The sequence below is a fragment of the Streptomyces sp. 71268 genome (assembly GCF_029392895.1).
In the GTDB taxonomy this organism is placed as follows: Bacteria; Actinomycetota; Actinomycetes; order Streptomycetales; family Streptomycetaceae; genus Streptomyces.
Genome location: NZ_CP114200.1, coordinates 989,196 through 1,046,616, shown reverse-complemented (window position 1 = coordinate 1,046,616; position 57,421 = coordinate 989,196). Strand labels below are relative to the sequence as shown.

General features: G+C 73.7%; 50 protein-coding genes and 2 pseudogenes (2 of these 52 only partly in view). 42 read left to right on the top strand and 10 right to left on the bottom strand.

Annotated elements, in window-relative coordinates:
* From mltG to nusB, 10 genes and pseudogenes are all read left to right on the top strand, one after another.
* Nucleotides 1–1,294, top strand: partial view of an endolytic transglycosylase MltG gene (gene mltG, locus OYE22_RS03850; RefSeq protein ID WP_348652179.1) — the 3' portion only. It extends 689 nt beyond the left edge of the window; 1,294 of the gene's 1,983 nt are visible here — the last part of the coding sequence; the start codon falls outside the window, past its left edge; it ends in the stop codon at nt 1,292–1,294.
* A gap of 22 nt (nt 1,295–1,316) precedes the next feature.
* Nucleotides 1,317–2,156, top strand: coding sequence for a shikimate dehydrogenase (locus OYE22_RS03845; RefSeq protein WP_277319087.1), 840 nt, complete (start codon nt 1,317–1,319; stop codon nt 2,154–2,156).
* 224 nt (nt 2,157–2,380) lie between these two features.
* Entirely contained in the window at nt 2,381–3,565 is a 1,185-nt protein-coding gene (gene aroC / locus OYE22_RS03840) for a chorismate synthase (RefSeq protein WP_277319086.1), read from the top strand.
* Complete coding sequence (locus OYE22_RS03835; protein WP_277319085.1) at nt 3,562–4,116, top strand: shikimate kinase; 555 nt, start codon at nt 3,562–3,564, stop codon at nt 4,114–4,116. Before aroC ends, OYE22_RS03835 begins: the two co-directional genes overlap by 4 nt.
* Nucleotides 4,117–4,164: 48 nt before the next feature.
* Entirely contained in the window at nt 4,165–5,298 is a 1,134-nt protein-coding gene (gene aroB, locus OYE22_RS03830; RefSeq protein WP_277319084.1) for a 3-dehydroquinate synthase, read from the top strand.
* On the top strand, nt 5,295–5,741 hold the full coding sequence (gene aroQ / locus OYE22_RS03825) for a type II 3-dehydroquinate dehydratase (RefSeq protein WP_277319083.1): 447 nt from the start codon (nt 5,295–5,297) through the stop codon (nt 5,739–5,741). Before aroB ends, aroQ begins: the two co-directional genes overlap by 4 nt.
* Before the next feature lie 357 nt (nt 5,742–6,098).
* A pseudogene (locus tag OYE22_RS03820) lies at nt 6,099–6,994 on the top strand (AAA family ATPase).
* 198 nt (nt 6,995–7,192) lie between these two features.
* Nucleotides 7,193–8,299, top strand: a complete 1,107-nt coding sequence (locus OYE22_RS03815; protein WP_277319082.1) for an aminopeptidase P family protein — start codon at nt 7,193–7,195, stop codon at nt 8,297–8,299.
* A gap of 47 nt (nt 8,300–8,346) precedes the next feature.
* Nucleotides 8,347–8,913, top strand: a complete 567-nt coding sequence (efp, locus tag OYE22_RS03810) for an elongation factor P (RefSeq protein WP_176165011.1) — start codon at nt 8,347–8,349, stop codon at nt 8,911–8,913.
* A gap of 2 nt (nt 8,914–8,915) precedes the next feature.
* Nucleotides 8,916–9,350 (top strand): transcription antitermination factor NusB, encoded by a 435-nt coding sequence (gene nusB / locus OYE22_RS03805; RefSeq protein ID WP_277319081.1) that lies wholly within the window; start codon nt 8,916–8,918, stop codon nt 9,348–9,350.
* 317 nt (nt 9,351–9,667) lie between these two features.
* Here nusB and bldD read toward each other — a convergent pair whose 3' ends face one another.
* Nucleotides 9,668–10,168, bottom strand: a complete 501-nt coding sequence (gene bldD / locus OYE22_RS03800; RefSeq protein WP_176165013.1) for a transcriptional regulator BldD — start codon at nt 10,166–10,168, stop codon at nt 9,668–9,670.
* Between the two features lie 198 nt (nt 10,169–10,366).
* On the opposite strand from bldD, the gene pyrR reads away from it, so the two are divergent.
* The 14 genes and pseudogenes from pyrR (at nt 10,367) to OYE22_RS03730 (ending at nt 27,980) form a co-directional block, all read left to right on the top strand.
* The gene (gene pyrR, locus OYE22_RS03795; RefSeq protein WP_277319080.1) at nt 10,367–11,020 is read left to right on the top strand and encodes a bifunctional pyr operon transcriptional regulator/uracil phosphoribosyltransferase PyrR; all 654 of its coding nucleotides are present in this window, start codon (nt 10,367–10,369) and stop codon (nt 11,018–11,020) included.
* Nucleotides 11,021–11,109: 89 nt separating this feature from the next.
* A complete protein-coding gene (locus OYE22_RS03790) occupies nt 11,110–12,150 on the top strand; it encodes an aspartate carbamoyltransferase catalytic subunit (RefSeq protein WP_176165015.1) in 1,041 nt (346 codons plus the stop codon).
* Entirely contained in the window at nt 12,147–13,442 is a 1,296-nt protein-coding gene (locus tag OYE22_RS03785) for a dihydroorotase (protein ID WP_277319079.1), read from the top strand. Before OYE22_RS03790 ends, OYE22_RS03785 begins: the two co-directional genes overlap by 4 nt.
* Nucleotides 13,439–13,969, top strand: a pseudogene (locus tag OYE22_RS03780) (hypothetical protein); the annotation flags it as partial. The gene OYE22_RS03785 and the pseudogene OYE22_RS03780, both read left to right, overlap by 4 nt.
* A gap of 191 nt (nt 13,970–14,160) precedes the next feature.
* Complete coding sequence (gene carA, locus OYE22_RS03775; protein ID WP_277323969.1) at nt 14,161–15,300, top strand: glutamine-hydrolyzing carbamoyl-phosphate synthase small subunit; 1,140 nt, start codon at nt 14,161–14,163, stop codon at nt 15,298–15,300.
* Nucleotides 15,293–18,607: a carbamoyl-phosphate synthase large subunit gene (carB, locus tag OYE22_RS03770; RefSeq protein ID WP_277319078.1), complete on the top strand. Its 3,315-nt coding sequence runs from the start codon at nt 15,293–15,295 to the stop codon at nt 18,605–18,607. The genes carA and carB overlap by 8 nt, the downstream gene beginning before the upstream one ends.
* Nucleotides 18,608–18,754: 147 nt before the next feature.
* The gene (locus OYE22_RS03765) at nt 18,755–19,870 is read left to right on the top strand and encodes a quinone-dependent dihydroorotate dehydrogenase (protein ID WP_277319077.1); all 1,116 of its coding nucleotides are present in this window, start codon (nt 18,755–18,757) and stop codon (nt 19,868–19,870) included.
* Nucleotides 19,867–20,784 (top strand): orotidine-5'-phosphate decarboxylase, encoded by a 918-nt coding sequence (gene pyrF, locus OYE22_RS03760; protein ID WP_277319076.1) that lies wholly within the window; start codon nt 19,867–19,869, stop codon nt 20,782–20,784. Before OYE22_RS03765 ends, pyrF begins: the two co-directional genes overlap by 4 nt.
* A 217-nt stretch (nt 20,785–21,001) precedes the next feature.
* Nucleotides 21,002–21,325, top strand: coding sequence for an integration host factor, actinobacterial type (gene mihF, locus OYE22_RS03755; RefSeq protein ID WP_176165020.1), 324 nt, complete (start codon nt 21,002–21,004; stop codon nt 21,323–21,325).
* A gap of 38 nt (nt 21,326–21,363) precedes the next feature.
* A complete protein-coding gene (gene gmk / locus OYE22_RS03750) occupies nt 21,364–21,984 on the top strand; it encodes a guanylate kinase (protein ID WP_277319075.1) in 621 nt (206 codons plus the stop codon).
* A 204-nt stretch (nt 21,985–22,188) separates the two neighbouring features.
* Entirely contained in the window at nt 22,189–22,461 is a 273-nt protein-coding gene (gene rpoZ, locus OYE22_RS03745) for a DNA-directed RNA polymerase subunit omega (RefSeq protein WP_005319902.1), read from the top strand.
* A 128-nt stretch (nt 22,462–22,589) separates the two neighbouring features.
* Complete coding sequence (coaBC, locus tag OYE22_RS03740; protein ID WP_277319074.1) at nt 22,590–23,921, top strand: bifunctional phosphopantothenoylcysteine decarboxylase/phosphopantothenate--cysteine ligase CoaBC; 1,332 nt, start codon at nt 22,590–22,592, stop codon at nt 23,919–23,921.
* A gap of 346 nt (nt 23,922–24,267) precedes the next feature.
* On the top strand, nt 24,268–25,491 hold the full coding sequence (gene metK, locus OYE22_RS03735) for a methionine adenosyltransferase (protein ID WP_277319073.1): 1,224 nt from the start codon (nt 24,268–24,270) through the stop codon (nt 25,489–25,491).
* Nucleotides 25,492–25,703: 212 nt separating this feature from the next.
* Nucleotides 25,704–27,980 (top strand): primosomal protein N', encoded by a 2,277-nt coding sequence (locus OYE22_RS03730; RefSeq protein WP_277319072.1) that lies wholly within the window; start codon nt 25,704–25,706, stop codon nt 27,978–27,980.
* 232 nt (nt 27,981–28,212) lie between these two features.
* Here the strand turns inward: OYE22_RS03730 and OYE22_RS03725 are convergent, their stop codons facing one another.
* Nucleotides 28,213–28,746, bottom strand: a complete 534-nt coding sequence (locus OYE22_RS03725; RefSeq protein WP_277319071.1) for a hypothetical protein — start codon at nt 28,744–28,746, stop codon at nt 28,213–28,215.
* A gap of 252 nt (nt 28,747–28,998) precedes the next feature.
* On the opposite strand from OYE22_RS03725, the gene fmt reads away from it, so the two are divergent.
* The 3 genes from fmt (at nt 28,999) to OYE22_RS03710 (ending at nt 32,708) form a co-directional block, all read left to right on the top strand.
* Nucleotides 28,999–29,931 carry a methionyl-tRNA formyltransferase gene (fmt, locus tag OYE22_RS03720; protein WP_277319070.1) on the top strand — a complete coding sequence of 311 codons (933 nt, stop codon included), beginning with the start codon at nt 28,999–29,001 and terminating at the stop codon, nt 29,929–29,931.
* A 191-nt stretch (nt 29,932–30,122) separates the two neighbouring features.
* Entirely contained in the window at nt 30,123–31,172 is a 1,050-nt protein-coding gene (locus tag OYE22_RS03715) for an LLM class flavin-dependent oxidoreductase (protein WP_277319069.1), read from the top strand.
* A 120-nt stretch (nt 31,173–31,292) separates the two neighbouring features.
* Nucleotides 31,293–32,708, top strand: coding sequence for a transcription antitermination factor NusB (locus OYE22_RS03710; RefSeq protein ID WP_277319068.1), 1,416 nt, complete (start codon nt 31,293–31,295; stop codon nt 32,706–32,708).
* Nucleotides 32,709–32,725: 17 nt separating this feature from the next.
* Here the strand turns inward: OYE22_RS03710 and OYE22_RS03705 are convergent, their stop codons facing one another.
* Nucleotides 32,726–33,994 (bottom strand): MFS transporter, encoded by a 1,269-nt coding sequence (locus tag OYE22_RS03705; RefSeq protein ID WP_277319067.1) that lies wholly within the window; start codon nt 33,992–33,994, stop codon nt 32,726–32,728.
* Nucleotides 33,995–34,097: 103 nt separating this feature from the next.
* On the opposite strand from OYE22_RS03705, the gene OYE22_RS03700 reads away from it, so the two are divergent.
* The 3 genes from OYE22_RS03700 to OYE22_RS03690 all read left to right on the top strand — a co-directional run bounded on the left by OYE22_RS03700 (nt 34,098) and on the right by OYE22_RS03690 (nt 36,664).
* Nucleotides 34,098–34,550: a helix-turn-helix domain-containing protein gene (locus OYE22_RS03700; protein ID WP_277319066.1), complete on the top strand. Its 453-nt coding sequence runs from the start codon at nt 34,098–34,100 to the stop codon at nt 34,548–34,550.
* A 265-nt stretch (nt 34,551–34,815) separates the two neighbouring features.
* On the top strand, nt 34,816–35,511 hold the full coding sequence (gene rpe / locus OYE22_RS03695) for a ribulose-phosphate 3-epimerase (RefSeq protein ID WP_277319065.1): 696 nt from the start codon (nt 34,816–34,818) through the stop codon (nt 35,509–35,511).
* A gap of 127 nt (nt 35,512–35,638) precedes the next feature.
* Nucleotides 35,639–36,664: a sugar-binding domain-containing protein gene (locus tag OYE22_RS03690; protein WP_277323968.1), complete on the top strand. Its 1,026-nt coding sequence runs from the start codon at nt 35,639–35,641 to the stop codon at nt 36,662–36,664.
* Between the two features lie 76 nt (nt 36,665–36,740).
* Here the strand turns inward: OYE22_RS03690 and OYE22_RS03685 are convergent, their stop codons facing one another.
* Entirely contained in the window at nt 36,741–37,439 is a 699-nt protein-coding gene (locus OYE22_RS03685) for an MSMEG_1061 family FMN-dependent PPOX-type flavoprotein (RefSeq protein WP_277319064.1), read from the bottom strand.
* A 51-nt stretch (nt 37,440–37,490) separates the two neighbouring features.
* Nucleotides 37,491–38,465, bottom strand: coding sequence for a PDR/VanB family oxidoreductase (locus OYE22_RS03680; RefSeq protein WP_277319063.1), 975 nt, complete (start codon nt 38,463–38,465; stop codon nt 37,491–37,493).
* 70 nt (nt 38,466–38,535) lie between these two features.
* On the opposite strand from OYE22_RS03680, the gene OYE22_RS03675 reads away from it, so the two are divergent.
* Complete coding sequence (locus OYE22_RS03675) at nt 38,536–39,189, top strand: TetR/AcrR family transcriptional regulator C-terminal domain-containing protein (protein ID WP_277319062.1); 654 nt, start codon at nt 38,536–38,538, stop codon at nt 39,187–39,189.
* Nucleotides 39,190–39,498: 309 nt separating this feature from the next.
* Nucleotides 39,499–39,816, top strand: a complete 318-nt coding sequence (locus OYE22_RS03670) for a hypothetical protein (RefSeq protein ID WP_277319061.1) — start codon at nt 39,499–39,501, stop codon at nt 39,814–39,816.
* Between the two features lie 26 nt (nt 39,817–39,842).
* On the opposite strand, the gene OYE22_RS03665 is transcribed toward OYE22_RS03670, so the two are convergent.
* Together OYE22_RS03665 and OYE22_RS03660 are read right to left on the bottom strand one after the other, a co-directional pair.
* Nucleotides 39,843–40,991 (bottom strand): Vms1/Ankzf1 family peptidyl-tRNA hydrolase, encoded by a 1,149-nt coding sequence (locus OYE22_RS03665; protein WP_277319060.1) that lies wholly within the window; start codon nt 40,989–40,991, stop codon nt 39,843–39,845.
* Nucleotides 40,992–41,182: 191 nt separating this feature from the next.
* Nucleotides 41,183–42,139, bottom strand: coding sequence for a TIGR03557 family F420-dependent LLM class oxidoreductase (locus tag OYE22_RS03660; RefSeq protein WP_277319059.1), 957 nt, complete (start codon nt 42,137–42,139; stop codon nt 41,183–41,185).
* A gap of 502 nt (nt 42,140–42,641) precedes the next feature.
* Here OYE22_RS03660 and OYE22_RS03655 point away from each other — a divergent pair.
* The 3 genes from OYE22_RS03655 to OYE22_RS03645 all read left to right on the top strand — a co-directional run bounded on the left by OYE22_RS03655 (nt 42,642) and on the right by OYE22_RS03645 (nt 45,454).
* A complete protein-coding gene (locus OYE22_RS03655) occupies nt 42,642–42,965 on the top strand; it encodes a plasmid stabilization protein (protein WP_277319058.1) in 324 nt (107 codons plus the stop codon).
* Nucleotides 42,966–43,051: 86 nt separating this feature from the next.
* Nucleotides 43,052–43,723, top strand: a complete 672-nt coding sequence (locus tag OYE22_RS03650; protein ID WP_277319057.1) for an endonuclease — start codon at nt 43,052–43,054, stop codon at nt 43,721–43,723.
* Between the two features lie 294 nt (nt 43,724–44,017).
* Nucleotides 44,018–45,454, top strand: coding sequence for a GuaB1 family IMP dehydrogenase-related protein (locus tag OYE22_RS03645; protein WP_277319056.1), 1,437 nt, complete (start codon nt 44,018–44,020; stop codon nt 45,452–45,454).
* A gap of 169 nt (nt 45,455–45,623) precedes the next feature.
* Here the strand turns inward: OYE22_RS03645 and OYE22_RS03640 are convergent, their stop codons facing one another.
* Nucleotides 45,624–45,920, bottom strand: a complete 297-nt coding sequence (locus OYE22_RS03640) for a DUF1330 domain-containing protein (protein ID WP_277319055.1) — start codon at nt 45,918–45,920, stop codon at nt 45,624–45,626.
* Between the two features lie 199 nt (nt 45,921–46,119).
* Here OYE22_RS03640 and OYE22_RS03635 point away from each other — a divergent pair, with 199 nt between their 5' ends.
* From OYE22_RS03635 to OYE22_RS03610, 6 genes are all read left to right on the top strand, one after another.
* On the top strand, nt 46,120–46,842 hold the full coding sequence (locus OYE22_RS03635; protein WP_277319054.1) for a TetR/AcrR family transcriptional regulator: 723 nt from the start codon (nt 46,120–46,122) through the stop codon (nt 46,840–46,842).
* Nucleotides 46,843–46,958: 116 nt separating this feature from the next.
* The gene (locus tag OYE22_RS03630) at nt 46,959–47,660 is read left to right on the top strand and encodes a class I SAM-dependent methyltransferase (RefSeq protein WP_277319053.1); all 702 of its coding nucleotides are present in this window, start codon (nt 46,959–46,961) and stop codon (nt 47,658–47,660) included.
* A gap of 486 nt (nt 47,661–48,146) precedes the next feature.
* On the top strand, nt 48,147–48,722 hold the full coding sequence (locus OYE22_RS03625; protein ID WP_277319052.1) for a hypothetical protein: 576 nt from the start codon (nt 48,147–48,149) through the stop codon (nt 48,720–48,722).
* A 204-nt stretch (nt 48,723–48,926) separates the two neighbouring features.
* Nucleotides 48,927–49,382 carry an Lrp/AsnC family transcriptional regulator gene (locus tag OYE22_RS03620; protein ID WP_176165041.1) on the top strand — a complete coding sequence of 152 codons (456 nt, stop codon included), beginning with the start codon at nt 48,927–48,929 and terminating at the stop codon, nt 49,380–49,382.
* A 963-nt stretch (nt 49,383–50,345) separates the two neighbouring features.
* Nucleotides 50,346–51,152 carry a carbon-nitrogen hydrolase family protein gene (locus tag OYE22_RS03615; protein ID WP_277319051.1) on the top strand — a complete coding sequence of 269 codons (807 nt, stop codon included), beginning with the start codon at nt 50,346–50,348 and terminating at the stop codon, nt 51,150–51,152.
* A gap of 249 nt (nt 51,153–51,401) precedes the next feature.
* A complete protein-coding gene (locus tag OYE22_RS03610) occupies nt 51,402–53,117 on the top strand; it encodes an NAD(P)/FAD-dependent oxidoreductase (protein WP_277319050.1) in 1,716 nt (571 codons plus the stop codon).
* A 139-nt stretch (nt 53,118–53,256) separates the two neighbouring features.
* Here OYE22_RS03610 and OYE22_RS03605 read toward each other — a convergent pair whose 3' ends face one another.
* On the bottom strand, nt 53,257–53,982 hold the full coding sequence (locus tag OYE22_RS03605) for a DUF5995 family protein (RefSeq protein WP_277319049.1): 726 nt from the start codon (nt 53,980–53,982) through the stop codon (nt 53,257–53,259).
* Nucleotides 53,983–54,632: 650 nt separating this feature from the next.
* On the opposite strand from OYE22_RS03605, the gene OYE22_RS03600 reads away from it, so the two are divergent.
* On the top strand, nt 54,633–56,012 hold the full coding sequence (locus tag OYE22_RS03600; protein WP_277319048.1) for a solute carrier family 23 protein: 1,380 nt from the start codon (nt 54,633–54,635) through the stop codon (nt 56,010–56,012).
* A 137-nt stretch (nt 56,013–56,149) separates the two neighbouring features.
* Here OYE22_RS03600 and OYE22_RS03595 read toward each other — a convergent pair whose 3' ends face one another.
* Nucleotides 56,150–57,421: the 3' portion of an MFS transporter gene (locus OYE22_RS03595; RefSeq protein ID WP_277319047.1), read on the bottom strand. It continues 3 nt past the right edge of the window; only the last 1,272 of its 1,275 coding nucleotides appear in the window; its start codon lies off the right edge, out of view; its stop codon occupies nt 56,150–56,152.

The following is a 57,421-nucleotide window of genomic DNA, read 5'->3' as shown; positions in this document are numbered from 1 at the left end:
CGACCATCCCTTCTTCGCGGAAGAGAAGAACTCCTTCCTCGACGACGCGGACGGCGCCGGCCGCGGCGGGCGTGCCGGCCGGGGGCCGGGGCGCGACGCGGGCCGGGGCGCCGAGCACGGCGACGCGTTCGACGGCGCCTATGACGACGATGTCAGCGACCCGCGCGAGGAGCGCCGGCAGTCCCGGGAGCGGCGCGACCAGAAGACCAAGCGCCGTAGCGGCATGGCGTGTCTGGTGGTCACGGTGGTGCTCGGCGGCGCCGTGGGCGGCGTGGGCTACTTCGGCTACCAGTTCTGGCAGAGCCACTTCGGCGCCGCGCCGGACTTCGCGGGCGAGGGCACCGACGAGCAGGTGCAGATCGAGATTCCCGAGGGCACCGGGGTCGCCGCCATGGGCGACATTCTCAAACGCGAAGGCGTCGTCAAGAGCAGCCAGGCGTTCGTGGACGCCGCCAACGGAAACCCCAAGGGCGACCGCATCCAGGCGGGGACGTACACGCTCAACAAGCAGATGTCGGGTGACGCGGCCGTCACGATGATGACCGACCCCGCGGCGCTGAACTCCCTGATCGTCAGCGAGGGCATGCGTAACCGCGCCGTCTACGCCGCGATCGACAAGAAGATCGGCGCCGCCGAGGGCACCACCCTGGAGGTGGCCCAGAAGGAGTACCGCAACCTCGGGCTCCCCGCGTGGGCGAACAAGAACCCCAACATCAAGGACCCGCTGGAGGGGTTCCTCTACCCCTCCCGCTACAGCGTCGGCAAGGACGCCAAGCCCGCCGCCGTACTGCGCAAGATGGTCGAGCAGGCCAACAAGGAGTACGAGAAGCTCGGCATCGACGAGGCCAAGGCCCAGAGCCTGGGCCTGTCGTCGCCGCTCGACATCGTCACCGTGGCCAGCCTCGTCAACGCCGAGGGCATGACGCACGACGACTTCCGCAAGATGGCCGACGTCGTCTACAACCGCCTCAAGCCCGACAACGTGCAGACCAACGGGCTGCTGGAGTTCGACTCGACGTACAACTACATCAAGAACCAGAGCAAGATCGACTTGACGATCGAGGAACTGCGCAAGTACGACAACCCCTACAACACGTACCACGACAAGGGGCTGCCGCCCGGGCCCATCGGGAACCCGGGGGAGGACGCGCTGAAGGCCACCCTGAAGCCCGAGCGGGGCGGGTGGTACTACTTCATCTCCGTCGACCTCAAGACGACGAAGTTCACCAAGACCTACGCCGAGCACAAGAAGCTGGTCGAAGAGTTCAACAAGACGCGCGGCGGCGGTAACTGACACAGGGGGCGGGGACAGACAGATGCCGGACGACCGCAGGGCGGCGGTCCTAGGATCGCCCATCGCGCACTCGCTCTCGCCGGTGTTGCATCGGGCCGCGTACGCCAAGCTGGGGCTGACCGGCTGGCGCTACGACCGGTACGAGGTGGACGAGGCCGGGCTGCCGGCCTTCCTGCAGGGGCTGGACCGGGACTGGGCCGGGCTCTCGCTGACGATGCCGCTCAAGCGGGCGATCATCCCGCTGCTCGACGAGATCAGCGAGACCGCGGCCTCGGTGGAGGCGGTGAACACCGTGCTGTTCACCGAGGAGGGCCGGCGGGTCGGCGAGAACACCGACATCCCCGGCATGATCGCGGCCATGCGCGAGCGCGGCGTGGAACGGGTGGAGCACGCCGCGGTGTTGGGCGCCGGGGCCACGGCCTCGTCGGCGCTGGCCGCCCTCGCCCGCATCCAGGTCGGCGAGGTCACCGCGTACGTGCGCGGGGCGGCCCGGGCCACCGAGATGCGGCAGTGGGGGGAGCGGCTCGGGGTGCGCGTGCGCACCGCGGACTGGGCGGACGCCGCCGAGGCGATGAGCGCCCCGCTGGTGTTCGCGACCACGCCGGCCGGCAGCACCGACGCGCTGGCCGCCGCCGTGCCCGAGCGCCCCGGCGCGCTCTTCGACGTGCTCTACGACCCGTGGCCCACCCCGCTGGCCGCCGCCTGGTCGGCGCGCGGCGGCGCCGTCGTCGGCGGGCTCGACCTGCTCGTGCACCAGGCGGTGTTGCAGGTGGAGCGGATGACCGGCGGCGCGGCACCGCTGGCCGCCATGCGGGAGGCGGGCGAGGCCGCGCTCGCGGCGCGGCAGCGGCCCCCGGCGTAGCGGCTCCGGCTCGCGACTCGGCGTACCGTGCTCGCCCCCGGCGGCCACCGGGGGCGAGCACGGCCGGACGCGGCGTGCCGTGCGAGCGGCGCCCGAACGCCGCGCCGGCCGGCGACGGGCGCGGGCCGTGGTCCGTAGCGTGGACGGGCGAACGGGCTCCGTCCCAGCTCATGGGAGGATCGGAGCTGAGAAGTCGCACGGGCGCGAGGTTTTAAGGAGCACCGTTGAGCAGGTTGCGTTGGCTGACGGCGGGGGAGTCGCACGGCCCCGCACTGGTGGCGACCCTGGAGGGGCTGCCCGCCGGGGTACCGATCACCACCGACATGGTGGCGGACGCGCTCGCGCGGCGGCGGCTCGGCTACGGCCGCGGTGCCCGGATGAAGTTCGAGCGCGACGAGGTCACGTTCATCGGCGGCGTACGACACGGCCTGACCCTGGGCGGCCCCGTGGCGATCATGGTGGGCAACACCGAGTGGCCCAAGTGGGAACAGGTGATGGCCGCCGACCCGGTCGACCCCGAGGTGCTGGCGGGGCTGGCCAGGAACGAGCCGCTGACCCGCCCCCGGCCCGGCCACGCCGACCTGGCCGGCATGCAGAAGTACGGCTTCGACGAGGCCCGGCCGATCCTGGAGCGCGCCTCCGCGCGGGAGACCGCGGCCCGCGTCGCCCTCGGCGCCGTCGCCCGCTCCTACCTCAAGGAGACGGCCGGCATCGAGATCGTCTCGCACGTGGTGGAGCTGGCCGCGGCCAAGGCCCCGTACGGCGTCTACCCCACCCCCGGCGACGTCGAGCGCCTCGACGCCGACCCGGTGCGCTGCCTGGACGCCCAGGCCAGCGAGGCGATGGTGGCCGAGATCGACCAGGCGCACAAGGACGGCGACACCCTCGGCGGCGTGGTCGAGGTGCTGGCGTACGGCGTGCCGGTCGGGCTCGGCTCGCACGTGCACTGGGACCGGCGGCTCGACGCGCGGCTCGCGGCGGCGCTCATGGGCATCCAGGCCATCAAGGGCGTCGAGCTGGGCGACGGGTTCGACCTGGCCCGGGTGCCCGGCTCGCAGGCACACGACGAGATCCTGCCGACCGAGGACGGGATCAAGCGGGCGACCGGCCGCTCCGGCGGCACCGAGGGCGGGCTGACCACCGGCGAACTGCTGCGCGTGCGCGCCGCGATGAAGCCGATCGCGACCGTGCCCCGGGCGCTGGCCACCGTCGACGTGACCACCGGCGAGCCGACCAAGGCCCACCACCAGCGCTCGGACGTGTGCGCCGTGCCGGCCGCCGGGATCGTCGCCGAGGCGATGGTGGCGCTGGTGCTCGCCGACGCGGTGGCGGAGAAGTTCGGCGGTGACAGCGTCCCCGAGACCCGCCGCAACGTCCGTGGCTTCCTCGACAACCTGCAGATCCGGTGACCGGCGCGGAGCAGCACACCGCGCCCGGCGCCGGCGAGCGCCGCGGGCCTGTCGTGATCCTGGTGGGCCCGCCCGGCGCGGGCAAGACGACCGTGGGCGCGCTGCTCGCCGAGCGCCTCGGCACCACCTACCGCGACACCGACGCCGACATCGAGCAGATGGCCGGCCAGCCCATCCCGGAGATCTTCTTCGAGCACGGCGAGCCGCACTTCCGCGCCCTTGAGCGGGCCGCGGTGCGCGCCGCCGTGACCGAGCACCCGGGCGTGCTCTCGCTCGGCGGCGGCGCGGTGATGGACGAGGGCACCCGGGCGCTGCTGACCGGCCTGCCCGTGGTCTTCCTCGACGTGCGGCTCGCCGCGGCCGTGCGCCGGGTGGGCCTGGACGCGCCGCGCCCGCTGCTGGCCGTCAACCCGCGACAGCGCTGGCGGGAGCTGATGGAGGCGCGCCGTCCGTTGTACACGCAGGTGGCCCGCGCCGTCGTGAGCACCGACGACCGCACTCCCGAGGACGTGGCCGGCGAGGTCGCCAGGGCGCTGGAGCTTCAGGAGTGATCGTGTGACCCGCATCCCGCAGATGCCGCATCCCGCAGTGAGGAACGCATGACTGACCCGTCCAAGACCGCAGCGTCTTCCGCGCCCGCCGACCCCGCGCAGCCGACCCGCATCCAGGTCGCGGGCAGCGCGGGAACCGCGTCCTACGAGGTGCTCATCGGCCGCCAACTCCTCGGCGAGCTGCCCGCGCTCATCGGTTCCGGGGTCAAGCGCGTGGCGGTGCTGCACCCCGAGGCGCTGTCCGCCACCGGCGAGGCGCTGCGCGCCGACCTCGCGGAGCAGGGCTTCGAGGCCATCGCCATCCAGTTGCCGAACGCGGAGGAGTCCAAGACCGCCGAGGTCGCCGCGTACTGCTGGAAGGCGCTGGGCCAGACCGGGTTCACGCGCTCGGACGTGATCGTCGGCGTCGGCGGCGGCGCCACCACGGACCTGGCGGGCTTCGTCGCGGCCACCTGGCTGCGCGGGGTGCGCTGGATCGCAGTGCCGACCACCGTGCTCGGCATGGTGGACGCGGCGGTCGGCGGCAAGACCGGCATCAACACCGCCGAGGGCAAGAACCTGGTCGGGGCCTTCCACCCGCCGTCCGGGGTGCTGTGCGACCTGGCGGCCCTCGACTCGCTGCCGGCCAACGACTACGTCAGCGGCCTCGCCGAGGTGATCAAGGCCGGGTTCATCGCGGACCCGGTGATCCTGGAGCTGATCGAGGCCGATCCGGCCGGCGCCCGGACCCCGCAGGGCCCGCACACCGCGGAACTCCTGGAGCGCTCGATCAGGGTCAAGGCCGACGTCGTCTCCTCGGACCTCAAGGAGTCGGGCCTGCGCGAGATCCTCAACTACGGACACACGCTGGCGCACGCCATCGAGAAGAACGAGCGGTACAACTGGCGGCACGGCGCGGCCGTCTCGGTCGGCATGATCTTCGCGGCCGAACTCGGTCGCCTCGCCGGACGGTTGGACGACGCCACGGCCGACCGGCACCGCGCCATCCTGGACTCCGTCGGGCTGCCGCTCAGCTACCGGGGCGACCAGTGGCCCCGGCTCCTTGAGACGATGCGGGTGGACAAGAAGTCCCGGGGCGACCTGCTGCGCTTCATCGTCCTGGACGGGCTCGGCAAGCCCACCGTCCTGGAGGGCCCGGACCCGGCGGTGCTGCTCGCCGCGTACGGGGAGGTGGCCAAGTGACGGACCAGCGCCGGGTGTTGGTGCTGAACGGGCCCAACCTCGGCCGCCTCGGCAGCCGCGAGCCCGACGTGTACGGGGCGACGTCCTACGCCGGCCTGGTCGAGCAGTGCACGGCGCTCGGCAAGGAGCTGGGGTTCGAGGTCGAGGTGCGGGAGACCAACGACGAGGGCGAGCTGATCCGTTGGCTGCACGAGGCCGCGGACGGCGCCCTTCCGGTGGTCATCAACCCCGGCGCGTTCACGCACTACTCGTACGGGATGCGGGACGCGGCGGCGCAGCGCACCGCGCCGCTGATCGAGGTGCACATCTCCAACCCGCACGCGCGCGAGGAGTTCCGTCACAACTCTGTCATCGCCGCCGTCGCGAGCGGCACGATCGCCGGGTTCGGAATCGGGTCATATCGGCTCGCCCTGCGAGCCCTGGCGGACCAGCTCTCCGCCTGACGCGACCCGCTGGGCGCCCTGGGTCACGCGGGGGCCTGCGCCGCCGGCCCCCGCCGCCTCCACCTCGCGGTGACCGCCTCAACTAGCCCGCTGAGCCGGCGAGTTGAGGCCCGGAGCCAGGCTCGGGTGCCGCTCGTGTGGGCCGCTGGCGCGGCGCTCCCGACCGGTCGCGCCCGGTGTGGTCCGGGGCCGGCGGTCGGCGCCGGCGGGGGGAGCGCGCACCGGCCAACGGCGGGCCGGGTGAGGCGCTGTTCACCCGGAAGTGGGAGAGTACCGTTCGGTAGCGCACTCGGCCGGCGCACGCGCGCGGCCGGGTCGACACACGTCAGCCGCCCGTACGAGACGGAGAGCCACCGGATGCAGCACGCAGTGGGAGTTCCGCTGCCCCCGTCCCATGGCCAGGGGCAGGGTGCGGCGGGCGCCGCCCAGCACTCGGGCCACCCCGCGCCACCCGGGTCGCCGCCCGTGGCCGGCGGCCCCCATCCGACGCCGGGCCCCGCCCCGACGCCCGGCTGGCCCGGGAGCCCCCCGCCCCCGCGCCGGCACCCCCGCCGCACCCGGCGCCGCCGATGGCGGCCCCCTCCGGGCCGCCGCCCCCCGCGACCGACGGCACCACCGGACCGGTGACGCTGCCCCCGGGCGCCCCCGTACCGCTGCCCGACGCGTCACGGGACCAGCCTGTGATCGACGCGTCCCGCACCGCGGTGGCCGTACTGCTCATCGGGCCGGCCGGCGCGGGCAAGACCACCGTGGCCCGGCTGTGGGCGGACAGCCGGCGGGTGCCCACCGCGCACATCAGCCTCGACGACGTGCGCGAGTGGGTCAGGTCGGGCTTCGCCAACCCGCAGTCCGGCTGGAACGAGAACTCCGAGGCGCAGTACCGGCTCGCCCGCCGCACCTGCGGCTTCGCCGCCCGCAACTTCCTGGCCAACGGCATCTCCTGCATCCTGGACGACGCCGTCTTCCCCGACCGCCCGGTCGTGGGCCTCGGCGGCTGGAAGCGGCACGTCGGCCCCGGGCTGCTGCCCGTGGTGCTCCTGCCGGGCCTCGAGGTCGTCCTGGAGCGCAACGCGGCCCGCTCGGGCAACCGCAGGCTCAGCGACGAGGAGGTCGCCCGCATCCACGGCCGGATGGCCGGCTGGTACGGGTCGGGGCTGCCGATCATCGACAACTCGCAGTACGACGTGGCGCAGACCGCCCAGATGCTGGACGAGGCCGTCGCGCGCAGCATCGCGAGCCCGCCCTCCTGGTAGCCGCCGGGCCCGACCGACGGAACCTTTCCGTTGGTCGGGCCCGGGGCCGGCCGGAGCGGGCTTCCCGTCAAGCGGCCCGGCGCCGGCGCCCGCCCGCCTCGCGCGTGGCCCCGCGCCGCACCCGCCGCGGATGCCAGTCGTCCCCACTCGGACGCGCCCGACCGGCCGGGTGCGCGCGGCACCTCTACGCTCGGAAACATGTCCGAGGTCTTCGCGACGCGACGTACCCGACTGCGCGAGCGTTGCGCGGCCGTCGGGAACGCGGCAGCGCTCGTGTCCCGGCCCGCCAACGTCCGCTACCTGTGCGGCGAGACGCGGCCCGGGGCCGTACTGCTGCTCGGGCCGACGGAGGACGTGCTGCTGCGCCCCGCGCCCCGGGCGGCCGAGCCCGTCGCCGCCCGGCCCGAGGACGACCTTCCGGTGCGGGAGCTGACCGAGCCGCACGGCGACCCGGCCGTCGCCGCGGCCGATCTCGCCGCAGCCGCCGGCGCCGCGCGGCTGGCCGTCGAGGAGCACCACCTCACCGTGGACCGGCACCGCGCCCTGCGCTCGGCCGCGCCCCGACTCGACCTCGCCGACCTCGGCTGCGCCGTCGAGCAGCAGCGGATCGTCAAGGACGACGACGAGATCGCCGCCCTGCGCATCGCCGCCGAGATCGCCGACCAGGCGCTGGGCGAACTCCTCGAATCGATCCTGGTGGGCCGCACCGAGCGGCACCTCGCGCTGGAGCTGGAGCGCCGCCTGGTGGACCACGGCGCGGACGGCCCGACGTTCGCCACCTCCGTCGGCACCGGTCCGCACTCGGGCCGTCTCGGGCACCTGCCCACCGACCGCCGCGTCGAGGAGGGCGACTTCCTCACCGTCTGCCTGGGCGCCGGCTACCGCGGCTACCGCTGCGAGGTGGGGCGGACCTTCGTCATCGGGACCTCGCCGGCCGACTGGCAGATCGAACTGTACGATGTGGTCTTCGCCGCCCAGCGGGCCGGTCGGGAGGCGCTGGCGCCGGGTACGGCCTACCGCGAGGTGGATCGTGCGAGTCGGCAGGTGCTGGCCGCCGCGGGGTGCGATGGGACGCTGGGGGACCGGGTCGGGCACGGGGTGGGCCTGGAAACCGACGAGGACCCTCGGCTGGCGCCGGAAGCCATGGGTAAACTGGACGCTCGTGTGCCGGTCACCGTCGAACCGGGGGTCCACCTCCCGGGGCGGGGCGGCGTCCGGATCGATGACACACTCGTCGTTCGCCCCGAGGCGGACGGCGGCCCCGAGCTACTCACCATCACGACCAAGGAGCTGCTCGCGCTCTAGCGCGCACCCCTGGTTCCACCAGCTTCAGTCCAGGAGATTCCGCAACCGTGGCATCCACGAACGACCTCAAGAACGGCCTGGTGCTCAAGCTCGACGGGGGCCAGCTCTGGTCCGTCGTCGAGTTCCAGCACGTCAAGCCCGGTAAGGGCCCCGCCTTCGTCCGCACCAAGCTGAAGCATGTGCTGTCCGGCAAGGTCGTCGACAAGACCTTCAACGCCGGCGTGAAGGTCGAGACGGCGAATGTCGACAAGCGCGGCATGCAGTTCTCGTACAAGGACGGCAACGACTTCGTGTTCATGGACACGGAGACGTTCGACCAGATCAATGTGACGCCCGAGACCGTCGGCGACGCGGCCAACTACCTGCTTGAGGGCAACGAGGTCGTAGTCGCCATGTACGAGGGCGCCGTCCTCTACATCGAGCTGCCGGCCTCCGTCGAGCTGGTCATCGAGTACACCGAGCCCGGCGTCCAGGGCGACCGCTCCACCGGTGGCTCCAAGCCCGCGCGCCTGGAGACCGGCTACGAGATCCAGGTCCCGCTCTTCATCACCACCGGTGAGAAGATCAAGGTCGACACCCGCTCCGGTGAGTACCTCGGTCGGGTGAACAGCTAACCGTGGCTGCCCGCAACAAGGCCCGCAAGCGTGCCTTCCAGATCCTCTTCGAGGCCGATCAGCGCGGTACCGCCGTGCCGACCGTGCTCGCGGACTGGATCAGGCACTCGCGGTCCGACGACCGGCAGCCGCCGGTCAACGAGTACACGATGCAGCTCACCGAGGGGTACGCCGACCACGCGGACCGCATCGACGAGTTGATCGCCACCTATGCGGTCGGTTGGTCCCTGGACCGGATGCCAGTCGTCGACCGGAACATCCTGCGGCTCAGCGCCTACGAGCTGATCTGGGAGGACGAGACGCCGGACGCCGTGGTGATCGACGAGGCGGTGCAGCTCGCCAAGGAGTTCTCCACGGACGACTCCCCGGCGTTCGTCAACGGCCTGCTGGGGCGGCTCAAGGAGCTCAAGCCCAGCCTGCGCCGCGAAGAAGGCTGACCAGTACGCCTCATGCCGCTGCCCCTGGCACGACCCGAGAGGGTCGCCAGGGGCAGCGGCATGTGCGGGGCCGACGCGATCGCGCCGCGTACGCCCGAACGAGTGATGGCCCCCGGCCGGCTCACGGCCCTGGGCCAACGCTGAGTGGCGGTCGGTCCACGCCGCACGCCCCCGTGCCGCCAGGGCGGTCACTCCGCGACAGCGGGTGTCCACCCCGGCGGGCGGGGGTGCGTGACGGCGGTGCGGGTGCGAGCCGGGGCCCGAGGGCGCGCCCGAGGTGTCGCGGGCGCTACCGGCCGCCGGTCATCGGTGGTCGGTCACAGGTCCTCGTGCTGCACGGCGCGGCGGGCGTCCGCGTCCAGCACGCCCCAGCCGATGAGCTGCTCGGTCAGCACGGAGGGCGACTGGTCGTAGATCACCGCGAGGGTGCGCAGGTCGTCCTGGCGGATCGAGAGGACCTTGCCGTTGTAATCGCCGCGCTGGCTCTGGATCGTGGCCGCGTAACGCTGCAGGGGACCCGCCTTCTCGGCCGGGACGTGCGCCAGCCGCTCCAGGTCGAGCACCAGCTTCGGCGGCGGCTCGGCGGCCCCGCCCGGCGTCGTGCCCGGCAGGAGTTCCTGCACGGGAACGCCGTAGAAGTCGGCCAGCTCGGCCAGGCGCTGCACCGTCACGGCGCGGTCGCCGCGCTCGTACGAACCGACCACCACGGCCTTCCAGCGGCCCTGAGACTTCTCCTCGACACCGTGGAGGGAGAGCCCCTGCTGGGTGCGGATGGCGCGGAGCTTGGCTCCGAGCTGTTTAGCGTATTCGCTGGACATAAAGCTCCCCGGACGAAGACTGGTAACTCACTGTGAGGTTACGCAGCGTAATCTGGCTTCGTCAAGCCGAAAGTTGCGTACGCGTGCTCGGGTGGGGGTCCCGACTGCGCACCTTTTCGGTCCTGGTACCGTCAATAACGTAAATCCGACGTCCTTTAAGGTCCGTCCCGTGAGGCGGAGAAGGAGGTCCGTTCCGTTATGGACGCACCCAGCCAGTCCTCTGGCCCCGCATCGAGCGCAAGTTCTGGCCATAGCTCTGGCCCGGAGATCGATGCCCGGCCCGTGCTCGAAGCCCCGGACATCGCCCGGGTCGTGACCCGCATCGCCCACGAGATCGTGGAACGCGCCAAGGGCGCCCACGACGTCGTACTCCTGGGCATCCCGACGCGTGGCGTCTTCCTCGCCCGGCGGCTCGCCGCCAAGCTTGAGGAGATCACCTCCCGCGCCATCCCGGTCGGCTCGCTCGACATCACCATGTACCGCGACGACCTGCGGCTTGGCCCCGCCCGTACGCTCGCCCGTACCGAGATCCCCACGGCGGGCATCGAGGGCCGGCTGGTCGTCCTCGTCGACGACGTGCTCTTCTCGGGCCGCACCATCCGCGCCGCCCTGGACGCCCTCAACGACATCGGGCGCCCGCGCGCCGTACAGCTCGCGGTCCTGGTCGACCGAGGCCACCGCGAGCTGCCCATCCGCGCCGACTACGTCGGCAAGAACCTCCCGACCTCGCTGCGCGAGACGGTGAAGGTGCAGTTCACCGAGTTGGACGGCCGGGACAGCGTGCTCCTTGGCGTGCGCCCCGCAAGCCCCCGCGACGGCGCCGAGGGCGAGCGCGCGGACGCCGGGCAGTAGCCCCCCGTACGGCATCGGCCCCCGGGCCGTGCCGCCGCGTGCCCGCATGCCCGCACGCCCCACCACTCCTTACCTCACGGAGCCCACAGATGAAGCGTCACCTCATCTCGGCCGCCGACCTCACGCGCGACGACGCCGTCCTGATCCTCGACACCGCCGAGGAGATGGCCCGCGTCGCGGACCGGCCGATCAAGAAGCTGCCCACACTGCGTGGGCGCACCGTCGTCAACCTGTTCTTCGAAGACTCGACGCGCACCCGCATCTCCTTCGAGGCCGCCGCCAAGCGGCTGTCCGCGGACGTCATCAACTTCTCCGCCAAGGGCTCCTCGGTCTCCAAGGGCGAGTCCCTCAAGGACACCGCGCTGACCCTGGAGGCGATGGGCGCCGACGCCGTCGTCATCCGGCACCACTCCTCCGGCGCCCCGCACCGGCTGGCCACCTCCGGCTGGATCAAGGGCTCGGTCGTCAACGCCGGCGACGGCACCCACGAGCACCCCACGCAGGCGCTGCTCGACGCCTTCACCATGCGCCGCCACCTGGCCGGCGCCGCGGACGGCGGGCCCACCCACCACCGTGGCCCGGGCGACGGCACCGGCCGTGACCTGGCGGGCCGCAAGGTCACCATCGTCGGCGACGTCCTGCACGGCCGCGTCGCCCGCTCCAACGTGCATCTGCTCACCACGCTCGGTGCCGAGGTGACCCTGGTCGCCCCGCCGACCCTGGTGCCCATCGGCGTCGAGAGCTGGCCCTGCGAGGTCAGTTACGACCTGGACGCGGTGCTGCCCACCTCGGACGCCGTGATGATGCTGCGCGTCCAGCGCGAGCGGATGAACGCCGCGTTCTTCCCCACCGAGCGTGAGTACGCCCGCCGCTACGGCCTGACCGGCGACCGCATGGCCCGAATGCCGGAACACGCCATCGTCATGCACCCGGGGCCGATGAACCGGGGTATGGAGATCACGGCCGAGGTCGCCGACTCGCCCCGCTGCACCGCCGTGGAGCAGGTGACCAACGGCGTGAGCATCCGGATGGCCGCCCTCTACCTGCTGCTCGGCGGCAACGAGCCCGCCCTCGCCCCGAGCGCCCCCGCCGACAAGCCCGCCCGCACCGAGGAGACCAGCACGCCATGAGCGAGACCACCAAGACCCTGCTGCGCGGCGCGCGACTGATCGGCGGCGACAGCGCCGACGTCCTCATCGAGGGCGAGAACATCGCCGCCGTGGGCCAGGGCCTGTCGGCCGAGGGCGCCACGGTCGTCGAAGCCGAGGGCCAGATCCTGCTGCCCGGCCTGGTCGACCTGCACACGCACCTGCGCGAGCCGGGCCGTGAGGACTCCGAGACCGTGCTGACCGGCACCCAGGCCGCGGCCGTCGGCGGCTACACCGCCGTACACGCGATGGCTAACACCTTCCCCGTCGCCGACACCGCCGGCGTCGTCGAACAGGTGTGGCGGCTCGGCCGCGAGTCCGGCTACTGCGACGTGCAGCCGGTCGGCGCCGTCACCGTCGGCCTCGAAGGCGCGCACCTCGCCGAGCTGGGCGCCATGCACGAGTCGGCCGCCGGCGTCGTGGTCTTCTCCGACGACGGCAAGTGCGTGGACGACGCGGTGATCATGCGCCGGGCCCTGGAGTACGTGAAGGCGTTCGACGGCGTCATCGCCCAGCACGCGCAGGAGCCCCGACTCACCGAGGGCGCCCAGATGAACGAGGGCGTCGTCTCCGCCCAGCTCGGCCTCGGTGGCTGGCCCGCCGTCGCCGAGGAGTCGATCATCGCCCGCGACGTCCTGCTCGCCGCGCACGTGGGCTCCCGGGTGCACATCTGCCACCTGTCGACGGCCGGCTCGGTGGAGATCGTGCGCTGGGCCAAGTCCAAGGGCTGGAACGTCACCGCCGAGGTCACCCCGCACCACCTGCTGCTCACCGACGAGCTCGTACGCTCCTACAACCCCGTCTACAAGGTGAACCCGCCGCTGCGCACCGAGGCCGACGTGCTGGCGCTGCGCGAGGCGCTGGCCGACGGCACCATCGACTGCGTCGCCACCGACCACGCGCCCCACCCGCACGAGGACAAGGACTGCGAGTGGGCGGCCGCCGCCATGGGCATGGTGGGCCTGGAGACGGCGCTTTCGGTCGTCCAGCACACCATGGTGGACACCGGCCTCCTGGACTGGGCCGGCGTCGCCGACCGGATGTCCTTCCGGCCCGCCGCCATCGGCCGCCTCGCCGGCCACGGCCGGCCCATCGCCGCCGGCGAGCCCGCCAACCTGACCCTGCTCGACGCGGCATACCGTGGTGTGGTGAACCCCGCGGGCTTCGCCTCCCGCAGCCGTAACACGCCCTACGAGGGGCGCGAGCTGCCGGGCCGAGTGACACACACCTTCCTGCGGGGCCGGGCAACGGTCGTGGACGGGAAGCTGACGTGACACCTGTGACATTTCTGGCGGCGGACGACACCCAGAACGCGGGCGACTGGGCCGCGCGCACCGGCTGGGTCGTGGGCCTGCTGCTGGTCATCGTGCTGCTGTACTGGCTGATGCGGGAGGGCTGGAAGTGGCGCGGGCTGCTCCAGTCGGACCTGCCGGAGCTGGCGCCGGTGCCCGCCGACCCGGGCGAGCCCCGGCTGACCATGGCCGGGCGCTACCACGGCTCGACCAAGGCCGGGCAGTGGCTGGAGCGCATCGTCGCGCACGGCCTCGGCGTCCGCAGCCGCGCCGACGTCACGCTGACCGACGACGGACTGACCGTGCGGCGCCCCGGCGCCCGCGACTTCCACGTGCCCACCAGCGCGCTGCGTGGCGCCCGGCTCGACAAGGGCATCGCCGGCAAGGTCCTCACCGAGGGCGGGCTGCTGGTGATCACCTGGCAGCTCGGCGACAGCGCGATCGACTCCGGCTTCCGCTCCGACCACGCCGCCGAACACGCGGCCTGGGTCACCGCGATCAACGACCTCACCGGCGGCCCCAGCGACGCGACCGCCACGCGGCGTGACGAGGACGGCCGCGTGGCCGCCGGCGCCGCGACACCGCGGGGGTCGACCCCCGCGACCCGCAAGGCCGCATCACCGCGGGGGGCGACCCCCGCAACCCCCGAGGCTGCATCACCGCGGGGGGCGACCCCCGCAACCCCCGAGAAAGGCACATGATGACGCTCTCCACCCAGGGGGCCAGGGTCCCCGCCGTGCTCGTTCTGGAGGACGGCCGCATCTTCCGCGGCCGCGCCTACGGCGCAGTGGGGGAGACCTTCGGCGAGGCGGTGTTCTCCACCGGCATGACCGGATACCAGGAGACCCTGACCGACCCCTCGTACCACCGGCAGGTGGTCGTCATGACCGCACCGCACGTCGGCAACACCGGTGTCAACGACGAGGACCCGGAGTCCGGCCGCATCTGGGTCTCCGGCTACGTCGTCCGCGACCCCGCCCGCAAGCCCTCCAACTGGCGCGCCCAGCGCACCCTGGACGAGGAGCTGGCGGCGCAGGGCGTCGTCGGCATCAGCGGGGTCGACACCCGCGCCCTCACCCGCCACCTGCGCGAGCGCGGCGCCATGCGCGTCGGCATCTTCTCCGGCAGCGCGTTGGAGGAGGAGTCCGCGCTCGTCGAGCGGGTGCGCACCGCCCCCGGCATGAAGGGCGCCGACCTGTGGAGCGAGGTGACCACCAAGGAGACGTACGTCGTCCCCGCGGTCGGCACCAAGCGGTTCACCGTCGCCGCCATCGACCTGGGCATCAAGACGATGACCCCGCGCCGGATGGCCGAGCGCGGCATAGAGGTCCACGTCTTCCCGGCCACCGCCAGCCTGGAGGAGATCTACGCCATCGAGCCCGACGGCGTGTTCTTCTCCAACGGCCCCGGCGACCCGGCCACCGCCGACCACCCGATGGAGCTGGCGCGCGGCGTCCTGGACCGGCGCACCCCGCTGTTCGGCATCTGCTTCGGCAACCAGGTCCTCGGCCGGGCGCTCGGCTTCGGCACGTACAAGCTCAAGTACGGCCACCGCGGCATCAACCAGCCGGTGCAGGACCGCACCACCGGCAAGGTCGAGATCACCGCGCAGAACCACGGCTTCGCCGTGGACGCGCCCCTGGACGAGGTCGTGGACACCCCCTACGGCCGGGCCCGGGTCGCCCACGTGGGCCTGAACGACAACGTCGTGGAGGGCCTGGAGTGCCTCGACGTGCCCGCGTTCAGCGTCCAGTACCACCCCGAGGCCGCCGCCGGCCCGCACGACGCGGCCTACCTGTTCGACCGCTTTGTTTCCCTGATGGAGGGCCCCCGTGCCTAAGCGCACCGATATCCAGTCCGTCCTGGTCATCGGCTCGGGCCCGATCGTCATCGGGCAGGCGGCCGAGTTCGACTACTCGGGTACCCAGGCGTGCCGCGTGCTCAAGGCCGAGGGCCTGCGCGTCATCCTGGTCAACTCCAACCCGGCCACGATCATGACCGACCCGGAGATCGCCGACGCCACGTACGTCGAGCCGATCACCCCCGAGTTCGTCGAGAAGATCATCGCCAAGGAGCGCCCCGACGCCCTGCTGCCCACGCTCGGCGGTCAGACCGCGCTGAACACCGCCATCGCGCTGCACGACTCGGGCGTGCTGACCCAGTACGGCGTCGAGCTGATCGGCGCCAACGTCGAGGCCATCAACAAGGGCGAGGACCGCGACCAGTTCAAGGACGTCGTCTCCGCCGTCAACGCCAAGATCGGCCACGGCGAGTCCGCCCGCTCGGTCATCTGCCACTCCATGGACGACGTCCTGGAGGGCGTCGAGAAGCTCGGCGGCTACCCGGTCGTGGTCCGCCCCTCCTTCACCATGGGCGGCGCCGGCTCCGGCTTCGCGCACGACGAGGAGGAACTGCGCCGCATCGCCGGCCAGGGCCTCACCCTCTCGCCGACCACCGAGGTACTCCTGGAGGAGTCCATCCTCGGCTGGAAGGAGTACGAGCTGGAGCTGATGCGCGACAAGAACGACAACGTCGTGGTCGTGTGCTCCATCGAGAACTTCGACCCGATGGGCGTGCACACCGGCGACTCGATCACCGTCGCGCCGGCCATGACGCTGACCGACCGCGAGTACCAGACCCTGCGCGACATCGGCATCGCCGTCATCCGCGAGGTCGGCGTGGACACCGGCGGCTGCAACATCCAGTTCGCCGTCAACCCCGAGGACGGCCGGGTCATCGTCATCGAGATGAACCCCCGGGTCTCCCGCTCCTCCGCGCTCGCCTCCAAGGCCACCGGCTTCCCGATCGCCAAGATCGCCGCCCGGCTCGCCGTCGGCTACACGCTGGACGAGATCCCCAACGACATCACCGAGCAGACCCCCGCCTCCTTCGAGCCCACGCTCGACTACGTCGTGGTCAAGGTCCCGCGGTTCGCGTTCGAGAAGTTCCCGGCCGCCGACGCCACGCTGACCACCACCATGAAGTCGGTCGGCGAGGCCATGGCCATCGGCCGCAACTTCACCGAGGCGCTCAACAAGGCGCTGCGCTCGCTGGAGAAGAAGGGCTCGCAGTTCGACTTCGTCACCGAGCCCGGCGACAAGGCCGCGCTCCTCGAGCGGGCGGCCGTCCCCACCGACGGCCGGATCAACACGGTGATGGCGGCCATCCGCGCCGGCGCCACCCAGGAGGAGGTCTTCGACGCGACCCGGATCGACCCCTGGTTCGTCGACCAGCTCTTCCTGATCAAGGAGATCGCCGACGAGATCGCCGCCGCCGACCAGCTCTCGCCCGACATCCTGCGCGAGGCCAAGCGGCACGGCTTCTCCGACGTACAGATCGCCGCCATCCGCGACCTCGGCCCCGAGGTGGTCCGCGAGGTGCGGCACGCGCTCGGCATCCGCCCCGTCTACAAGACGGTGGACACCTGCGCCGCCGAGTTCGCCGCGCGCACCCCGTACTTCTACTCCTCCTACGACGAGGAGTCCGAGGTCGCGCCGCGCGAGAAGCCCGCGGTGATCATCCTGGGCTCCGGGCCCAACCGCATCGGCCAGGGCATCGAGTTCGACTACTCCTGCGTGCACGCCTCCTTCGCGCTCAGCGAGGCCGGCTACGAGACCGTCATGGTCAACTGCAACCCGGAGACCGTCTCCACCGACTACGACACCTCCGACCGGCTCTACTTCGAGCCGCTCACCCTGGAGGACGTCCTGGAGATCGTGCACGCCGAGCGGCAGGCGGGCCCGCTCGCGGGCGTCGTCGTGCAACTCGGCGGGCAGACCCCGCTCGGCCTCGCCCAGGCCCTCAAGGACAACGGGGTGCCCATCGTCGGCACCTCGCCCGAGGCCATCGACCTCGCCGAGGAGCGCGGCGCCTTCGGGCGCGTCCTCACCGAGGCCGGGCTGCCCGCCCCCAAGCACGGCACCGCCTTCTCCTTCGAGCAGGCCAAGGGCATCGCCGCCGAGATCGGCTACCCGGTCATGGTCCGCCCCTCGTACGTGCTCGGCGGACGCGGCATGGAGATCGTCTACGACGAGTCGTCGCTGGCCGAGTACCTGACCCGGCACGCCGGCCTGATCTCCGAGCACCCGGTCCTCATCGACCGCTTCCTCGACGACGCCATCGAGATCGATGTCGACGCGCTCTACGACGGCCACGAGCTCTACCTCGGCGGCGTCATGGAGCACATCGAGGAGGCCGGCATCCACTCCGGCGACTCCGCCTGCGCGCTGCCTCCGATCACCCTCGGCGGCTTCGACATCAAGCGGCTGCGGTCCTCCACCGAGGCCATCGCCAAGGGCGTCGGGGTGCGCGGCCTGATCAACATCCAGTTCGCCATGGCCGGGGACATCCTCTACGTGCTCGAGGCCAACCCGCGCGCCTCGCGCACCGTCCCCTTCACCTCCAAGGCCACCGCCGTGCCGCTGGCCAAGGCCGCCGCCCGCATCTCGCTCGGCGCCACCATCGCCGAACTGCGCGCCGAGGGCCTGCTGCCGGCCACCGGCGACGGCGGCACCCTGCCGCTGGACTCGCCGATCTCCGTCAAGGAGGCCGTGCTGCCCTGGACCCGCTTCCGGGACGCTTCCGGCCGCGGCGTGGACACCATCCTCGGCCCGGAGATGCGCTCCACCGGCGAGGTCATGGGCATCGACTCGGTCTTCGGCACGGCGTACGCCAAGTCCCAGGCCGCCGCGTACGGGGCGCTGCCCAGGGGCGGCCGGGCCTTCGTCTCGGTCGCCAACCGCGACAAGCGCTCGATGATCTTCCCGGCCCGGGAGCTGGTGGCGCACGGCTTCGAGCTGCTCGCCACCTCCGGCACCGCCGAGGTGTTGCGCCGCAACGGCATCGACGCCACCGTGGTGCGCAAGCAGAGCGAGGGCGAGGGCCCGAACGGCGAGAAGACGATCGTCCAGCTCATCCACGAGGGGCAGATCGACCTCATCGTCAACACCCCGTACGGCACCGGCGGCCGCCTCGACGGCTACGACATCCGTACCGCGGCCGTCGCCCGCGCCGTGCCCTGTCTCACCACGGTCCAGGCGCTGGCCGCCGCCGTCCAGGGCATCGAAGCGCTGGCCAGGGGCGAGGTCGGGGTGCGCTCCCTGCAGGAGCACGCCGGGCAGCTCACCGCGGCCCGCGACGCGAAGTAGCGCACGGGCGCGCCCGGGGCCGGCCACCCACCGGCCCCCCGGGCGCCCACCCCGGTCTCCGTCCCCGCCCGGATCGAGCGGGCCCGCCGCCCCGGCCGGCCCGCTCCCAGCCCCGCCCGTACCGGCCTAGCGAAAGCCCGCGCCCGCATGAACCCTTACCCGCTCCTGTTCCGGCTCCTCTTCCAGCGGATGGACCCCGAACAGGCCCACCACCTCGCCTTCGGCTGGATCAGGCTCGTCGCCCGCGTCCCCGTCCTGCGCACCCTCGTCGCCGCCGTGCTCGCCCCCCGGTACAAGGAGCTGCGCACCGAGGCGCTGGGCCTGCGGATGCACGGCCCGTTCGGGCTGGCCGCCGGGTTCGACAAGAACGCCATGGCCATCGACGGCATGACCATGCTCGGCTTCGACCACGTGGAGATCGGCACGGTCACCGGGCACGCCCAGCCAGGCAACCCGCGCAAGCGCCTCTTCCGCCTGGTGGGCGACCGCGCGCTGATCAACCGGATGGGCTTCAACAACGAGGGCTCCGCCGCCGTCGCCGCCCGGCTCGCCGCCCGCCGCCCCGCCTTCAAGGCCACCGTCGGCGTCAACATCGGCAAGACCAAGGTGGTCCCCGAATCGGAGGCCATCGCCGACTACGTCACCTCCACCGAGCGGCTGGCCGGCCACGCCGACTACCTGGTCGTCAACGTCTCCTCGCCCAACACCCCCGGGCTGCGCGACCTCCAGGCCGTCGAGCACCTGCGCCCGCTGCTGACCGCCGTCCGCGAGGCCGCCGACCGCACGGTCACCACCCGCCGCGTCCCGCTGCTGGTCAAGATCGCCCCCGACCTGGCGGACGAGGACATCGACGCGGTCGCCGACCTCGCCGTCGAACTCGGCCTGGACGGCATCATCGCCACCAACACCACCATCGCCCGCGACGGCCTCGGCCTGACCAGCGACCCCAGGCTGGTGGCGGAGACCGGCGGCCTCTCCGGCGCCCCGGTCAGGGCGCGCTCGCTGGCGGTGCTGCGCCGGCTGTACGCGCGCGTCGGCGACCGGGTCACCCTGGTCGGCGTGGGCGGCATCGAGAACGCCGACGACGCCTGGGAGCGCATCCTGGCCGGCGCCACCCTGATCCAGGGCTACAGCGCCTTCATCTACCAGGGCCCGCTGTGGTGCCGCGCCCTGCACAAGGGGCTGGCCGCCCGCCTGGCCGCCAGCCCGTACGCCACCCTGGCCGACGCGGTGGGGGCCGAGACCAAGGAGCAGGCGGCATGAGCGACACCCCGACCCCCAAGGCCACGCACGCCACCGGCGAACCGCAAGCCCCCGTCGCCTTCGGCGCCCGGCTGCGGCAGGCCATGGACACCCGTGGGCCGCTGTGCGTGGGCATCGACCCGCACGCCTCGCTGCTGGCCGACTGGGGCCTGGGCGACGACGTCGCGGGCCTGGAGCGGTTCTCGCGCACCGTCGTGGAGGCCCTGGCCGACCGGGTGGCCGTGCTCAAGCCGCAGTCCGCGTTCTTCGAGCGGTTCGGCTCGCGCGGGGTGGCCGTCCTCGAGCGCACCGTCGCCGAGGCCCGCGCCGCCGGGGCCCTGGTGCTGATGGACGCCAAGCGCGGCGACATCGGCTCGACCATGGCCGCGTACGCCGCCGCCTACCTCGACCCCGCCTCGCCGCTGTTCTCGGACGCGCTCACCGTCAGCCCCTACCTGGGCTTCGGCTCGCTCGACCCGGCCGTGGAGCTGGCCCGTACGAGCGGCTGCGGCCTGTTCGCGCTGGCGCTGACCTCCAACCCGGAGGGCGCCGAGGTGCAGCACGCGGTGCGCGCCGACGGCCGCAGCGTGGCCGCCACCGTGCTGGGCCACCTCGCCGAGCACAACGCCGCCGAGCGCGCCGCCTGGCGGGGCCAGGGCCGGCCGCTCGGCTCCTTCGGCGCGGTGGTGGGCGCCACGCTGGGCGACGCGCTCGCCGCCGCCGGCGGCTCGCTCGCCATCGACGGACCGCTCCTCGCGCCGGGCATCGGCGCCCAGGGCGCGACCCCCGCCGACCTTCCGGCGGTCTTCGGCGCGGCGGTGGGAAACGTGGTGCCGAGCGTGAGCCGTGGGGTGCTGCGGCACGGCCCGGACACCGCCGCACTGCGCGCCGCGGCGGCCAAAATCGCCGATGACGTGCGGGTAGCCGTGAAATAAGTACCTCAGAACCCGGTGGTTTTGCCCCGAAAAGTCCTGGTCGAGCGAGTCTGACCAGGACTTTTCGTCTGTTCTCGCTGACTGGAGCGGCCGTGGCCGCTAGTCTCCGACGGGAGCACAACGCGCAGGTGTGTTGCGCGTTGCTCACCCTGGTGAGGGGCGACTAGGTTCCTCACCGGTCCGTATCCGACAGTTCGATATCCGAGGTGACGTAGGCGTGGCTCTTCCGCCCCTTACCCCTGAACAGCGCGCAGCCGCGCTCGAAAAGGCCGCCGCGGCTCGCCGGGAGCGCGCCGCGGTCAAGAATCGACTCAAGAACTCCGGTGCCTCGCTGCACGACGTCATCCAGCAGGGTCAACAGGACGACGTCATCGGCAAGATGAAGGTCTCCGCGCTCCTTGAGTCCCTCCCCGGCGTGGGCAAGGTTCGTGCCAAGCAGATCATGGAGCGGCTCGGCATCTCCGAGAGCCGCCGGGTGCGCGGTCTCGGCTCCAACCAGATCGCCGCCCTGGAGCGTGAGTTCGGCGGCAAGGCCGCCTGACGTTTTCCGGCGCTCCCGGAAACCTGGATAATCGCCGCATGGCAGCACATCCCCAGGGGGCGACCAGCCCCCTCGCTTCGCAGGCGGTATCCCCCGTACCTCCGGACGCACGTCCGCGGCTGACCGTGCTCTCCGGCCCCTCCGGGGTCGGTAAGAGCACGGTCGTCGCGCACCTGCGCAAGGCCCATCCCGAGGTATGGCTCTCGGTCTCCGCCACCACCCGCAAGCCGCGCCCCGGCGAGCGGCACGGCGTCCAGTACTTCTTCGTCGAGAACGAGGAGTTCGACAAGCTCATCGCCAACGGCGAGCTGCTGGAGTGGGCCGAGTTCGCGGGCAACCGCTACGGCACCCCGCGCCGGGCGGTCCTCGACCGCCTCGAGGCCGGGGAGCCGGTGCTGCTGGAGATCGACCTCCAGGGCGCCCGGCTGGTCCGCGAGTCGATGCCGGAGGCGCAGTTGGTCTTCCTGGCCCCGCCGAGCTGGGACGAGCTGGTGCGCCGCCTGACCGGGCGGGGCACCGAGCCGCCGGAGGTGATCGAGCGCAGGCTGGCCGCGGCGAAGGTCGAGCTGGCCGCCGAGTCCGAGTTCGACACCACCCTGGTCAACACCTCCGTCGAGGACGTCAGCGCTGAGCTGCTAGCCTTGATGCGAGTGGTCTGATCTTCTCTGATTTCTTCGACCCTCGTTAACGCCCGGTACGGCAAGCGTCACACCGCCATTACCGTCGTTGACGACCGGTACGGCGCGGTAAGTGACCACCGCCGTACCCAACAGATGCCATCAGTTCCACGCCCGGTGACACCGTCACCGACGCGGTCGCCGAAGGCGTCTGCGACATCGCTGAACCCGATCGGAAGGCAGAGAGTGTCCTCTTCCATCACCGCGCCCGAGGGCATCATCAACCCGCCGATTGATGAGCTGCTTGAGGCCACCGACTCGAAGTACAGCCTGGTGATCTACGCCGCCAAGCGTGCTCGTCAGATCAACGCGTACTACTCGCAGCTCGGCGAGGGCCTGCTGGAGTACGTCGGCCCCCTCGTGGACACCCACGTCCACGAGAAGCCGCTGTCGATCGCGCTCCGCGAGATCAACGCGGGCCTGCTGACCTCCGAGGCCATCGAGGGCCCGGCGCAGTAGCCGCGCGAGCGGTAGGTTTTTCTCACACCACGGGCCCGGCAGCGGGCCCTCCGGCGCGGGCCGGGGGAGCGGCTGCCGGGCCCGTGGTGTGTCATGGGCCCATGGGAGAGCGCGGGGAGAAGCGAGCGATGGAAGAGTCCACCAACCAGCCGGCGGCCGAAGCGACGGCGGGCGCGGGGCGGGAACCACACGCCGGGGCGGGTGGGCCGGCGGGAGTCGACGCCGGGGCCGGGACCCGCAAGCCCTCCGTGGTGCTGGGCGTGAGCGGTGGCATCGCCGCCTACAAGGCGTGTGAGCTGCTGCGCCGCCTGACCGAGTCGGGCCACGACGTACGGGTGGTGCCCACCGCGTCCGCCCTGCACTTCGTCGGCGAGGCCACCTGGTCGGCGCTGTCCGGTCACCCGGTCTCCACGGAGGTCTGGACGGACGTGCACGAGGTGGCGCACGTACGTATCGGGCAGACGGCCGACCTGGTCGTGGTCGCCCCGGCCACCGCCGACACGCTGGCCAAGGCCGCCCACGGGCTCGCCGGCGACCTGCTGACCAACACCCTGCTCACGGCCCGCTGCCCGGTCGTCTTCGCGCCGGCCATGCACACCGAGATGTGGGAGCACCCCGCGACGCGAGAGAACGTGGCGACCCTGCGGCGGCGCGGCGCGGTGGTCATCGAGCCCGCCGTCGGCCGGCTGACCGGCGTGGACACCGGCAAGGGCCGACTGCCGGACCCGGGCGAGATCTTCGAGGTGTGTCGCCGCGTGCTGGCCGCCGGCCCGGGCGCCGGCGCCCGGCGCGACCTCGCGGGCCGGCACGTGGTGGTGAGCGCCGGCGGCACCCGGGAGCCGCTGGACCCGGTGCGCTTCCTGGGCAACCGCTCTTCGGGCAAGCAGGGGTACGCGCTGGCCCGCGCGGCCGTGGCCCGTGGCGCGCGGGTGACGCTGGTCTCCGCGAACAGCGCGCTGCTCGACCCGGCCGGCGCGGACGTGGTGCGGGTGGGTACGGCGGTGCAGCTGCGCGAGGCGATGCTGAAGGCCGCGCCCGACGCGGACGTGGTGGTCATGGCGGCGGCCGTGGCCGACTTCCGGCCCGCGACGTACGCGACCGGCAAGATCAAGAAGCGGGACGGGCAGGAGCCCGAGCCCATCGCCCTGGTGCGGAATCCGGACATCCTCGCCGAGCTCTCGGCCGAGCGCGCCCGCCCCGGCCAACTCGTCGTCGGCTTCGCGGCCGAGACCGACGACGTGGTGCCCAACGGCCGGGCCAAGCTCGCCCGCAAGGGCTGTGACCTGCTGGTCGTCAACGAGGTGGGCGAGCACAAGACGTTCGGCGCGGAGGAGAACGAGGCCGTCGTGCTGGGCGCCGACGGCAGCGAGACCCCCGTCCCGTACGGGCCCAAGGAGGCGCTCGCCGAGACCGTCTGGGACCTGGTGGCCCGCGCGCTGCCCCCGGCGGCCGACGCCTGACCACGGCCCCGCCGCACCGCGCGCCCCAGGCCGGGCGCGCGGAGGCGGCGGGCGCGCCTCGGCCCCGGTCTCCTTCGCGTACCGCCCGAGCCGGCCGGAGCGCGCGAGACCCCCGGTTCGACCGGGTAGCGCCGAAGTCGGCGCGAAAGAGCCCCCCAGGGTGTCGCCGAACACCTCATTCACCCCACGCAAGTGTGTGTGACAAGTCACCCTGTGCCCGTGTTGCGAGACACGCGGCCCAATCGGCGAGAACGACGGATAAACTGACCTCGGATTCGCGTGGGCGCAGCTCCCGCGCGTCTCCGCCCATGCTCAGCCAGCAGCCGCTGCAACCCCAGGGAGCGATGTGTCCCGCCGCCTGTTCACCTCGGAATCTGTGACCGAGGGCCACCCTGACAAGATCGCTGACCAGATCAGCGACACCATCCTCGACGCCCTCCTCAAGGAGGACCCGCACTCGCGGGTCGCCGTCGAGACCCTGATCACCACCGGACTGGTGCACGTCGCAGGCGAGGTGACGACGAAGGCGTACGCGCCGATCGCCTCCCTCGTGCGCAACAAGATCCTCGAGATCGGTTACGACTCCTCCAAGAAGGGCTTCGACGGAGCCTCCTGTGGCGTCTCCGTCTCCATCGGCGCGCAGTCGCCCGACATCGCCCAGGGTGTCGACACCGCGTACGAGGCCCGGGTCGAAGGCTCGTCCGACGGGAGCAAGGACGACGACCTCGACAAGCAGGGCGCGGGCGACCAGGGGCTGATGTTCGGCTACGCCTGCGACGAGACCCCCGACCTGATGCCGCTGCCGATCCACCTTGCGCACCGGCTCTCGCGCCGCCTGTCCGACGTGCGCAAGAACGGGACGATCCCGTACCTGCGCCCCGACGGCAAGACCCAGGTCACCATCGAGTACGACGGCGAGAAGGCCGTCCGCCTGGACACCGTGGTCGTCTCCTCGCAGCACGCGTCCGACATCGACCTGGACTCGCTGCTCGCCCCCGACATCCGCGAGTTCGTCGTGGAGCCGGAGCTCAAGGCCCTGGTGGACGACGGCATCAAGCTGGAGACCGAGGGCTACCGACTGCTGGTCAACCCGACCGGCCGCTTCGAGATCGGCGGCCCGATGGGCGACGCCGGCCTCACCGGCCGCAAGATCATCATCGACACCTACGGCGGCATGGCCCGCCACGGCGGCGGCGCCTTCTCCGGCAAGGACCCGTCCAAGGTGGACCGCTCGGCCGCGTACGCCATGCGCTGGGTCGCCAAGAACGTAGTCGCCGCGGGCCTGGCCTCGCGCTGCGAGGTCCAGGTCGCGTACGCGATCGGCAAGGCCGAGCCGGTCGGTCTCTTCGTGGAGACCTTCGGCACCGCCACCGTCGACGCCGAGCGCATCGAGCAGGCCATCGCCCAGGTCTTCGACCTGCGTCCGGCCGCGATCATCCGCGACCTCGACCTGCTCCGTCCGATCTACGCCCAGACCGCCGCGTACGGCCACTTCGGCCGCCCGCTGCCGGACTTCACCTGGGAGCGCACGGACCGGGTGGACGCGCTGCGGCAGGCCGCAGGGCTCTGAGCAGAGCCCGTAGCGGCGCCTGACGGCGCGCTCGCGCGCCGGCCCGTCCAGCACGCCCGCGGCCCCGAACCCGACGAGGGTTCGGGGCCGCGGGCGTTGTGCCGGGGCCGGATGGCGGGTGTCGCGGCGCGATCTGGCATGAGCGGCTGGCCATGCTCGCACGGTGTGCGCGGCCCGGCCCCCTGTCAGTGCCGTCTGCTAAGACTGGTGCTGTGAGCAGCGAGAACGGGCAGTCGGGTGACGAGCCGGCGCGTGCGGGGCGCGGCGGTGGGAGGGCTGGTGACGCGGCGGGCGGGCGGGGCGCTCGGGCGAGGAAGGAGAGGCCCGGCGGCGGGCCTGGCGCGGGGGACGGCGCCGGGGAGCAGCTCGCGCTGATCCGCGAGACGGTGCGCAAGACCAAGGCGCCCAAGGCCAAGCCGCGCACCTGGCGTGGCGCGCCGCTGGCCAAGGAGCGGCCGGTGGCGCGGGTGCTCGTCGACAAGGGCCCGGTGCACCTGGACAAGCTCTGGGACTACGCGGTCCCGGCCGAGCTGGACGCCGCCGCGCAGCCCGGGGTGCGGGTGCGGGTGCGGTTCGGCGCCGGCACCGGGCAGGTGCGCGGCGGGCGGCGCGAGGGCGGCGGACTCCTCGACGGGTACATCCTGGACCGCGTCGCCGAGTCGGACTACCAGGGTCCGCTCGCCGCCATCGCCCAGGTCCTCTCGCCTGAGCTGGCCTTGCGACCCGAGCTGCTCACCGTGTGCCGCATGGTCGCCGACCGGTACGCGGGGTCGCTGGCCGACGTGCTCCAGCTCGCCGTGCCGCAGCGGCACGCGCGGGTGGAGGCCCAGCCGTCCCCCGCGCCGCTGCCGCCGCCCGCGTCGCCCGAGCCCGGGAGCTGGGCGCGCTATCCGCACGGGCCGAGCTTCCTGCGCGCGCTGGCCAGGGGGGACGCCCCGCGCGCGGTGTGGACCGCGCTGCCCGGGCCTGACTGGCCGATGGAGCTGGCCCGAGCCATGGCCGCCACGCTCGCCGCCGGCCGTGGCGCGCTCGCCGTGCTGCCCGACGGGCGCAGCGCGGCCCGCGTGGACGCCGCCCTCAGCGAGCTGCTCGGCCCGGGGCAGCACGCGCTGCTCACCGCCGACAGCGGCCCCGAGGAGCGCTACCGCCGCTGGTTGGCGATCAACCGTGGCGCGCTGCGCGCCGTGGTCGGCACCCGGGCCGCGATGTTCGCCCCCGTGCACCGGCTGGGCCTCGTCGCGATCTGGGAGGACGGCGACAGCAACCACAGCGAGCGGCACGCCCCGCAGCCGCACGCCCGCGAGGTGCTGCTGCTGCGCAGCGCGCACGAGCGTACGGCGTTCCTGCTGGGCAGCGTCAGCCGTACGGTCGAGGCGGCCCAGCTCGTGGAGACCGGCTGGGCGCTGCCGCTCGCCGCTGAGCGGGAAGTGGCCCGGGGCGTGGCCCCGTTGATCCGTACGGTCGGTGACGAGCAGTTGGGGCGGGACGCAGGGGCCCGCGCCGCCCGGTTGCCCAGCCTCGCCTGGCGGACCGCGCGCGAGGGGCTGCGGCACGGCCCGGTGCTCGTGCAGGTCCCGAGGTGGGGCTACGTGCCACGGCTGGCCTGCGCGGACTGTCGTACGCCGGCGCGGTGCGGGCGCTGCCAGGGGCCGGTGCAGGCGCCGGCGGCCGGCGCCGCGCTGTGCTGCGGCTGGTGCGGTACCGAGGTTCCCGACTGGCACTGCGCGGAGTGCGGCGGACGGCGTACGCGGGCGCGGGTCGTCGGCGCCCAGCGCACGGCCGAGGAGCTGGGGCGGGCCTTTCCCGAGGTACCCGTGCTGGCCTCCGGGCGCGACCACATACGCGAGTCGGTGCCCGACCGTCCCGCCCTGGTGGTCGCCACCCCGGGCGCCGAGCCCATCGCCCCCGGCCCCGGGTACGCGGCGGCCCTACTGCTCGACGGCTGGGCGCTGCTCTCGCGCCCGGACCTGCGTGCCAGCGAGGTGGCGCTGCGGCGTTGGTTGACGGCGGCGGCCCTGGTGCGCGGGCAGGACGCGGGCGGCGTGGTCACCATCGTGGCCGAGCCGACGCTGCGCCCCGTGCAGGCCCTGGTGCGCTGGGACCCGGCCGGGCACGCGGCGCGGGAGCTGGGCGAGCGGGCGGAGCTGGGCTTTCCGCCGGTCTCCCGGATGGCGGCGGTCTCCGGGCCGCCCGCGGCGGTGGCCGGCCTGTTGCGCCTGGTCGACCTGCCGGACACGGCGGAGGTCCTCGGCCCGGTGCCGGCCGTTGACCCGCGCCCTGGGCCGGCGCGCGCGGGGGGCGCCGAGCCGTCCGCGCCGCTGCTCGGCGCGCCGGAGGAGCCGGGGGGCTGGGAGCGGGCCCTGATCCGGGTACGGCCGGGCCAGGGCGCGGCCCTGGCGAGCGCCCTCAAGGCCGCCCAGGCCCAGCGGTTGACGCGCAAGCAGGGCGATCCGGTGTGGGTGCGGGTGGACCCGCCCGACATCGGTTGAGGCCGGGTTCGCCGGCCGTGGCCACGGCGTCGGGCCGGGGCGGCGGGCGCCTACCGCTGCCGATCCGGTGGGCTTGGCGGGTGGCGGCGCGGGGGCACGCCCCCCGTTCGCGCGATCCGTCGGCAGGCCGGCCGGGGCGTGACGGCCGGGCGCGGCGACGGCCCCACACCACGCTGGCCCGGCGGGGGTGAGCCGCCGGGCCAGCGTGGTGTGGGGAGGGTCGCGTCGGGCGTCAGCCGTTGCGCGGTCCGGGGAGCGCGCCCGAGCGGGCGTCCTCGCGGAGTGCGGGGGCCGAGCTTGCGGCCGCGGCGGGGAGCGAGGGCACCGAGCGGGCGGCGGGCACGATCGGCGTCGCGTCCGCCGGCCGCTCGGCCGTGCGCAGTGCCTCGCCGCCGCCCTCGGCACCGCCGGTCGCCGTGGACCGGCGGCTGCCGTAGCGCCGGTGCACCGCCTGCTTGGTGACGCCGAGCGCCGAGCCGACCGCGTCCCACGAGAAGCCCAGCGAACGGTCGAAGTCCACCGCGGCCGTCACCAGCGTCTCGATGCTGTCCCGCAGCTCCTGCGCCAGCCGTACCGTGGGGGCTGGCGCCCGCCCGTAGACGACGAAGCCCGCGGACGGGCTGGTGCGTCGCGGGCGGTAGACGTTGCCGAGCTGGGCGGTGAGGGTACGCAGTGCGTCCACCTGCCGCCGGACCCGCTCGATGTCCCGGACCAGCAGATGCAGGCTGGCCCGAGCCTGGGCGTCGTGGGTTGCGTGGTCGGCCATGAACAAGCCTCTCGAACCGGCGTTGAAGTCGCTTGGGAAAAGGATCGGGCCGCTGGAGCGGCCCGATTCGGTCAATCTGACTTGACCAACGCGACAGCCGCCCTCGTGGTCACGGTCCGGGGCGCGCGACGCCGATCGCGTACGCCCCCTGATCGGGTGGGTTCGGGCGGGCCCCGGCGGCGGGACTCCGTACGAGGCGGCGGCCTAGACTGGGGCGCCGTTCCGCAGCGTGTGAGAGGTAGTCCGCCAGACATGAGGCTCGTCTTCGCCGGTACCCCCGAGGTCGCCGTACCCGCCCTGGACGCTTTGCTCGCGTCAGACCGGCACGAGGTCGTGGCCGTGGTCACCCGGCCCGACGCGCCGGCCGGGCGCGGCCGGCGGCTGGTCGTGAGCCCGGTCGCGCAGCGCGCCGAGGAGGCCGGCATCGAGGTGCTGAAGCCGGCCAAGCCGCGTGACGAGGACTTCCTCGCCCGGCTGCGCGAGATCGCGCCCGACTGCTGCCCGGTGGTGGCCTACGGGGCGCTGCTGCCCAAGGTCGCGCTGGACATCCCGGCCCGTGGCTGGGTCAACCTGCACTTCTCGCTGCTGCCCGCCTGGCGTGGTGCGGCCCCCGTGCAGCACGCCGTGCTCGCCGGCGACGAGATGACCGGCGCCTCGACCTTCCTCATCGAACAGGGCCTCGACTCGGGGCCGGTGTACGGCGTCCTCACCGAGCAGGTGCGCCCCACCGACACCAGCGGCGACCTGCTGACCCGGCTCGCCTTCGCCGGCGCGGGGCTGCTCGCGGCGACGATGGACGGCATCGAGGACGGCACCCTGCGACCGGTGCCGCAGCCGGCCGATGGCGTCTCGCTCGCGCCGAAGATCGAGGTGGAGGACGCCCGGATCGACTGGGCGGCGCCCGCGTTGCGCGTGGACCGGGTGGTGCGCGGCTGCGCCCCGGCCCCCGGGGCCTGGACGGTCTTCCGGGGCGAGCGGCTGAAGGTCAAGTCCGTACGGCTGGTCACCGACCGCGCCGACCTCGCGCCGGGCGAGATCGCCGCGACGAAGAACGCCGTGTTCGCCGGCACCGGCAGCCACGCCGTCGAGCTGCTGTGGGTGCAGCCGCAGGGCAAGAAGCCGATGGCCGGGGCCGACTGGGCGCGCGGGGTGCGCATCGCGGCGGGGGAGCGGTTCGAGGCGTAGCCCGGCGGCGCCCGTCGAGCCGGACCCCGGCTCGGCGGGCGCGGCGCTCGGCGGGGCGGGGCCCGGGGGCACCCTGGACAGCCCGTCGCCGGCTGCCCAGACTGCTGGCGGTGCGGCGGGGCCCAACTCCCTTCGGAGTTCGGGGTGTTCACGCCCGCGCTGGTCGTCCCCGACGAGATGAGGTGGCGCTCATGCGGTTCAGCTACGCCCTGCTCCCCGACTACCCGCTCCAGGACTCACTGGCCTCCATCCGGCTCGCCGACGAACTCGGCTTCTACGCGTGTTACGCGGCGGACGAGACCTGGCACAAGGACCTGTGGTCGCTGTTCGCGGTGGCCGCGGGACAGACCCGGAACATCCGACTCGGCCCGAGCGCCTCCCCGGTCACGCTGCGCGAGCCGACGCTGATCGCCCAGGCGCTGGCCACGCTGGACGAACTGTCCGCCGGGCGCGCCGAGGCGGTGCTGGCCAGCGGCAACTTCGGGCTGCTGGCGCAGTACGGCATCGAGGGCATGAGGGGCCGCCCGCTGTCGCGGGTGAAGGAGGCGCTCGGCGTGGTGCGCACCCTGCTGGACGAGGGCACCATCACGCGGCGGGGCGAGTTTTTCAGTTACGAGGGCCTGTTCACCTTCGCCCGCCCCGTACAGGAGCACCTGCCGCTCAAGCTGGGGGCGATGCGCGGGCCGAAGTCCTTCGAGGCCGCTGGGGAGTTGGCGGACGGCTGTCACCACGCCATGAGCTGTACGCGCGAGGCGCTGACGTACGCGGTGGAGCACGTGCGCGCGGGCGCGGAGCGCGCGGGGCGGGACTGGCGGAGCCTGGACCTGGGCGCGTGGGTCGTCTTCGCCACCGGCCCGGAGTCCGCGCCGGCCAAGGAGGCCGCGCGCAGCATGGTCGGCCTGTACGCGTCGGCCATGCCCGACGAGCAACTGCGACGCAACGGGGTGGACCCGAGCGAGCTGCGGCCCGTCCTCGACGCGGTGCGCGCCGGCGACCTGGCCCGCGGCATCGAGCTGACCAGCCCGGAGGTGGTCGAGCGGCTGTCGATCGCGGGGACGCCCGAGGAGTGCGCGGAGGCGATCCGTACCCAGCTCGTGCCCGCCGGCATCAACCACGTGATCTGCGCGATCACCGACAAGACGCTGGTCAGGGCGTTCACCGGGCGGGAGTTGGCCGGGGTGGCCAGCGTGGACGAGCAGTTGCGCCTGATCCACGAGGCGGTGCGGCCGGCGGTCGGGTGACACCGGCCCGGACCCCGCTCGGACCCGGCCCGGGTTCGGGCCCGGGGGCGCGCAGCGCGCGGGGCCCGCCGTGGCACGTACGCTGGGAGAGTTCGTCTTCCCAGCTCCGGAGCACCTTTCGTGAACGATCGCCGCCGTCCAGCCAAGCCCTACCGCCGACCGAAGAAGGACCCCGTGCGGGTGCTCGCCTTCGAGGCGCTGCGGGCCGTCGACGAGCGTGACGCCTACGCCAACCTCGTACTGCCCCCGCTGTTGCGCAAGGCCAGGGAGGGCGGCGGGTTCGACGCGCGGGACGCCGCGCTCGCGACCGAGTTGGTGTACGGCACGCTGCGCTGGCAGGGCACGTACGACGAGATCGTCGCCGAGTGCGTGGACCGGCCGCTGCGCGAGGTGGACCCGCCGGTCCTCGACGTGCTCAGCCTGGGGGCGCACCAGCTCCTCGGCACCCGGATTCCCACGCACGCCGCGGTCAGCGCGACCGTGGAGCTGGCGCGGGTGGTGCTGGGGGACGGGCGGGCCAAGTTCGTCAACGCCGTGCTGCGGAAGATCGCCGCGGACGACCTCGACGGCTGGCTGCGCCGCGTCGCCCCGCCCTACGACGAGGACCCCGAGGCGCACCTGGGTGTCATGCACGCCCACCCGCGCTGGGTGGTCTCCGCGCTGTGGGACGCGCTGGGTGGCGGCCGGGCCGGGATCGAGGACCTGCTCGCGGCCGACAACGAGCGCCCAGAGGTGACGCTGGTCGCCCGCCCGGGGCGCTCGGACACGGACGAGCTGCTGGCGGCGGCGGGCGAGGACCGGGCCCTGCCGGGTCGCTGGTCGCCGTACGCGGTGCGGCTGGTGGACGGCGGCGAGCCCGGGGCGCTGGACGCGGTCCGCGAGGGGCGCGCCGGCGTGCAGGACGAGGGCAGCCAGCTGGTGGCCATGGCGCTGGCCAACGCGCCGGTCGAGGGCGCCGACGCGCGGTGGCTCGACGGCTGCGCGGGCCCCGGTGGCAAGGCCGCGCTCCTGGCGGCGCTCGCAGCGCAGCGCGGCGCGACGTTGCTGGCGGCCGAGAAGCAGCCGCACCGGGCTCGCCTCGTGGCCCGCGCGCTGGCCGGCAACCCGGGCCCGTACCAGGTGGTGACCGCCGACGGCACCCGCCCGGTGTGGCGGCCCGGCTCCTTCGACCGGGTCCTGGTGGACGTGCCGTGCACCGGCCTCGGCGCGCTGCGCCGGCGGCCGGAGGCGCGCTGGCGGCGCCGGCCGGCGGACCTGGAGGGGTTCGCCCCGCTCCAGCGCGGGCTGCTGCGCGAGGCGCTGGCGGCGGCGCGGGCCGGCGGCGTGGTGGCGTACGTGACCTGTTCGCCGCACATGGCCGAGACCCGGGCCGTCGTGGACGACGTGCTGAAGTCGGCCGGCGGCGCCGAGTGGATCGACGCCCGCCCCCTGCTGCCCGACGTCCCCGGCCTCGGCGACGGCCCCGACGTGCAGCTCTGGCCGCATCTGCACGGCACGGACGCGATGTACCTGGCGTTGCTGCGCCGTACGGGGTGAGGTGCGGGCCCGTGCCGTCAGCCGCCGCCTGCCTCGGCGGCGGGGCCGCGGGCGCCCTCTCGGGTGAGCGCCCACAGCGCGAGCGCGAGGCAACTGACCGTGGCGCCGAAGGCGCACACGGCGCCCCAGCCGGCCGCCGCGTAGAGGGAGGTCGCGACGATGGCGCCGGTGGCGCTGCCGATCGAGTAGAAGACCATGTAGCCGCCGATCAGCCGGCTGCCCGCGGTCGGGTGCCGGGCGTGGATCAGGGTCTGGTTGGTGACGTGGACGGCCTGCACGGCGAGGTCGAGCAGGACGACGCCGACGGCCAGGGCCCACAGCGAGCCGCGGGTGTGGGCCAGGGGCAGCCAGGAGGCGGCGAGCAGCGCGAGGGCGGCGCCGGTGGCCCACCGCGCGTGCCCGCGGTCGTTCAGCCGGCCCGCCACCGTCGCGGCCAGCGCGCCCACCACGCCGACCAGCCCCCAGGCCCCGATCGCGGTGTGCGACAGGGAGTGCGGCGCCTCGCTGAGCGGTAGCGCGACGCTGCTCCACAGCGTGCTGAACGCGGTGAATATCAGCAGGCCGAGGGCGGCCCGCAGGCGTAGCAGGGGCTCCCGCGCGAACAGGGTGACCGTGGAGCGCAGGAGTCGCCCGTAGGGCAGGGCCGCCGATGGGGCGCCGGTGTGGCGCGGCAGCACGCGGTGCAGGACGAGCGCGAGCAGCGCGGTGAGCACCGCCGACGCGAGGTAGACGGAGCGCCAGCCCGCGAGGTCGGCCATGGCGCCGGAGGCGGTGCGGGCGAGCAGGATGCCGCTGACCACGCCGCTGGTCACCATGCCGACGACGCGTCCGCGCTGGGCGGGCGGGGCCAGCGACGCCGCGAAGGCCACCAGCGTCTGGGTGACGACGGCGAGCAGCCCCATGGCGACCATGCCCGCGAGCAGGACCGCCGCCGTGGGGGCTACGGCGATCGCCGCCAACGCCGCGACCAGGAGCAGCAGTTGGGTCACGACGAGCCGCCTGCGGTCGGCCACGTCCCCCAGCGGTACGAGGAAGAACAGGCCAAGGCCGTACCCGACGTGCGTGAGCGTGACGACGCCGCCGACCAGCGCCGGGCTCATGGCGAGGTCCTGGCCGACGGTGACCAGGAGCGGTTGGGCGAAGTACACGTTGGCCACGGCGGTCCCGCAGGCGACGGCGAACAGCAGCAGGGCCCCGCGGGACAGGACGTATCCGGGCCCCTCCTCGGTCGGGGGCGTGTCACGGGCCGTGGGCGGGGGCGGTGCGGGCGCGCGGTCGGTGGCCATTCGGTTCCCCTCCAGATCTGGTTTCATCTTGCTACCAGGCGGCACGCTAGCCTTACCGGTAGCATGTTGCAACCAGATGGACGCGCGGGGAGTGGAGGACGACATGGTGACGAGGACCCGGTTCGACGACAGCGACTGCCCCGTCGCGCGCTCGGTGGACGCCATCGGCGACTGGTGGTCCCTGCTGATCGTGCGCGACGCCTTCGACGGCAGCCGCCGCTTCGGGGAGTTCCAGCGCGGCCTGGGCGTGGCGAAGAACATCCTCACCGCGCGGCTGCGCGCGCTGGTCGCCGGCGGCGTCCTCGCCTCAGTCCCGGCGTCGGACGGCAGCGCCTACCGCGAGTACGTGCTGACCCCGAAGGGCGAGGCCCTCTTCCCGGTCATCGTGGCGCTGCGGCAGTGGGGCGAGGCGCACTTCTTCGCCCCCGACGAGGAGCACTCGCGACTGGTCGACCGCCGCGACGGGCACCCCCTGCGCGCGCTGGAGGTCCGGTCGTCGGACGGGCGCCCGCTGCGCCCCGACGACACCACCGTCCACAAGGTCACCACCCGGTAGGGCGCCCACCGGCGGCCCCGACCCGACCGACCCGCGAGTTGACCCCGCGTGGCCCGCAACGATGCGCGTACGGCCCCCGGTTGCTGGCCTGCGCGCCGGCCGCCGCCTCCGCGCGCCACTCACCCGGCGCCTCCGAGCCACCCGACCTCGACCCGCGCCGGCCGGCGGGCGTACGCGCGTGACCTGGGCGCCCGGAGCGGCCGGGCGGTGTGCGCGGTGATCCCCGACGCTGCCCGTGGGCGCCCGGCGTGGCAGGCTTGGCGGCATGGCCGTTCAGATCAGTCCCAGCATCCTTTCCTCCGACTTCTCCCGCCTGGCGGAGGAGACCGCAGCCGTCTCGGGGCCCGATGGCGCCGACTGGTTGCACGTTGATGTCATGGACAACCACTTCGTGCCGAACCTGACGCTCGGCGTGCCGGTCGTCGAGTCGCTCGGCAAGGCGACGGGCGTGCCGCTCGACTGCCACCTGATGATCGAGGACCCGGACCGCTGGGCCCCGCAGTACGTGGAGGCCGGCGCGTCCTCGGTGACCTTCCACGTCGAGGCGGCGCGCGCGCCGGTGCGGCTGGCGCGCGAGATCCGGGCCAAGGGGGCCCGCGCCGCCATGGCGCTCAGGCCGGCGACGCCCATCGAGCCGTACGAGGATCTGCTGCCCGAACTCGACATGTTGCTGGTCATGACGGTCGAACCCGGCTTCGGCGGGCAGGCGTTCCTCGACATCATGCTGCCGAAGATCCGCCGCACCCGGGAGTTGATCGGACGACACGGCCTCCAGATGTGGCTGCAAGTGGACGGAGGGGTTTCGTCTTCGACCATTGAACGCTGTGCTGAGGCCGGAGCCGACGTGTTCGTCGCCGGTTCCGCCGTCTACGGCGCCGACGACCCGGCCGACGCCGTACGCCGACTGCGGGCCCAGGCGCAGGAAGCGACCGCGAGTGCCGCATGGGCATGCGGACACTGAGCCACGGCTTGGTGAACGCCAAGGTAAAGGGCGAACCAAGGACCGCCGTTTCTGACAGGATGACGGTTGAGTCCAGAACGTGAACAGTGAGGAGAACGCGGTGTCGACGGGCCGTTCAGCCACGCGGATGGGACCCGCCGAGCTGGTGCAGGCGGCGGCTATGGCGCGCCGCTTCTACCTGGAGGGCAAGTCCAAGATCCAAATCGCCGAGGAGTTCGGCGTCAGCCGCTTCAAGGTGGCCCGCGTGCTGGAGACCGCGCTCGACCGCGATCTGGTGCGCATCGAGATCCGGGTGCCCGCCGAGCTCGACGCCGAGCGCTCGGACGCCCTGCGCGCCCGCTACGGGCTGCGCCACGCGGTGGTGGTCGAGTCCGCGCCGGCCCTGACGGACGGCCCGGACGACGCGGCGGGCCCCGCGACCACCGCCCCCACCGACCCGGAGAACCTGGGCGAGGTGGCCGCCGACCTGCTCGGCGAGCTGGTCGACGAGGGCGACGTGCTCGGCCTGGCCTGGGGCCGGTCCACCATCAACATGGCCGCCGCCCTGCACCGCCTCCCGCCGTGCACCGTCGTCCAGCTCACCGGCGTGTACGACGCGGGCACGGCCGAGCGCGGCTCGGTCGAGGCGGTGCGCCGGGCGGCGGCCGTCTCCGGCGGCGAGGCCCACCCCATCTACGCGCCGATGCTGCTGCCCGACTCGGCGACCGCCGCCGCGCTGCGCCGGCAGCCCGGCATCGCCCGCGCCTTCGAGTACTTCGACAAGGTCACCGTGGCGGCCGTGTCCATCGGCTCGTGGGCGCCGGGCATCTCCACCGTCTACGACATGCTCAGCGACGAGGAGCGGGCGCAGTACGCCTCGCTCGGCGCCGCCGCCGAGATGTCGGCCCACCTCTTCGACGCCGAGGGCCGCCGGGTCGGCCGCGACCTCGGGGAGCGCTGCATCACGGTGGAGGCCGACCGGTTGCGCCGCATCCCGGAGGTGGTGGCCATCGCGGGTGGGCTGCGCAAGGCCGAGGCGATCGGCGCGGTGCTCCGCTCCGGCCTGGTGACCAGCCTCGTCACGGACACGGCCGTCGCGGACTACCTCCTGCTCGAGACCGGCCCCGGCCCGCGCCCGGCCCTCGACCGGGCCGACCCGGACGGCGCGAGCTAGCCCCGCACGACCGCGCGACACGTCTGACGCCCCGAGCTCCGCCGGCCCGGGGCGTCAGACGTGTCGGGGTACGGGATCAGTAGAGGTCGTTCTCGTAGTGGTGTTCCAGCGTGGCGTCCAGGGAGCCGACCTGGTCGCCGAGGGTGCGGGCCATCTTGCCGGCGTTCTCCGCGACGGTCATGGCGGAGAAGCTGCTGCCGAAGGTCAGGGCGTCGGCGAGGTGGCGGGCGTCGCCGTCCCACAGCTTGGCCCGGATCACGGCCTTTCCGCACTGCCCGAACACCTCGCGGACCCGCACGATGGTCGCGAGCACGGCGGGCTTGCCCTCGGCGCCGAGCCGGTCGAGCAGTTCGGTGTCGTCGGTGATGAACGCGTCCCCGTTCACCCGTAGCACCTCGCGTACGCCGGGTACGAAGAACGCGAGCCCCACGGCCGGGTTGCGGGACACGTTCTCGAAGGTGTCGGCGAGCCGGTTGCCGGGGCGCTCGGGCAGGGCCAGCGTCCACGGGTCGAGCACCCGCACCGCACCCGGCGGGTCGCCCTTGGGGCTGGTGTCGAGCTGTCCCAGCTCGTCGGCGGAGGCCACCACGCAGAACGTGCTGTGCGCGATGAAGCGGGTGGCGAACTCCCCGAGGTAGGGCTCCTTCTTCTCCGCGATGAAGGGCAGCGGGTGCCCCAGCACCTCCCGCACCCGGGCCAGGCCGATCGGCCGGTAGTCGTCGGCCGCCGTCCGGGCCGGCGCGGCCCCGCGCGGCGGGTCGATGGTCTCGGTCAAGGTCGTCCTCCTCGCGACGCGCACCGCGCCGTTCCGTCAGCCGTCGGGCGGTCACACATCGAGCACCAGCCGTCTGCCGCGGGCCCGGGACACACAGGGGTACATGCGGTCGCCGGCCGCGCGCTCGTCCGCCGAGAGGATGTCGTCCAGGTGCTCGGGTACGCCGTCGAGCACCCGGGTCTCGCACGTACCGCAGACGCCCTCCCGGCAGGAGCCGACCACCGGGACGCCGGCCGCTTCGAGCGCGCTCAGGACGGAGCGGTCGGCGGGCACGGTCACCGTGGTCTCCGAGCGCGCGCACACCACCTCGACCTCGGCCCGTGGCACGGCCGGCCTCGGCCGCGCCGCGAACCGCTCCATGCGGACGGTTCCCGGGTCCCAGTGCGCGCTGCCCTCCTCGATCGCGGTCAGCAGGGACTCGGGACCGCAGGCGTACAGGGCCGTGCCGGGGCGGGGTGGGGCGAGCCAGTCGCCGAGCGGCATGCGGCCCGTCTCGTCCTTCGGGTAGCGCCACACGTGTTCGCGGTGGGGCGCGAGTTCGTCGAGGAAGGCCATCGAGGCCGCCGTGCGACCGCCGTACGCCAGTCGCCACGGCACGCCCCGGCGCACGGCCTCCCGCACCATCGGCAGGATCGGCGTGATGCCGATGCCACCCGCGATGAACAGGTACGCCGGCTCCGGTCGGAAGCCGAAGTTGTCTCGTGGGCCGCGCACCCGCACCGGCTGCCCCGGGCGTAGGAAGGCGTGCACGTACTCCGAACCGCCACGGCTGCCGCGCTCGCGCCGTACGCCGACGCGGTAGCGGGAGCGGTCCGTCACCGAGCCGCACAGCGAGTACTGGCGGGCGATCCCGGTGGGCAGGACCAGCTCGATGTGGGCGCCGGGGCGCCAGGGCGGCAGGTCGCCTCCGTCCGCCGCGGCCAACTCGACGGAGACCACGCCCTCGGCCTCCCACCGCAGTTGCCGTACCACCATCGCCAGCTCGTCCGCCGGTGTGCGCGGGCGAGCCGGGGCCACCTGTCGCATGGGCCACCCCCAAGTAAAAGATTAACGTTGTTATCAACGATGAATTCAAGGTAGTGATAACGTTGTTAACGTGTCAATCAGAACTCAGAGGGACGGCAGTCGGGCCAGGACGCCGCTGCGGGCCGAGACGGTGGCGCGTACGGCGCTCGCGCTGGTCGACTCCGGCGGCCTGGAATCACTGACGATGCGTCGGCTCGCCGCGAGCTTGGAGGTCCAACTGCCCACGCTGTACCGGCTGTTCGACAACAAGCAGGCGCTGCTCGACGAGATGGCCGAGACGCTGCTGGCCGGCGTCCTGGCGCGGGCCGACCTCACGGGCGACACCTGGGAGGAGCGCGCCGCGGCCCTCGCCCGCGCGCTGCGCGAGACACTCCTCGCGCAGCGGGACGGGGCGCGCGTCGTCGGCGGCACCTACACGGCCCAACAGGCCACGCTCACCCTCGCCGACACCATGCTGGCGATCCTGGGGGAGGCGGAGCTGCCTCCGGAGAAGGCGCTGTGGGCCGCCACCACCCTCTTCAGCTACGTACTGGGCGAGGTGCTCGAACAGCAGGGGGCGACCGGCGGCGAGACCGAACTGCTCGCGGCCTCGGTACGGGACGGGCGCTACCCGCGCCTGGCCGCCACTCCGTGGGAGCGGTTCGTCGACTTCGACGCGCGCTTCGACTTCGGGGTCCGCGTCCTGACGGCCGGGCTGCGCGCGGAGTGCGCCCGGCGCCCGTGACCTCCGCGCCCGGCGCCCGTGACGTACGCACGTAGCGCCCGTGGCGACGGTCGAGCGCGCCCCGTACCCGGCCGACGTCACCCGCGCCCGGCCGCCGGTCCCCCCGCTCGTCCGCAGTATGAGATGCCTCTCCGGGATGTGGTCGGTTTCTGCCAGCATGCCCGCCATGCAGCAGCGGATTACCAGCCGCGGCGTGCCGGCACCGAGCCCGGGGGAGTGACCTCCCCGAACTCACCGCCCGCACGCAGACCTCTCGCGCCTCGCGAGGGGTCTTCTCTGTTTCCGGACCCAGAGACAGGACCACCCCGCATGGAACACACCCGGCTCACCGTCACGCTCCGGCCCGGCCGTGGCACGCTCGTACGGCTCGCCGCCACCCTCAACCACCACCAGGTGCTGGACTTCGCGTACACGGCGGCACCGGCGGACGCGGCCACGTCCGTCGAGGCGTCGGCGAGGGTGACCACCGCCGTCATCCGCGTGCCACGGGCCCACGCGCCGCGCGCGCAGCAGAAGCTGCGCAGGCTCGTCGACGTGCTCGACGTGGCCGTTGACCCCGCGCCGCCCGGCGCCGCCTCGACGGCGCCGGGCGGTCGCACGCCGAGCGCGGGGGCGCCACCGCGCTGACGTGTGGACGGGTGGTGACCCCGCCGCTAGTGGGGGTTGGCGGGCCAGCGCAGGAGCGCGCCGAGCCCGCCCACCGGGGCGGTGGCCGGGTCGCTGACGACGACGGCATCGGCCCCGCCGGCGATCGCCGCGCGCACCAGCGCGTCGTCCGCCCGGGCCGGCGCGGGGCGCACCGCCCCCAGGTACTGCAACTCGGTGCTGCGAACGGCCAGTTGGTCACCCTCCGGCCCGATCCACACCTCGCGGCCGTTGTCCTGGCCGTCCGGGGTGACCAGCAGCGTGTCGATCTGGTGCTCGCGGGCCGCCTCCACCAGGGCGGGCACCCCCGCGATGGCGTTGCCGCCGCCGTCGTCGTGCGTCGCGGCGTGGAAGCGGTCCAGCACCTCGCTCACGTGCTCGGTCTCGTGCGCGGCCCGCACCTGGGCGATGTCGCGTTCGAGCCGTGCGCTGCCGGAGCCCGTCGAGCGGGCGCCGTGCTCGCTCTCCGCCGTCACCGCCCGCAGCGGCTCGGGCAGCCGGTCGCGCACCGCCTTGCGCTCGCGGGCGTCGCCGACCAGCAGCATCACCTCGGCGCCGCAGCGCTGCCACATCTCGTGGGCGGCGTTGGCGATCTCGGCGGCGTTCTGCTCCCAGGTGTTCTCGACGGCCGTCTGGAAGTGCCGCTCCGACCAGTCGGCCGACGCGGTCTTGTGTATCGGCCAGTCGGCCCCGCTGACCTGCCCCGTCTCGCGCTGCCCGGCGTCGTCGCGGACCTCGAAGTCGGCCCCGGTGCGGTCCACGTACGCCACCAGGCACGGCGTCGGGTCGCCGACGGACCGCAGCAGGGGCGTGATCCTCGGCAGCGCGGACCAGGTGGTCATCGGGGTGGCCGGCGGGCCCGGGAGCGGCACGTCGAGCACGACCTCGCCGTCGGTGGCGAACACGGCGCGCCCGGCCCGCTTGCCGGACGCCGGGGGCCGGCCGATCGGCCCGGCGTCCGGGCCGTTGAACAGGGCCTTGTAGACCGCGTCGCGGGTCGCCGCGCTCGCGCCGAGTTCGGCGAGCTCCTGGGTCGCGGCGCGGGCCGTCAGCTCCTGGTGCTTGGCCGCGTCCTCCGTGGTGTGCGAGGTGTCGGCGTAGACCGAGGCCCAGGGGCCGGGATGGGGGAGGATCGGACGGAGATCCGAAAGGCGCATGATGCCTCCTTGCGTTTCGGTGTCAGGCGGCTCCCGACCCGGGTGCCCCGTCGTGATCCGACGGAACACGGCCACGCGGACGGATCGACCCGCCGCCGGGGCGGTGGCCGCCGGCCGTCGCCTGCCCGGGTCGGCGCCCCCGCATTCCGGTGGGCCGGGGCGCGGCCCCGGTGGCGCCGGGCGGTCGCGGCTCAGCCCGGGAGTCGGGGCAGGACCTTGGTGCGGTAGAAGTCGAAGAAGCCGCGCTGGTCCGGGCCGATCTGGCTCACGTACACGGCGTCGAACCCGGCCTCCACGTACGCGCGGATCGCCGACACGTGCGCCTCGGGGTCGTCCCCGCACGGCACGTTCGCCGCGACCCGCTCGCGCGGCACCAGCGTCGTCGCCTGCTCGAAGTGGCTCGGCGTGGGCAGCACCTGCGGCAGCTCGCCCGGCAACTGCTCGGTCGACCAGAGTCGGTGTGCCGTATCCACGGCCTCCTCCCGGTCCGGGCCCCAGCACACCTTGAGCCCGCCCTGCACCGGTTTGGTGCCGCCGCCCGCGCGCCGGAAGCGCTCGACGGAGTCGGCGGCGGGGGCCATGGTGACGTAGCCGTCGCCGATCCGCCCGGCCAGTTCGGTCGCCGTCGGGCCGAAGCCGGAGACGTCGATGGGCACGGGCGTCTCGGGCACGGTGTAGAGCCGGGCGTTCTCCACCGTGTAGTAGGTGCCGTGGTGGTTGACCTCCTCGCCGGTGAAAAGCTGCCGCATCACCTGCACGGCCTCCTCCAGCATGGCCAGCCGGACGGCCGCCGGGGGCCAGCGGTCGCCGAGTACGTGCTCGTTGAGCGCCTCCCCGCTGCCGACGCCGAGCCGGAACCGCCCGTCGAGCTGCACGGCGGCGGTGGCCGCGGCCTGTGCCGTGACGGCCGGGTGCAGTCGTACGGTTGGGCAGGTGACGGCCGTCGCGATCGGCAGCGACGTGGCCTCGGACAGCGCTCCGATCACCGACCACACGAAGGGGCTCTGGCCCTGCGCGTCGTTCCAGGGGTGGAAGTGGTCGGAGATCCACAGGGCCGTGAACCCCGCCTGCTCGGCCATCCGCGCCTGCTCGACCAGCGCGCGCGGCCCGTGCTCCTCGCACGCGAGGAAACAGCCGTACGTCGTCATCCGGCCTCCTTGACCTGTGTGGCGTCCTCGCTTGACGTCTGTGACGCCTGTGACGCCCTCGTCCGCGCTGGCCGGGTAGCCGCTGGTGGCGCGCGGAAACCTGCGGGCGGCCGGGCGAACGGGCAGGCCGGCTCGGGGCGGACGCGTCCGGGGCCGGCGTCGGAGCGGCGGCCCGCCGTGGCGGTGGGCGCGACCCGGGCGCGGGTGGCCGATTGGCCGGGGCGATCTCGGGTAGCCGGGGTGAGGACCGACCCGAGACGCCGTTCCGGTCCGTTCGGCACCGGCCGCAGCCTGTGTGGGCGTAATTGGCGGGCCGGCGGCCGGGCCGCGCCCGGAGCGTGACGCCGCGGGTGTGGCGCTCCCACGGTGGCACACCGGTCCCGAGGCGCGGCCGGCCGTGGGCCGGAGCCGTGTCGCGACGCCGGGTGAAATGACCCACAGTGAAGTGGAACGCGGGCCGCGGCGTCCGCCCACCACACGACGACCCGAGGAGGAAAACCCCATGCCCCGAGGTTCGAGCGACAAGCGTGAGCGACAGTACGAGAAGATCAAGGAGGGCCAGGAGGAGCGCGGTACGAGCACGAAGCGGGCCAAGGAGATCGCGGCCCGGACCGTGAACAAGGAACGCGCGCGCACCGGTGAGGCCAAGACGGCGAGCCGCACGTCCACCCAGGACATGTCGTCGAGCCGCCGCGGCGGCAAGCGCTCGCACAGCGGCGCGGCCGGCCCCACCCGCGACCAGCTCTACGAGGAGGCCAAGCGCAAGGGCGTCGAGGGCCGGTCGTCGATGAACAAGGACCAGCTGGCCAAGGCCGTCGGCCGGTAGCACCCGCCCGCGGGCCGGGCCGGCGCGCCGGGGGCGAACGCGCGCGGGCGCGGGGCTCGCGACCCCGGGCGACGGGAGGTTGAGCCATGACGAAGACGCGCGAGAGGACGCCGGGGGAGCGGGCCACCGTGCACGCCCTGCTCGACACCCACGGCCAGACCTACGCGGCGGAAGCGGGCATCCGGCTGCGCGACACGCCGCAGCCGCTCTACCAACTCCTGGTACTGGCCGACCTGCTGAGCGCCCGTATCCGGGCCTCGGTGGCGGTCGCCACGGCCCGCGCCCTGGCCGACGCGGGGCTGCGCGACCCGCGCCGGATGGCCGACGCGAGCTGGCAGGAGCGCGTGGACGCGCTCGGGGAGGGCGGCTACCGCCGCTACGACGAGCGCACGGCGACCCAGCTCGGCGACGGCGCCGAGCTGCTGCGCGACCGCTACGGCAGCGACCTGCGCCGGATGCGCCGGGCGGCGGACGGCGACGTGGAGAAGCTGCGCGCGCTGCTCCAGGAGGTCCCGGGCCTCGGCCCCACCGGCGCGGACATCTTCCTGCGCGAGGTGCAGCGGGTCTGGCCCGAGTTCGCCCCCTACCTGGACGCGAAGGCGCTGCGGGGCGCCGAACGCCTCGGCCTGCCGGACCGCCCGGAGCGCCTGGCCCGCCTGGTCGCCACCGAGGACACGGCGGCGCTGGCCGCGGGCCTGGTGCGGGCCGCGCTCGACGCCTCGGTCGTGGACGACGTGCGGGAGCGGGCGGCGGCGTAGCGGCGTGGGCTGGCGAGACCGGGCCGGCTCGTCTCTGTCGGACCTGGTCGGCGGTTGGCGGGCCGGCGCACGTGGCCCGCCCGGGGCGCGGTGCGGCGCCTTGTGTGAACGTACGAAGGCGCGTCCGGGCGCCTCGGTGGAAGGTACACAGATACGAACGCGGGTTCGCCACTTGCGCGCCGCATCGGCGATGATGGCGTAGGAGCCGCAGCCCGGACCGAGGTGCCGACGGTGCTTGGCCCGATGCTGACTCCCCACCCGCCCTTCCGTAAAACCGCAGGTGAGAGAGTTAGCATGCGATTCCTGAACGACGTGCGACCGTCCCACGACCTGACGTACGACGATGTGTTCATGGTGCCGAGCCGCTCCGCGGTCGGCTCCCGGCAGAGCGTGGACCTCAGCTCGCCGGACGGAACCGGAACCACTATTCCGCTGGTCGTCGCGAACATGACCGCCATCGCCGGCCGGCGCATGGCGGAGACCGTGGCCCGCCGCGGCGGCCTCGTCGTCATCCCGCAGGACATCCCGATCGACGTCGTGACCGAGGTCATCGGCTGGGTCAAGACGCGGCACGTCGTGCTCGACACGCCCATCGTGCTGTCCCCGAGCCAGACCGTCGCCGACGCGCTGGCCCTGCTGCCCAAGCGGGCGCACGGCGCCGGCGTCGTCGTCGAGGGCGGTCGCCCCGTCGGCATCGTCACCGAGGCCGACCTGACCGGGGTGGACCGCTTCACGCAGTTGTCCGAGGTCATGTCCAAGGAGTTGATGGTGCTGGACGCGGAGATCGATCCGCGCCTCGCCTTCAACCAGCTCGACGCCGCGCACCGCAAGCTCGCCCCCGCCGTGGACCGGGACGGCAAGCTCGTGGGCATCCTCACCCGCAAGGCCGCGCTGCGCGCGACCCTGTACACGCCCGCCATCGACGCCGCCGGCGGCCTGCGCGTCGCCGCCGCCGTCGGCGTCAACGGCGATGTGGCCGGGCGCGCCAAGTCCCTGCTCGACGCCGGCGTGGACACGCTGGTCGTGGACACCGCGCACGGCCACCAGGAGTCGATGATCAACGCGCTGCACGCGGTGCGCGCGCTCGACCCGCGGGTGCCGATCGTCGCGGGCAACGTCGTCGCCGCCGAGGGCGTGCGCGACCTGGTGGCCGCGGGCGCCGACATCGTCAAGGTGGGGGTCGGCCCCGGCGCCATGTGCACCACCCGCATGATGACCGGCGTCGGCCGCCCGCAGTTCTCCGCCGTCCTCGAATGCGCCGCCGAGGCCCGCAGGCTCGGCAAGCACGTGTGGGCGGACGGCGGCGTCCGGCACCCGCGCGACGTGGCGATGGCGCTCGCGGCCGGCGCGTCCAACGTGATGATCGGCTCGTGGTTCGCCGGTACGTACGAGTCCCCCGGCGACCTCCAGCAGAGCGCCGACGGGCGGCTGTACAAGGAGAGCTTCGGCATGGCCTCCGCCCGCGCCGTGCGCAACCGCACCAGCGAGGAGTCGGCCTACGACAGGGCCCGCAAGGCCCTGTTCGAGGAGGGCATCTCGACCTCGCGGATGTTCCTCGACCCGGCCCGGCCCGGCGTCGAGGACCTGATCGACACGATCATCGCGGGCGTCCGCAGCGCCTGCACCTACGCCGGCGCCGACTCGCTGGAGGAGTTCCACCAGCGGGCCGTGGTCGGCGTGCAGAGCGCCGCCGGCTACGCGGAGGGCAAGCCGCTGCACGCGAGCTGGTAGCGCGCGCCCCGCGCCGCCTTGTCCCCAGGCGGCGCGTCCGGCAGCAGTACCCGGCCCGCCCGGTGTGGTCCCGACCGACGTCGGGTCACGCCGGGCGGGCCGACGCGTGTGGTCACGGGCGCCGGGGCCGGGCTCGTGACCCCCGGGCGCGAGTGCGGGGAGGTCCTGGTCAGGCCGTCGTGCCCGGCGCGAAGAGCATGCGCACGTCGATGGCGCCCACCCGGACCGCCGCGGCCCGCGCGTACTCGGGCGAGGCGTGCCACTCCCTGAGGCGGGCCATGTCGGGGAACTCCAGCGTGGTCACCACCCGGCCCGCCGGCCAACTGCCCTCGGCCGCCTCGGGAACGGTGCCCTGGATCAGATAGCGCCCTCCGTACCGAGCGATCGACTCCTCGGCCAGCACACGGTAGCGGTCGGCGGCTTCGTGGTCGTACACCTCGGCGTCGACGAGCACGTAGGCAGGCATGGCGGACTCCGTTCTAAGTGGTGTGCCGGTCGCGCGCGTGGCGGGGACCCGGCGACGGGGAGCGATGCGTGGTGTGGTGGGAAGAGGTGTCGCGGCGAAGAAAAATGACACGCCGTATACTTCTGTAACGCCGGCGATTTGGCAATGCGGGATCATGAAGAGGGCCCGCGACCGGAGGGCCGGGCGACGAGGGGTGGCGATGGTCGAGACGACGCGGCGAGTGCCGAGCCGACGGGAGCGGTTGCGGGCCGAGGCGACCGAACAGATCATGGAGATCGCCCTGCGGCAGATGGCCGTCGACGGCCCCGGGGCGCTCTCCCTGCGCGGCATCGCCCGCGAGATGGGCATGACACCGCGCGCCATCTACAGCTACTTCCCCACCCGGGACGACCTGGTCACGGCGCTGATCCGGGACTTCGGCCAGGGGCTCGCCGACGCGTTGGAGCGGGCCCGGGACGAGGCACCGGCGTCCGACCCGGAGGGGCGACTGCTCGCCTGGGGCGAGGCCCTGCGCGCCTGGGCCCTGGCCCACCCGCAGGGCTTCCAACTCGTCTACGGCGACCCGCTCCCCGGCTACCAGCCCCCGCCGGGGGAGGGGCCGGTGGACGAGGCGGCGCTGCGGATCTGCGGCGGGCTCAACCGCCTGGTGGCGGCCTGCGCCAGCCGGCGGGCGCCCGCGACCCCCGACGACGACTGGTCCGGCTTCCCGCCCGCCTACCGGGCCCGGGTGCGCGCCGAGGCCCCGGACCTCACCCCCGCCGTGGCCGCCCGCGCCCTGCGGATCTGGGCGCGGTTGCACGGCCTGGTGACCCTGGAGATCCACGGCCACCTGCGCCCGGTGTACTCCGACCCGGCCGCGCTCTACCGCGCGGAGATGCTGGACCTCGTACGCGGCCTGGGAACCGTCGACCCCGACGCCTGACCGCGTCCGCCACACCCCGCGACCACGACGCACGGCCGCGCTTCCCGCCCGCCCGCGCGCGGGAACCGCCCGCCGACGTCTGTCGCCGAGGCCGGGTCGCGTGCTGTGATGGCGGGATGGACGCCACGAGACGCGAGGGACACGAGGGGACGGGCCCGGGGGCCATCACGCCGGACGGCTGCGCCGTGGAGATGTACGCCCGCCTGCCCGCGGGTGACGAGCCGGAGATCGTGGCGGCCCACCTGCCGGCCGGGGCGCGGCTGCTCGAACTCGGCTCCGGCGCGGGGCGGTTGACCGGGCCGCTGGTGGAACGCGGCTTCGAGGTGGTCGCCGTGGACGAGTCGCCGGAGATGCTGGCGCACGTCAGGGGCGCGCGCACCGTGTGCTCGCCCATCGAGCGGCTCGACCTGGGCGAGCGCTTCGACGCCGTGCTCCTCGCCTCGTTCCTGGTGAACACGGCGGACGAGGCGCTGGGCGCGGCCTTGTTGCGCGCCTGCGCCCGGCACGTGGCGCCCGACGGCCACGTACTGGTGCAGCGCGAGAACGACCGCTGGCACGACGCGGCGACGGTGCCCCGATCCTGGGAGCGCGACGGGCTGCGCGTCCGCATGGCCTCGGCGGAGCACCGCGGCGCCGACCGGGTCGCGGTGCGCATGGAGTACGCGTACGAGGGGGCCGAGTGGAGCCACTCCTTCGTCTCCCGCGTGCTGTCGGACGCGGAGTTCGAGGCCGAACTCGCCGCCGCCGGGCTGACGTTGGACGCCTACCTGACGGACGACCACAGTTGGGCGTGCGCTGTGCCGACGCCGCGCGGCTGAGGTTCTCCAGGGCGACGAGCGTGACCGGTTCCTGATCGAACTTCCCTTCCTGTGCGTCGTTCCGTCGCGGTGATTGATAGCCCTTCGGTTATCGAAGGCGTTCCGGGGGCCGTGTCCGTGGGGCGGTAAGCGGTCGGCTGCCCTGTGCCGAAGGGGTGTGTGGGTCGTACGCGGCGGTGACGCGGCCGGCGGCGACGGCCCACGTCAACGCCCGGGGCCCGGACGGGTCGAGGGACGCGGTTCCTCCGGATGTGCTGGTTGCGGGTGAGCTGGTTGCCCCGTGGTCACCGTGAGGCCACCGAACCGCCTGTGATGTGCTGGACTGTTGAGCACTGGACGGCCACCGACACGAACGGTGGCCAGAGCCCGGCGCCCCGCCCGGCGCGCGAACCCGAGGCGTACGCCGCGACGCGTGGTTTCGCGGCGTGGGCGCCCTGGCTACCAGCACAGCCACCGGCACAACCACCAGCACAAGGGAGAGAACGCATGATCATGCCCCGGTACGTTGCCTGGGTCGCCGCGGGTGCGGCGGCCCTGACGCTGAGCGGGTGCGGCAGCGAGGGCGGGCGGGACGGCGACGGGGGGCGTGGGCAACGGTCGGAGGCCGCTGCCCGGTCGGGTTCCACCGGGTGGCACCTGGCGGCGCGGACCGGCATCTTCGCCGCCGACGGCTCCCGGCCATCGAAACCCGCCCCGGCCAGCCCGGCCGAGTTCTTAGCGACCCACAAGTCCCGCTACGACGCGGTGGACACGTCCGCGTGCGGCGACGTCGCCTGGGACGCCGCGGCCTGTGGAAAGGCGCTCACCGCCGCCCGGAGGGTGGCCGATGCGGCGCACGCGCACATCGAGAACGCGCTTCCCGCGGGCCAGTTCGTCGACGAGAAGCGGAGCGCGCGGGAGGTCACGGCGGTGGTGGCCAGGGCGCGTGCCCTCGGTTGCTTCCGGATGGGCGCCGACCGCCACCAGGAGACGCCGGTGGCCCAGCGCGACCTGTGCCCCACGCTCGCCAACCTCACGTGGCTGCACTGGCGCTCCTTCCACAACATCATGACCGTGACCTGAGCAGCCCCCGGCGGCCATCGAGCGACCGCGCCGGACGAGCGTTCGGCGCCCCCGGCCGCGGTACCGGGGCCGGCCTGGCCTGGCCGGGGGCGGGGGAAGATCAACGGCCTCGTCGCGCGTTTCGTGTGACGATGGGCCTTGATCCACCGTTCCGCCCACCGGCCGCCCGCGGTCGGGCGCCGCAGAGAAATGAACCCACCCGCAGTGCGACTGAACCCGCTCGACGAACGCATCGTGCACGCCCTCGCCGAGGACGCCCGACGCTCGTACGCCGACATCGGCGCCGAGGTCGGCCTGTCCGCCCCCGCCGTCAAGCGACGGGTGGACCGGCTGCGCGCCGAGGGCGCGATCACCGGCTTCACCGTACGCGTGGACCCCGTGGCGCTGGGCTGGCAGACCGAGGGCTTCGTCGAGCTGTACTGCCGCCGCAACACCTCGCCGACGGACATCCACCGCGGCCTCTCGCGCTACCCGGAGGTCGTGTCCGCCTCCACCGTCACGGGCGAGGCCGACGCCATCGTGCAGGTCTTCGCCTCCGATATGCGCCACTTCGAGGGTGTGTTGGAACGCATAGCGGGTGAGCCGTTCGTCGAGCGCACCAAGTCGGTCCTCGTCCTCTCTCCGCTGCTGCGGCGTTTCAGCTCCGGCGCCCCCACGTAGCCACGGCAGGGCCGGCCGGGCCCGGTGCGCCCGCGCCGAGGCGGGCCGGGCGGACCGTGGAGGTGACTGGGCCGGGGAGTGGTGGTCAGCGGGGGTCAGCGGGCTGGGGGAGCGGGCGGTACGGCGGCCACCGCGGGGCGCGATCCGTGCGCGCGGCGGTGGCCGCCGTGTGGACGACGTCGCCGGCGCGCGTCGCCCCGGGGAGGTGGCGAGCGGCGGGCGACGGGGCGAGGCGGCAGCCGTGCTCCGGGCGGCCCTGCCCCTGGTGGTTGCCCCGGTCCGCAGCGCTGGCGCGGGAGCGGCCGGCCATCGGTGCGGACCTGTCGTCCGGTCTCCCGGCGCGGGGTGTGACGGACCCGGCCGGGGGGTTCGGGAGGTGCGTGGTGTGCCACGGCGTGGCCCTCGGGCGGCGGCGTCCGCGCGCGGCCGGCAGCCGGGGCGGTGCCCGGGTGCCTCAGGCCGCCGCCGCGGCGCCGGCCGCGCCGGCGGCCAGCAGCACGGCGACGGCGAGCGCGGCGAGGCGGACCCGGGTGGGCGTGGCGGCGGGCATCCGGGACGAGAAACGGCTCATGGCGACCCTTCCGGGGCGGTGGCCACACGGGCGGCGCGACCGGTTGTGTTGGCGGTCACCAGCCTGCCGCCGGGCCCGGGCCGCGCGCATCGCGCCACGGGTTGATCATCCGTACGTACGCGGTCGTCCCCACGTATCCGGCGATACGACCCCAGAGGTAGTGGCCCGGCCCCCGCCGTCCCCCATGGGCTGACGCCCCCGCCCCCACCTGCGTGAACGCGGTGCGCAACGAAACGCCGCACAAAGGCTTGAACACGCAACGAATCTCTCCCGGGCGCGCAACGGAGCCGCCTTGTCCGGCCTCGGCGGCAGACCGTACCGTCTACAGGGCCGTCCGCAAGCCCGCACCGTCCGCAGTGGCCCTGTGCCCGCATCACCGCCCGAGGGGTTCCATGACCACGCCGCGCATCGCCCTGTTGCAGACGTCGGGACGACCCGGCGACGTCGAGCACAACCTGGGCCTCCTCGACGACGCGGCCGCCCGCGCCGCGGCCGCCGGCGCCCGGCTGCTCACCGTTCCGGAGCTGTTCCTGACCGGGTACGCGATCGGGAAGCGCATGTCCGACCTCGCCGAGCCGGCGGACGGCCCGTCCGCCGAGGCCGTCGCGCGCACGGCCGCCCGGCACGGCGTCGCCGTCTGCTACGGCTACCCCGAGCGCGACGGCGAGCTGATCTACAACTCGGCCCAGTTGATCGACCCGAGCGGCGAGCGCCTGCTCAACTACCGCAAGGCGCACCTGTACGGCGCGTTCGAGGAGCGCTGGTTCACGCCCGGGCACCCGCCCGTTGCCCAGGTCGAACTCCCCGCGCTGGACGGGCTGCGGGTCGGCGTCATGATCTGCTACGACGTGGAGTTCCCGGAGTACGTCCGCGCGCACGCGCTGGCCGGCACCGACCTGCTGCTGGTCCCGACCGCGCAGATGCACCCGTTCCAGTTCGTCGCCGAATCCCTCGTTCCGGTCCGCGCGTTCGAGAACCAGCTCTACATCGCGTACGTCAACCGCTGCGGGCGCGAGGGCGGGCTCGACTTCGTCGGTCGAACCTGCCTGGCCGGGCCCGACGGGATCGCCAGGGCCCGCGCAGGTCAGGGAACGGAGCTGGTGACGGCCGACGTCGACACGGCCTTCCTGGCCGCCTCGCGCGAGGCCAACCCGTATCTGCGCGACCGTCGCCCCGCGCTGTACACCGCCCTGAGCTGACCGTCCCGTACGGGACGGTCAGGCCCGCCCCGTACGCGCCCCCTCGCCCCGCCCCCACCGCCGCAAGCGGTCGATCCGCCACGGCCCGGCTCCGCCCTGCCCTGCCCTGCCCTGCCCTGCCGCGCCGACCACTGCCCGCACCGCCTGCACTGCCTTCACCGCTTTCACCGCCTTCACCGCCCGCACGGCCCGCCGCCCGGGCCCGCCCGAGCGCGCGCCGCCGCGCCCGCACGCAAGGAGTCCGCCCTCATGACGTCCACGGTGCCCACCGCCGCCCACGACGAGCAGCCGACGCGGCCCGTCGAGCCGCCGCTCACGATGTTCGGGCCCGACTTCCCGTACGCGTACGACGACTACCTGAGCCACCCGGCCGGTCTCGGGCAGGTGCCCGCGACCGAGCACGGCACCGAGGTCGCGGTCATCGGCGGCGGCCTGTCCGGCATCGTCGCCGCCTACGAGCTCATGAAGATGGGGCTGCGCCCGGTCGTCTACGAGGCCGACCGGATCGGCGGCCGGCTGCGTACCGACCGCTTCGAGGGCTGCGCCACCGACGACGGCCAGCCGCTGACCGCCGAGATGGGCGCCATGCGCTTTCCGCCGTGCTCCACCGCCCTCCAGCACTACATCGACCTGGTGGGCCTGGAGACCCGGCCGTTCCCCAACCCGCTGGCCCCCGGCACCCCCTCCACCGTCGTGGACCTCAAGGGCCAGTCGCACTACGCGCGCACCCTGGAGGACCTGCCCGAGGTCTACCACCAGGTGATGGACGCCTGGAACGCCTGCCTGGAAGAGGGCGCGGACTTCTCCGCCATGCAGCGGGCGCTGCGCGAGCGGGACATCCCCACTATCCGCGCGATCTGGTCCCAGCTCGTGGAGAAGCTGGACAACCAGACGTTCTACGGCTTCCTCTGCGACTCCCCGGCCTTCGCGTCCTTCCGGCACCGGGAGATCTTCGGCCAGGTCGGGTTCGGCACCGGCGGCTGGGACACCGACTTCCCCAACTCCATCCTGGAGATCCTGCGCGTCGTCTACACCGGCGCCGACGACGACCACCGCGGCATCGTCGGCGGCAGCCAGCAACTGCCCGAGCAGCTGTGGGAGCGCGCACCGCAGAAGATCACGTACTGGGCGCAGGGCACCTCGCTCAGCTCGTTGCACGACGGCGCCCCGCGCCCCGCGGTCACCCGGCTGCACCGCACGGCGGGCAACCGGATCACGGTCACCGACGCGTCCGGCGACATCCGCACCTACCGCTCGGCGATCTTCACGGCGCAGAGCTGGATGCTGCTGTCCAAGATCGAGTGTGACGACGCGCTCTTCCCGATCGACCACTGGACGGCGGTGGAGCGCACCCACTACATGGAGTCCAGCAAGCTGTTCGTCCCCGTGGACCGGCCGTTCTGGCTGGACACCGACGAGGAGACCGGGCGGGACGTGATGAGCATGACGCTCACCGACCGCATGACCCGGGGCACCTACCTCCTCGACAACGGCCCGGACCAGCCCGCAGTGATCTGCCTCTCCTACACCTGGTGCGACGACAGCCTCAAGTGGCTGCCGCTGTCCGCGAACGAGCGGATGGAGGTCATGCTCAAGTCGCTGCGCGAGATCTACCCCAAGGTGGACATCCGCCAGCACATCATCGGCAACCCGGTGACCGTGTCCTGGGAGAACGAGCCGTACTTCATGGGCGCCTTCAAGGCCAACCTGCCGGGCCACTACCGCTACCAGCGGCGCCTGTTCACCCACTTCATGCAGGACCGGCTGCCCGCCGACAAGCGCGGCATCTTCCTGGCCGGCGACGACATCTCGTGGACGGCCGGCTGGGCCGAGGGCGCGGTACAGACGGCGCTGAACGCGGTATGGGGCGTGATGCACCACCTCGGCGGCGCGACGGACGCCACGAACCCGGGCCCGGGGGACGTCTACGACGCGATCGCGCCGGTGGAACTGCCGGAGGACTGAGCCAGCCCCGCCCGGTCACCCGTGGGCCGGAAGCGCCGGCCCGGGCCCCGGCGGCGGGGAGGGCTGGCCAGGGACGCGCCGGGGACGCGCCGGGGCGTGTCGCCGTGAGGGCTCCGGGCGCGCGGGGGCCCGGCCCCGGTCAGTCGCCCGGCCGCAGCGGCGTCAGCAGCACCCGCCCCACCAGGCCGACGCCGGCGTCGACCCGCTCCGCGAACTCCCGGGCGAGTTCCGGCTGTTCCCGCAGTCCCCACAGCGCCCGGAAGGCGCCCCACGCCGCGTCGCGGGCCCGGTCCAGGCTCCACGCCCCGACCAGGTGGGTGAGCGGGTCGGCGATGTCGAGCAGGTCGGGTCCGGGCATCAGCTCCTCCCGGACCCGCTCCTCCATGCCGGTCAGCACGTCGCCCACCCGGTCGAAGTCGGCCTCGAGCGAGGCCGGCTCGCAGCCGAGCGAGACGCAGGTGTCGCGGAGCGCGAGGGCCAGGTCGTTGCCGATGTGCGCGTTGATCCCGGCCAGGGCGAACTGCACCGGCTGCACCGCCGGATGCCGCCGCAGGTCGAACAGCGGGCGCCAGGCCGGCGACGGGCGCCCGCCGTGGGCCGCCGCGTCCACGGCGGCCAGGTAGCGCGCCGCGAACCGGGCCGTCAGCTCCTCGGCCGCCGGCCCGTGGTGGAAGTGGCCCGCCGAGAGCCGGTCCTCGACCTCCTGGGTCACCGAGAGGTACACGCCGTTGAACACGGCGACCCCGTCCCGCCCGGGCAGCGCGCGCTCCAACGCGGTCATCCGGTGCAGCGCCTCCTCCACGGTGGGGGGAGCGGTGCGCCGGGGGGCGGGGCGAGTGGTGTATCGCTGTTCGGCCTGCGTCATGCGGCCAGCGTCCCAGCCCGAACGCCCGCCCGGCAGCCCTCGGTTGTACCTTCCTCATAACGGATGAACCGGACTCGGCCCCCGTGGCTGGAGGGTTGCCACAGGTGCGGGGCCAGGTCGGCGGGTGTCAGCCCGGAGCGTCGGTTACGGCCCGTGCCGGGTCGGCCACGGCTTCGGTGGGGGCGGCGGCGGGCGCGTACGGGCGCGAGACGGGCGACCCTCTCCCCGGTAACGGGCAGCCGCTTCCGCGATACGGAAGTGTGGGGGCGGTGTGGGGGCGAGTGGTGACGGCTCGGTCGGGTCGCGCTATCGCGGCCCCGGGGCGCGGCTCCACGGTCGGCCGTCGGCGTGCGGGCCGGTCGTCGATGTGGCGGGAGCGTCGTTCGGCGCGCCGCGCTCAACTGCGCCCGAAGGTCGGTGAACTGACGGGCCCGCAGGTCAGCGGGGTGGCGGTGGGAGGCGTGGGCCGGCGGAGGCAAGGGCGCCCCTCGGCCAGGGGAGCGTAAGCGCGAAAAGCGTGGAACGGATCATTCGATCGGCCGCCCGGGGCGATGGGTCGCTTTCGGCTCGGTTTGCCTCCAGTGGGGTGGTCCGCTCATCATCACCCCGGCTCTGTGACGCGCAGAGTGTCGCGAATGTGGAGCGTGAGCATGGCGGGCTTCGGATGGAAGCTGCACGGAGACGGCAAGAACCTGCGGCCGGGGGAGGTCGTCAAGCCGGACGAGCGGCTGTCGTGGGGGCGTACGGCCGGGCTCGGCGCCCAGCATGTTGTCTCGATGATCGGTGCCTGTTTCGTCGCCCCGGTCCTCATGGGCCTGGACCCGAACCTGGCCCTCATGGCGTCGGGCGTGGCGACGATCCTGTTCCTGCTGCTGACGCGGGGGCGGATTCCCAGCTACCTGGGGTCCTCGCTCTCCTTCGTCGGGGTCGCCGCCGTCATCGCCGGTCAGGGCGGTGACGCCGGCACGCTGACCGGCGCCCTGTTCGTGGTGGGTGCGGCGCTCGCGCTCTGTGGCGTGATCATCCAGGTCATCGGCGGTAAGGTCATCCACGCGGTCCTGCCGCCGGCGGTGACCGGCGCCGTGGTCATGCTGATCGGCTTCAACCTGGCGCCCGTGACCGCGGGCACCTACTGGCCGCAGGACCAGTGGACGGCCCTGGCCACGATGCTCTTCACCGGCCTGGCCCTGGTGGTGCTGCGCGGCTTCTGGGCGCGCGTCGCCATCTTCCTCGGCCTGGTCTTCGGGTACGTGCTCTCCTGGGTCCTCGACCGCACCACGGGCAAGATCCACTCGGCGGACGGCTCGGGCAAGGTGACCGACCACTGGCGGATCGACTTCTCCGGCGTCGCCGACGCGAGCTGGTTCGGCACGCCGACCTTCCACGCGCCCAGCTTCGAGTGGTCCGCGATCCTCGTGGCGCTGCCCGTCCTGGTGGCCCTGATCGCCGAGAACGCGGGCCACGTCAAGGCCGTCGGCGAGATGACCGGCGACCCGCTGGACGACAAGATGGGCACCGCGATCGCCGCGGACGGCACCGCCTCCATGCTCTCCACCGCGGTCGGCGGCCCGGCCACGACGACGTACGCCGAGAACATCGGCGTCATGGCCGCCACCCGGGTCTACTCGACGGCGGCCTACTGGGCGGCGGCCGGCTTCGCGGTGCTCTTCGGGCTCTGCCCCAAGTTCGGTGCCGTGGTGGCCGCGATCCCCGGCGGTGTGCTGGGCGGAATCACGGTCATCCTGTACGGCATGATCGGCCTGCTCGGCGCGCAGATCTGGGTGCGGAACAAGGTGGACTTCTCTCAGCCGCTGAACCTGGTGCCGGCCGCCGCGGGCGTGATCATCGGCATCGGCGGGGTCTCGCTGAAGTTCACCGACAACTTCGAGCTGAGCGGCATCGCCCTCGGCACCCTGATCGTGCTCACCGGCTACCACGCCCTGCGCTGGCTGTCCAAGGCCGCCGGCACCCACCGCCCGGCCCTCCTCGACGGCGGCACCACGGAGTACGACTCGGAGGCCGGCAAGTAACGCCCCGGCCCGCTGGCCGGCCCTCCTGGGCCCGCGCGACCGGCCGCCCCGGGGAGCCGCCCGAGGTGGCCGGCTCCTCCAGCCGCCGCTGCCCGGCACGGCTCAGGTCGTGCGTCGGCTCAGGCCCCGCGGCGGGTTCACGCGTCCCGCGTCGGCGCCGTGTCCGTCGCGCCGCGCGCCCCCGCGCCGTCCGTGCCAGCCTCAGCCTGACCCGTGGCCGGCGCCACCCGGCCGGCCGCGCGCAGCACCCCGGCGCCCACGACCAGCCCCAGGGCCAACAGCGTGACCAGGCCGAAGGAGAACGTCAGCGAGGTCAGGTCGGCCACCGAGCCCATCGCCGAGGGGGCGATCAGGCCCGAGGTGTAGGTGATGGTCGCCACGCCCGCTATGGCCTGGCTCGGCGCCGGGCCGCTGCGTCCCGCAGCGGCGAACGCCAGCGGCACCACCACGGCCACACCGAGCCCGAGCAGCGCGAAGCCGCCGAGCGCCATCGCCGGGTGGGTGGCCGTGACGACCAGCAGGCCGCCCAGCGTCGCGCACACCCCGCTCGTACGCACCGTGCGCACCGCCCCGAACCGGGTCACCACTGCGTCCCCGGCCAGCCGGGCGATCGCCATCGTGCAGGCGAACGCCGTGGTGGACGCGGCGGCCAGGCCTGGCGAGGTGTTCAGCTCGTCCCGCAGGTAGACCGCCGACCAGTCCAGGCTGGCGCCCTCGGCGAACACCGCGCAGAACCCGACGGCGCCGATGACCAGGGCCGACCTCGGCGGCAGCGCGAAGTGCGGCGGCGGGTGCTCGTCCGGTGCGCTGCGCAGGTCGAGTACGCCGCGGCAGGCCAGCGCGCCGAGCACGGTCAGCACGGCCGCGGTGACCGCCAGGTGCGCGCGGGCGTCCACCTCCGCGTGGGCGGCGACCGTGCCGGCGGCCGAGCCGATCAGCGCCCCCACGCTCCACATACCGTGCAGCCCGGACATGATCGAGCGGCCCAGGCGCTCCTCGGTCTCCACGCCGAGCGCGTTCATCGCCACGTCCGACATGCCCGCCGTGGCCCCGTAGACGAGCAGCACCGCGCACAGCGTGACCAGGTTGGGCGCGAGGGCGGGCAGCGCGAGCGCGAGGGTCCACAGCGCGAGCATCCCGCGCAGCGCGGTCCGGGCGCCGAACCGGTGGCTGACCCAGCCGGCCAGCGGCATCGCGACCGAGGCGCCGATGGCGGGGAAGGCGAGCGCGAGGCCGAGCTGGCCCGCGCTCGCGCCCGTGTGGTCCTGCACCCAGGGGACGCGGGTCGCGAAGCTGCCGGTGACCGCGCCGTGTACGGCGAAGACCAGCGCGACGGCGACGCGCGCCCGGCGCAACCCCTGCCCGACGGCGACCGGTTTCCCGGCGCCCGTTCCCGTCCCGGCGTCCAC

Coding starts and splice junctions, on each gene's coding strand:
- OYE22_RS03845 (WP_277319087.1), top strand. CDS start 1,317: ATGCCGGACGACCGCAGGGCGGCGGTCCTAGGATCGCCCATCGCGCAC.
- aroB (WP_277319084.1), top strand. CDS start 4,165: ATGACTGACCCGTCCAAGACCGCAGCGTCTTCCGCGCCCGCCGACCCC.
- OYE22_RS03815 (WP_277319082.1), top strand. CDS start 7,193: ATGTCCGAGGTCTTCGCGACGCGACGTACCCGACTGCGCGAGCGTTGC.
- bldD (WP_176165013.1), bottom strand. CDS start 10,168: ATGTCCAGCGAATACGCTAAACAGCTCGGAGCCAAGCTCCGCGCCATC.
- pyrR (WP_277319080.1), top strand. CDS start 10,367: ATGGACGCACCCAGCCAGTCCTCTGGCCCCGCATCGAGCGCAAGTTCT.
- OYE22_RS03790 (WP_176165015.1), top strand. CDS start 11,110: ATGAAGCGTCACCTCATCTCGGCCGCCGACCTCACGCGCGACGACGCC.
- OYE22_RS03785 (WP_277319079.1), top strand. CDS start 12,147: ATGAGCGAGACCACCAAGACCCTGCTGCGCGGCGCGCGACTGATCGGC.
- carA (WP_277323969.1), top strand. CDS start 14,161: ATGACGCTCTCCACCCAGGGGGCCAGGGTCCCCGCCGTGCTCGTTCTG.
- OYE22_RS03765 (WP_277319077.1), top strand. CDS start 18,755: ATGAACCCTTACCCGCTCCTGTTCCGGCTCCTCTTCCAGCGGATGGAC.
- pyrF (WP_277319076.1), top strand. CDS start 19,867: ATGAGCGACACCCCGACCCCCAAGGCCACGCACGCCACCGGCGAACCG.
- gmk (WP_277319075.1), top strand. CDS start 21,364: ATGGCAGCACATCCCCAGGGGGCGACCAGCCCCCTCGCTTCGCAGGCG.
- coaBC (WP_277319074.1), top strand. CDS start 22,590: ATGGAAGAGTCCACCAACCAGCCGGCGGCCGAAGCGACGGCGGGCGCG.
- OYE22_RS03725 (WP_277319071.1), bottom strand. CDS start 28,746: ATGGCCGACCACGCAACCCACGACGCCCAGGCTCGGGCCAGCCTGCAT.
- fmt (WP_277319070.1), top strand. CDS start 28,999: ATGAGGCTCGTCTTCGCCGGTACCCCCGAGGTCGCCGTACCCGCCCTG.
- OYE22_RS03715 (WP_277319069.1), top strand. CDS start 30,123: ATGCGGTTCAGCTACGCCCTGCTCCCCGACTACCCGCTCCAGGACTCA.
- OYE22_RS03705 (WP_277319067.1), bottom strand. CDS start 33,994: ATGGCCACCGACCGCGCGCCCGCACCGCCCCCGCCCACGGCCCGTGAC.
- OYE22_RS03700 (WP_277319066.1), top strand. CDS start 34,098: ATGGTGACGAGGACCCGGTTCGACGACAGCGACTGCCCCGTCGCGCGC.
- rpe (WP_277319065.1), top strand. CDS start 34,816: ATGGCCGTTCAGATCAGTCCCAGCATCCTTTCCTCCGACTTCTCCCGC.
- OYE22_RS03690 (WP_277323968.1), top strand. CDS start 35,639: ATGGGACCCGCCGAGCTGGTGCAGGCGGCGGCTATGGCGCGCCGCTTC.
- OYE22_RS03680 (WP_277319063.1), bottom strand. CDS start 38,465: ATGCGACAGGTGGCCCCGGCTCGCCCGCGCACACCGGCGGACGAGCTG.
- OYE22_RS03670 (WP_277319061.1), top strand. CDS start 39,499: ATGGAACACACCCGGCTCACCGTCACGCTCCGGCCCGGCCGTGGCACG.
- OYE22_RS03665 (WP_277319060.1), bottom strand. CDS start 40,991: ATGCGCCTTTCGGATCTCCGTCCGATCCTCCCCCATCCCGGCCCCTGG.
- OYE22_RS03660 (WP_277319059.1), bottom strand. CDS start 42,139: ATGACGACGTACGGCTGTTTCCTCGCGTGCGAGGAGCACGGGCCGCGC.
- OYE22_RS03655 (WP_277319058.1), top strand. CDS start 42,642: ATGCCCCGAGGTTCGAGCGACAAGCGTGAGCGACAGTACGAGAAGATC.
- OYE22_RS03650 (WP_277319057.1), top strand. CDS start 43,052: ATGACGAAGACGCGCGAGAGGACGCCGGGGGAGCGGGCCACCGTGCAC.
- OYE22_RS03645 (WP_277319056.1), top strand. CDS start 44,018: ATGCGATTCCTGAACGACGTGCGACCGTCCCACGACCTGACGTACGAC.
- OYE22_RS03640 (WP_277319055.1), bottom strand. CDS start 45,920: ATGCCTGCCTACGTGCTCGTCGACGCCGAGGTGTACGACCACGAAGCC.
- OYE22_RS03635 (WP_277319054.1), top strand. CDS start 46,120: ATGGTCGAGACGACGCGGCGAGTGCCGAGCCGACGGGAGCGGTTGCGG.
- OYE22_RS03630 (WP_277319053.1), top strand. CDS start 46,959: ATGGACGCCACGAGACGCGAGGGACACGAGGGGACGGGCCCGGGGGCC.
- OYE22_RS03625 (WP_277319052.1), top strand. CDS start 48,147: ATGATCATGCCCCGGTACGTTGCCTGGGTCGCCGCGGGTGCGGCGGCC.
- OYE22_RS03615 (WP_277319051.1), top strand. CDS start 50,346: ATGACCACGCCGCGCATCGCCCTGTTGCAGACGTCGGGACGACCCGGC.
- OYE22_RS03610 (WP_277319050.1), top strand. CDS start 51,402: ATGACGTCCACGGTGCCCACCGCCGCCCACGACGAGCAGCCGACGCGG.
- OYE22_RS03605 (WP_277319049.1), bottom strand. CDS start 53,982: ATGACGCAGGCCGAACAGCGATACACCACTCGCCCCGCCCCCCGGCGC.
- OYE22_RS03600 (WP_277319048.1), top strand. CDS start 54,633: ATGGCGGGCTTCGGATGGAAGCTGCACGGAGACGGCAAGAACCTGCGG.